At 70.8% G+C, this 55,488-nt stretch carries 53 protein-coding genes and 1 pseudogene (1 of these 54 only partly in view); 16 read left to right on the forward strand and 38 right to left on the reverse strand.

Annotation, left to right across the window (positions count from 1 at the left end; translation table 11 throughout):
- From AC5P09_RS04030 to AC5P09_RS04065, 8 genes and pseudogenes are all read right to left on the reverse strand, one after another.
- A pseudogene (locus tag AC5P09_RS04030) lies at positions 1 to 954 on the reverse strand (nicotinate-nucleotide--dimethylbenzimidazole phosphoribosyltransferase); the annotation flags it as partial.
- A gap of 379 nt (positions 955 to 1,333) precedes the next feature.
- Entirely contained in the window at positions 1,334 to 2,548 is a 1,215-nt protein-coding gene (cbiE, locus tag AC5P09_RS04035; RefSeq protein WP_493872466.1) for a precorrin-6y C5,15-methyltransferase (decarboxylating) subunit CbiE, read from the reverse strand.
- A gap of 102 nt (positions 2,549 to 2,650) precedes the next feature.
- Positions 2,651 to 3,289 (reverse strand): GNAT family N-acetyltransferase, encoded by a 639-nt coding sequence (locus AC5P09_RS04040; RefSeq protein WP_266442850.1) that lies wholly within the window; start codon positions 3,287 to 3,289, stop codon positions 2,651 to 2,653.
- A gap of 173 nt (positions 3,290 to 3,462) precedes the next feature.
- Entirely contained in the window at positions 3,463 to 4,278 is an 816-nt protein-coding gene (locus tag AC5P09_RS04045) for a MetQ/NlpA family ABC transporter substrate-binding protein (RefSeq protein WP_493872467.1), read from the reverse strand.
- 12 nt (positions 4,279 to 4,290) lie between these two features.
- Positions 4,291 to 5,121, reverse strand: coding sequence for a MetQ/NlpA family ABC transporter substrate-binding protein (locus tag AC5P09_RS04050; protein WP_493872468.1), 831 nt, complete (start codon positions 5,119 to 5,121; stop codon positions 4,291 to 4,293).
- Between the two features lie 100 nt (positions 5,122 to 5,221).
- Positions 5,222 to 5,944: a methionine ABC transporter permease gene (locus tag AC5P09_RS04055; protein WP_493872567.1), complete on the reverse strand. Its 723-nt coding sequence runs from the start codon at positions 5,942 to 5,944 to the stop codon at positions 5,222 to 5,224.
- 20 nt (positions 5,945 to 5,964) lie between these two features.
- A complete protein-coding gene (locus AC5P09_RS04060) occupies positions 5,965 to 7,053 on the reverse strand; it encodes a methionine ABC transporter ATP-binding protein (RefSeq protein ID WP_493872469.1) in 1,089 nt (362 codons plus the stop codon).
- A 316-nt stretch (positions 7,054 to 7,369) separates the two neighbouring features.
- Positions 7,370 to 8,020, reverse strand: coding sequence for an HAD family hydrolase (locus tag AC5P09_RS04065; RefSeq protein WP_493872470.1), 651 nt, complete (start codon positions 8,018 to 8,020; stop codon positions 7,370 to 7,372).
- Positions 8,021 to 8,089: 69 nt separating this feature from the next.
- On the opposite strand from AC5P09_RS04065, the gene AC5P09_RS04070 reads away from it, so the two are divergent.
- Positions 8,090 to 8,449: a hypothetical protein gene (locus AC5P09_RS04070; protein WP_266442834.1), complete on the forward strand. Its 360-nt coding sequence runs from the start codon at positions 8,090 to 8,092 to the stop codon at positions 8,447 to 8,449.
- Positions 8,430 to 8,882: a hypothetical protein gene (locus AC5P09_RS04075; protein ID WP_493872471.1), complete on the forward strand. Its 453-nt coding sequence runs from the start codon at positions 8,430 to 8,432 to the stop codon at positions 8,880 to 8,882. Before AC5P09_RS04070 ends, AC5P09_RS04075 begins: the two co-directional genes overlap by 20 nt.
- A gap of 92 nt (positions 8,883 to 8,974) precedes the next feature.
- Here AC5P09_RS04075 and AC5P09_RS04080 read toward each other — a convergent pair whose 3' ends face one another.
- From AC5P09_RS04080 to AC5P09_RS04090, 3 genes are all read right to left on the reverse strand, one after another.
- Positions 8,975 to 9,472, reverse strand: coding sequence for a GNAT family N-acetyltransferase (locus AC5P09_RS04080; protein ID WP_493872472.1), 498 nt, complete (start codon positions 9,470 to 9,472; stop codon positions 8,975 to 8,977).
- A gap of 45 nt (positions 9,473 to 9,517) precedes the next feature.
- On the reverse strand, positions 9,518 to 10,024 hold the full coding sequence (locus AC5P09_RS04085; protein ID WP_493872473.1) for a sigma-70 family RNA polymerase sigma factor: 507 nt from the start codon (positions 10,022 to 10,024) through the stop codon (positions 9,518 to 9,520).
- Between the two features lie 74 nt (positions 10,025 to 10,098).
- The gene (locus AC5P09_RS04090) at positions 10,099 to 11,268 is read right to left on the reverse strand and encodes a glycerophosphodiester phosphodiesterase (protein WP_493872474.1); all 1,170 of its coding nucleotides are present in this window, start codon (positions 11,266 to 11,268) and stop codon (positions 10,099 to 10,101) included.
- Between the two features lie 478 nt (positions 11,269 to 11,746).
- On the opposite strand from AC5P09_RS04090, the gene AC5P09_RS04095 reads away from it, so the two are divergent.
- Positions 11,747 to 12,367: a lysophospholipid acyltransferase family protein gene (locus AC5P09_RS04095; protein WP_425587646.1), complete on the forward strand. Its 621-nt coding sequence runs from the start codon at positions 11,747 to 11,749 to the stop codon at positions 12,365 to 12,367.
- A 23-nt stretch (positions 12,368 to 12,390) separates the two neighbouring features.
- Here the strand turns inward: AC5P09_RS04095 and AC5P09_RS04100 are convergent, their stop codons facing one another.
- The 12 genes from AC5P09_RS04100 to AC5P09_RS04155 all read right to left on the reverse strand — a co-directional run bounded on the left by AC5P09_RS04100 (position 12,391) and on the right by AC5P09_RS04155 (position 25,381).
- On the reverse strand, positions 12,391 to 13,650 hold the full coding sequence (locus tag AC5P09_RS04100) for a sensor histidine kinase (protein ID WP_493872475.1): 1,260 nt from the start codon (positions 13,648 to 13,650) through the stop codon (positions 12,391 to 12,393).
- On the reverse strand, positions 13,647 to 14,321 hold the full coding sequence (locus AC5P09_RS04105; RefSeq protein ID WP_493872476.1) for a response regulator transcription factor: 675 nt from the start codon (positions 14,319 to 14,321) through the stop codon (positions 13,647 to 13,649). The genes AC5P09_RS04100 and AC5P09_RS04105 overlap by 4 nt, the downstream gene beginning before the upstream one ends.
- Positions 14,322 to 14,333: 12 nt before the next feature.
- A complete protein-coding gene (locus AC5P09_RS04110) occupies positions 14,334 to 15,422 on the reverse strand; it encodes a S1C family serine protease (protein WP_493872477.1) in 1,089 nt (362 codons plus the stop codon).
- Between the two features lie 697 nt (positions 15,423 to 16,119).
- Complete coding sequence (locus AC5P09_RS04115; RefSeq protein WP_493872478.1) at positions 16,120 to 17,070, reverse strand: VWA domain-containing protein; 951 nt, start codon at positions 17,068 to 17,070, stop codon at positions 16,120 to 16,122.
- A 15-nt stretch (positions 17,071 to 17,085) separates the two neighbouring features.
- Positions 17,086 to 17,994: a DUF58 domain-containing protein gene (locus AC5P09_RS04120; protein WP_493872479.1), complete on the reverse strand. Its 909-nt coding sequence runs from the start codon at positions 17,992 to 17,994 to the stop codon at positions 17,086 to 17,088.
- A complete protein-coding gene (locus AC5P09_RS04125) occupies positions 17,991 to 18,986 on the reverse strand; it encodes an AAA family ATPase (protein WP_493872480.1) in 996 nt (331 codons plus the stop codon). Before AC5P09_RS04125 ends, AC5P09_RS04120 begins: the two co-directional genes overlap by 4 nt.
- Complete coding sequence (locus tag AC5P09_RS04130; protein WP_493872481.1) at positions 18,983 to 19,177, reverse strand: hypothetical protein; 195 nt, start codon at positions 19,175 to 19,177, stop codon at positions 18,983 to 18,985. Before AC5P09_RS04130 ends, AC5P09_RS04125 begins: the two co-directional genes overlap by 4 nt.
- A gap of 112 nt (positions 19,178 to 19,289) precedes the next feature.
- Positions 19,290 to 20,813 (reverse strand): MFS transporter, encoded by a 1,524-nt coding sequence (locus AC5P09_RS04135; RefSeq protein WP_493872482.1) that lies wholly within the window; start codon positions 20,811 to 20,813, stop codon positions 19,290 to 19,292.
- Complete coding sequence (locus AC5P09_RS04140; RefSeq protein ID WP_493872483.1) at positions 20,810 to 21,376, reverse strand: TetR/AcrR family transcriptional regulator; 567 nt, start codon at positions 21,374 to 21,376, stop codon at positions 20,810 to 20,812. The genes AC5P09_RS04135 and AC5P09_RS04140 overlap by 4 nt, the downstream gene beginning before the upstream one ends.
- A gap of 82 nt (positions 21,377 to 21,458) precedes the next feature.
- Positions 21,459 to 22,430 (reverse strand): aldo/keto reductase, encoded by a 972-nt coding sequence (locus AC5P09_RS04145; protein ID WP_493872484.1) that lies wholly within the window; start codon positions 22,428 to 22,430, stop codon positions 21,459 to 21,461.
- Between the two features lie 199 nt (positions 22,431 to 22,629).
- A complete protein-coding gene (argH, locus tag AC5P09_RS04150; RefSeq protein WP_493872485.1) occupies positions 22,630 to 24,063 on the reverse strand; it encodes an argininosuccinate lyase in 1,434 nt (477 codons plus the stop codon).
- Between the two features lie 124 nt (positions 24,064 to 24,187).
- Positions 24,188 to 25,381 (reverse strand): argininosuccinate synthase, encoded by a 1,194-nt coding sequence (locus AC5P09_RS04155; RefSeq protein ID WP_307673545.1) that lies wholly within the window; start codon positions 25,379 to 25,381, stop codon positions 24,188 to 24,190.
- Positions 25,382 to 25,551: 170 nt separating this feature from the next.
- Between AC5P09_RS04155 and AC5P09_RS04160 the strand changes: the two genes are divergently transcribed.
- The 7 genes from AC5P09_RS04160 (at position 25,552) to AC5P09_RS04190 (ending at position 33,235) form a co-directional block, all read left to right on the forward strand.
- Positions 25,552 to 26,448: a hypothetical protein gene (locus AC5P09_RS04160; RefSeq protein ID WP_493872486.1), complete on the forward strand. Its 897-nt coding sequence runs from the start codon at positions 25,552 to 25,554 to the stop codon at positions 26,446 to 26,448.
- Between the two features lie 120 nt (positions 26,449 to 26,568).
- On the forward strand, positions 26,569 to 27,150 hold the full coding sequence (locus AC5P09_RS04165; protein WP_493872487.1) for a pyridoxamine 5'-phosphate oxidase family protein: 582 nt from the start codon (positions 26,569 to 26,571) through the stop codon (positions 27,148 to 27,150).
- Between the two features lie 109 nt (positions 27,151 to 27,259).
- The gene (locus AC5P09_RS04170; RefSeq protein ID WP_493872488.1) at positions 27,260 to 28,954 is read left to right on the forward strand and encodes a peroxidase family protein; all 1,695 of its coding nucleotides are present in this window, start codon (positions 27,260 to 27,262) and stop codon (positions 28,952 to 28,954) included.
- Between the two features lie 77 nt (positions 28,955 to 29,031).
- On the forward strand, positions 29,032 to 29,730 hold the full coding sequence (locus AC5P09_RS04175) for a L,D-transpeptidase family protein (RefSeq protein WP_493872489.1): 699 nt from the start codon (positions 29,032 to 29,034) through the stop codon (positions 29,728 to 29,730).
- A gap of 176 nt (positions 29,731 to 29,906) precedes the next feature.
- Positions 29,907 to 31,289 (forward strand): ferredoxin reductase family protein, encoded by a 1,383-nt coding sequence (locus AC5P09_RS04180; RefSeq protein WP_493872490.1) that lies wholly within the window; start codon positions 29,907 to 29,909, stop codon positions 31,287 to 31,289.
- 28 nt (positions 31,290 to 31,317) lie between these two features.
- A complete protein-coding gene (locus AC5P09_RS04185) occupies positions 31,318 to 32,442 on the forward strand; it encodes an FMN-binding protein (protein WP_493872491.1) in 1,125 nt (374 codons plus the stop codon).
- 55 nt (positions 32,443 to 32,497) lie between these two features.
- The gene (locus AC5P09_RS04190) at positions 32,498 to 33,235 is read left to right on the forward strand and encodes an FAD:protein FMN transferase (RefSeq protein WP_493872492.1); all 738 of its coding nucleotides are present in this window, start codon (positions 32,498 to 32,500) and stop codon (positions 33,233 to 33,235) included.
- A gap of 267 nt (positions 33,236 to 33,502) precedes the next feature.
- Here the strand turns inward: AC5P09_RS04190 and AC5P09_RS04195 are convergent, their stop codons facing one another.
- From AC5P09_RS04195 to argC, 5 genes are read right to left on the reverse strand one after another with little or no spacing between them, the layout of a single operon-like run.
- Positions 33,503 to 34,048 carry an arginine repressor gene (locus AC5P09_RS04195; RefSeq protein WP_329342397.1) on the reverse strand — a complete coding sequence of 182 codons (546 nt, stop codon included), beginning with the start codon at positions 34,046 to 34,048 and terminating at the stop codon, positions 33,503 to 33,505.
- Between the two features lie 19 nt (positions 34,049 to 34,067).
- Positions 34,068 to 35,264 carry an acetylornithine transaminase gene (locus tag AC5P09_RS04200; RefSeq protein ID WP_493872493.1) on the reverse strand — a complete coding sequence of 399 codons (1,197 nt, stop codon included), beginning with the start codon at positions 35,262 to 35,264 and terminating at the stop codon, positions 34,068 to 34,070.
- A complete protein-coding gene (gene argB / locus AC5P09_RS04205) occupies positions 35,261 to 36,175 on the reverse strand; it encodes an acetylglutamate kinase (protein WP_493872494.1) in 915 nt (304 codons plus the stop codon). The genes AC5P09_RS04200 and argB overlap by 4 nt, the downstream gene beginning before the upstream one ends.
- Positions 36,172 to 37,323, reverse strand: coding sequence for a bifunctional glutamate N-acetyltransferase/amino-acid acetyltransferase ArgJ (argJ, locus tag AC5P09_RS04210; protein WP_493872495.1), 1,152 nt, complete (start codon positions 37,321 to 37,323; stop codon positions 36,172 to 36,174). The genes argB and argJ overlap by 4 nt, the downstream gene beginning before the upstream one ends.
- Positions 37,320 to 38,348: an N-acetyl-gamma-glutamyl-phosphate reductase gene (argC, locus tag AC5P09_RS04215; protein WP_493872496.1), complete on the reverse strand. Its 1,029-nt coding sequence runs from the start codon at positions 38,346 to 38,348 to the stop codon at positions 37,320 to 37,322. Before argC ends, argJ begins: the two co-directional genes overlap by 4 nt.
- A 172-nt stretch (positions 38,349 to 38,520) precedes the next feature.
- On the opposite strand from argC, the gene AC5P09_RS04220 reads away from it, so the two are divergent.
- A complete protein-coding gene (locus AC5P09_RS04220; RefSeq protein ID WP_493872497.1) occupies positions 38,521 to 38,844 on the forward strand; it encodes a hypothetical protein in 324 nt (107 codons plus the stop codon).
- Positions 38,845 to 38,910: 66 nt separating this feature from the next.
- On the opposite strand, the gene AC5P09_RS04225 is transcribed toward AC5P09_RS04220, so the two are convergent.
- The gene (locus AC5P09_RS04225; RefSeq protein ID WP_493872498.1) at positions 38,911 to 41,394 is read right to left on the reverse strand and encodes an alpha-L-arabinofuranosidase family protein; all 2,484 of its coding nucleotides are present in this window, start codon (positions 41,392 to 41,394) and stop codon (positions 38,911 to 38,913) included.
- A 165-nt stretch (positions 41,395 to 41,559) separates the two neighbouring features.
- On the opposite strand from AC5P09_RS04225, the gene AC5P09_RS04230 reads away from it, so the two are divergent.
- Positions 41,560 to 42,009, forward strand: a complete 450-nt coding sequence (locus tag AC5P09_RS04230; protein ID WP_493872499.1) for a DUF6314 family protein — start codon at positions 41,560 to 41,562, stop codon at positions 42,007 to 42,009.
- Here the strand turns inward: AC5P09_RS04230 and AC5P09_RS04235 are convergent.
- From AC5P09_RS04235 to AC5P09_RS04245, 3 genes are all read right to left on the reverse strand, one after another.
- Positions 41,991 to 42,584, reverse strand: a complete 594-nt coding sequence (locus tag AC5P09_RS04235; protein WP_493872500.1) for a histidine phosphatase family protein — start codon at positions 42,582 to 42,584, stop codon at positions 41,991 to 41,993. The two genes, AC5P09_RS04230 and AC5P09_RS04235, sit on opposite strands and share 19 nt — an antisense overlap.
- Before the next feature lie 69 nt (positions 42,585 to 42,653).
- On the reverse strand, positions 42,654 to 43,094 hold the full coding sequence (locus tag AC5P09_RS04240) for a GNAT family N-acetyltransferase (RefSeq protein ID WP_493872501.1): 441 nt from the start codon (positions 43,092 to 43,094) through the stop codon (positions 42,654 to 42,656).
- A complete protein-coding gene (locus tag AC5P09_RS04245; protein WP_493872502.1) occupies positions 43,091 to 44,584 on the reverse strand; it encodes an aminotransferase-like domain-containing protein in 1,494 nt (497 codons plus the stop codon). The genes AC5P09_RS04240 and AC5P09_RS04245 overlap by 4 nt, the downstream gene beginning before the upstream one ends.
- Here AC5P09_RS04245 and AC5P09_RS04250 point away from each other — a divergent pair.
- Entirely contained in the window at positions 44,583 to 45,536 is a 954-nt protein-coding gene (locus AC5P09_RS04250) for a DMT family transporter (RefSeq protein WP_493872503.1), read from the forward strand. The two genes, AC5P09_RS04245 and AC5P09_RS04250, sit on opposite strands and share 2 nt — an antisense overlap.
- A gap of 95 nt (positions 45,537 to 45,631) precedes the next feature.
- The gene (locus AC5P09_RS04255; RefSeq protein ID WP_266442723.1) at positions 45,632 to 45,826 is read left to right on the forward strand and encodes a DUF1918 domain-containing protein; all 195 of its coding nucleotides are present in this window, start codon (positions 45,632 to 45,634) and stop codon (positions 45,824 to 45,826) included.
- A 19-nt stretch (positions 45,827 to 45,845) separates the two neighbouring features.
- On the opposite strand, the gene AC5P09_RS04260 is transcribed toward AC5P09_RS04255, so the two are convergent.
- On the reverse strand, positions 45,846 to 47,084 hold the full coding sequence (locus AC5P09_RS04260) for a glycoside hydrolase family 10-like protein (protein ID WP_493872504.1): 1,239 nt from the start codon (positions 47,082 to 47,084) through the stop codon (positions 45,846 to 45,848).
- A gap of 180 nt (positions 47,085 to 47,264) precedes the next feature.
- Here AC5P09_RS04260 and AC5P09_RS04265 point away from each other — a divergent pair, with 180 nt between their 5' ends.
- Both AC5P09_RS04265 and AC5P09_RS04270 read left to right on the forward strand, forming a co-directional pair.
- Entirely contained in the window at positions 47,265 to 48,125 is an 861-nt protein-coding gene (locus AC5P09_RS04265) for a 3-hydroxybutyryl-CoA dehydrogenase (RefSeq protein WP_493872505.1), read from the forward strand.
- 181 nt (positions 48,126 to 48,306) lie between these two features.
- Entirely contained in the window at positions 48,307 to 48,564 is a 258-nt protein-coding gene (locus AC5P09_RS04270) for a hypothetical protein (RefSeq protein WP_266442717.1), read from the forward strand.
- Between the two features lie 25 nt (positions 48,565 to 48,589).
- Here AC5P09_RS04270 and AC5P09_RS04275 read toward each other — a convergent pair whose 3' ends face one another.
- The 5 genes from AC5P09_RS04275 to pheS all read right to left on the reverse strand — a co-directional run.
- Positions 48,590 to 49,135, reverse strand: coding sequence for an NUDIX hydrolase (locus tag AC5P09_RS04275; RefSeq protein ID WP_493872506.1), 546 nt, complete (start codon positions 49,133 to 49,135; stop codon positions 48,590 to 48,592).
- Between the two features lie 74 nt (positions 49,136 to 49,209).
- Positions 49,210 to 50,550 carry an NsdA family TPR-like regulatory protein gene (locus AC5P09_RS04280; RefSeq protein WP_266442711.1) on the reverse strand — a complete coding sequence of 447 codons (1,341 nt, stop codon included), beginning with the start codon at positions 50,548 to 50,550 and terminating at the stop codon, positions 49,210 to 49,212.
- 196 nt (positions 50,551 to 50,746) lie between these two features.
- The gene (locus tag AC5P09_RS04285) at positions 50,747 to 51,799 is read right to left on the reverse strand and encodes a PP2C family protein-serine/threonine phosphatase (RefSeq protein ID WP_493872507.1); all 1,053 of its coding nucleotides are present in this window, start codon (positions 51,797 to 51,799) and stop codon (positions 50,747 to 50,749) included.
- Between the two features lie 360 nt (positions 51,800 to 52,159).
- Positions 52,160 to 54,670, reverse strand: coding sequence for a phenylalanine--tRNA ligase subunit beta (pheT, locus tag AC5P09_RS04290; RefSeq protein WP_493872508.1), 2,511 nt, complete (start codon positions 54,668 to 54,670; stop codon positions 52,160 to 52,162).
- Positions 54,670 to 55,488, reverse strand: the 3' portion of a protein-coding gene (gene pheS / locus AC5P09_RS04295; RefSeq protein ID WP_493872509.1) for a phenylalanine--tRNA ligase subunit alpha. 303 nt of this gene lie beyond the right edge of the window; the window shows 819 of its 1,122 coding nt (coding positions 304-1,122); the start codon falls outside the window, past its right edge — the gene reads right to left on this strand; the stop codon is at positions 54,670 to 54,672. The genes pheT and pheS overlap by 1 nt, the downstream gene beginning before the upstream one ends.

Genomic DNA, 55,488 nt, shown 5'->3' on the forward strand with positions numbered 1-55,488 from the left:
CTGAGCCACCGCGCCACTCTGGCCCTCCGGGACCTGCGCGAACCCACCGCCCTGGCCGTCCGGGACCTGGCCGAACCCGGCACCCTGACCCTCCGGGCCCGGACCGAACCCGGCACCCTGACCCTCCGGGCCCGGACCGAACCCGGCACCCTGACCCTCCGGGCCCTGAGCGGCCGCGCCGCTCTGGCTCTCCGGAGCCTGAACGTCAGCCTGTGCCTGTGCCTGTGCGATCCCTTCGCCCGGCCCCTCCGCGGCCTCCGCGACGAACCCGTCAGCGACCGCCTCGGCAGGCTGCGGCGCCTCGGCAGCGTGTGCCACCTGAGGAGCCGGGTGGGTCACCGCGGCCTGGGCCGCGTCCACCGGTTCGGCTTCCTGGGCCGGCGCCGGGACAACCGTTTCGGCAGCCCCGGCCTCGGGGTTCACCGGCGCCTGGACCGCGCCGTGGACGGGGGCCGCGCCCCAGGGTGACGCTCCCTGCGGGGTCATCTCGCGCAGCGGCTGGGGGGCGTCGAGGTACTCGGGACCCGTCGCGGGCTGGCCGGACTGCCGTGCCGGCGCTGCGACGGCGCCGCGGTCGGCGAGGGAGCGGACCGGGCTCGCGGAGGTGTCGGGGATGGGCGGGCCGAGGTGCAGGGGGCGGCGGGGCGGAGTGGGCATGGACTGCGGTGCGGGGTTGGGGAGGCGGAAGCCGTTGAGGTCGACCGAGCCGCTGTCGCGGCCGGACATCTCGTGCGGGCCCGGCTCGTGCACGGTCTCGACGACGGGCTCCGGCGCGGGCGGGGCGACCTCGTTGCCCCACGCGCCCTGGGCACCCGGCAGCAGCAACAGGTCTTCGTCCTCGGCGGTGGTCTCGGAGAGGTAGGTGTACGCACCGTGCGCGGGGGCGCTCGGCTGCTCCACCATGCCTGCGCTCTCCGGCAGTCCCTCGCCCGGGACCTGGCCGGTGTCGGTCATGCGTAACCCCTCGCCCATCGGTTAGTGCTTCTTCGGCCGGCTCACCCGGAACGGCGCACCGACCGCCCCGCAGTGAAGAACGAGCGTGCGTGCCCAGCGGCACGAACGACCCGTCGCCAAAAGACGACAAAGCCATTAACTGGCATTGTCGCGGCCGTTGCCCCGTCGCGACAGCTTGATCCGCGACGGCCCGCTGTGGACTGCGCCACGTTGCGCGTCCTCCGGTTCTGCCGTACCACACTCACCCCAAAAGGGGCGAGTTTTCCGGACATTGACGAACGAAGCGCCGGGCGTCCGAGTGCGGTACAACGATCGGCCAGCCTACCGCGCGCAGTACGACAACAGGATCACGGGGACAGGATCCGGGACGGAACGGCAGTCAGGCCGTACGGTCCGGCAGCAGGCCGCTGAGCAGGAACGCGACGCTCCGCTCGGTCTCCGTCCAGGCCCGGGTGTCGAGTTCGACGGACTGAACGAGGGCGCACTCGACCCGGTAGCCGTGCTCGGTCAGGTCGCGGCCGACCAGTTCGGCAGCGTCACGGGTCGCCGCGTGCGTCACGATGCGCTGCGGACGGCGGTCGGCCACGGCCGAGACCACGGCCGCTCCCCCGCCGCCGACCCGGACGACGTCCGGTTCGGGCAGGTTCTCCAGAATGAGCGGGGCGTTGCCGCGCACGGTCTGCAGTTGCACCCCGAAGCCGCGTGCGGCGGCCTCGGTGCGGGCGCACGCCTCCAGGTCCCGGTCGACGGCGATGACGGCCGCCCCGGCCCGTGCCGCCTCGGTGGCGAAGGCGCCGCTGCCGCAGCCGATGTCCCACACGAGGTCGCCGACGCGCGGTCCCAGCCGGGCGAGTTGGGCGGCGCGGAGCAGCTCCCCCTCGCCTTCGCCCAGGTCTGAGCCGTACGCCTCGGCGGGCAGCGCCCAGCCGCGCGGTGCGGTGCCCGGGGCGCGTCCGGCGATCCAGCCGCTGTCCTCCCCCGCGGGTCCGGCGGTTCCGCCGATGACGATGACCAGGTTCGGGTCGCGCCAGGTGTGGTCGGCGGCCTTGTCGGAGGTGACGACGGTGATCTGCTCGCGGTCGGTGCCGAGTTCCTCGCAGATGACGAAGGTGCGGTGGACGCCGTCGAGAAGCAGGCCGAGTTCGGCTGGGCCGGCGCCGGGCGAGGTGAGGACGGCGACCTTGGTGTGGGCGCGGCACACGTTCACCGCGCGGCGCAGGGTGCGCCGGTGTGCGACGACCACCTGTGCGTCGTCCCAGGGCATGCCGGCGCGGGCGAAGGCGGTGGCCACGGAGGAGACGCCGGGGACGACCTCCACCTCCAGGCCGAACTCGGGGGCACGCAGGGTTCGTACGACGCCGAAGAAGCCGGGGTCGCCGTCGGCGAGCACCACCGCGGAGCCGCGATGGCCGGCGATACGGCGGGCGGCGAGGGCGACGCTGCCGAGGCGGATGCGCTCGGCACCGGGCGGCACCTCGGGGAGTGCCAGGTGGTGGGCGGCACCGGCCACCAGCGTGGCGGCGCCGAGGGCGGAGCGTGCCGCGGCGGTCAGCGGCGAGCCGTCCCAGCCGATCACCGTGACCCGGTCGGCCATCGTCTCTCAGTCTCCAGGGGGTTTGCGCAGGTTGTCAGGGGCCCGGATGCCGGGCTCCGTGAGAGTACCTGGTGGAAGCGACCGAGCCGGTGGCCCCCTTGGTCAGTTCCAGTCCGAGAACGACGTGAAACCGCCGGAGTCGGCCAGCTGCTCGCCCGCCCCGTCGAGGTCTTCCGGGAGGAGGCTCCACACGATGAAGTCGGTGCGGACGTCGGCCCAGGTGCCGTCCTCGGTGCGGACGTGCGCTATGCAGGCGTTGCGCAGGACGCCCTCGCTGATACAGCCGATTTTCTGGGCGACCTGCTGGGAGGCGGTGTTGTCGGCCGCCGTGCGCAGCTCGATACGCTCGAGTTTCTGGTCGCCGAGGAGCCACTGGGCGGTGGCCAGGGCGGCCTCGGAGGCGTAGCCCTCGCCGCGGGCCCAGGGGGCGATGATGTACGACAGTTCGGTGGACCTGATGTGCCAGTTGGTCTTGCCGAGCTGGACGATGCCGACCAGGCGCTGGGTGAGGAACTCGGTGACGGCGAGGTCGAGGCCGCGGCCCGCCTGGCGTTCGGCGGGGGCGTACTCGGTGATCCAGGTGCGGGCGGCGTCCTCGGTGAACGGCTGGGGAACGTCGGTCCAGGCCACGACCTGCTCGTCGTTCATCATCTCGGCCAGGGCAGGCACGTCGTCCTCGTCGAGGGGACGCAGCACCAACCGCTCCGTGCTGATGGAGATGTTGGGGAAGGTGCCAGTCATGCGCCGCTCCGTAACCGTCGGGAAACCTTCAGCCTGCTGAACTGCCCAGCATGCAGCATGGAAGCACCGAACCGCACGACGGGGTCCTCCTCCACTGCCTTAAGGGCGTGGGGGGCACCCCCACCCGGTGAGGGAGTGGACCCCGTCCGTGGTGATACGCCGTATACGCCCCGTCAGCCGGAGCTGACCGGCAGAACCGAGCCCTGGTACTTGTCCTCGATGAACTTCTTCACCTCGGCGGAGGTGAGGAGTTCGGCGAGCTTCTTCACCCTGGGATCGTCCTCGTTGCCGCGCTTGACGGCGAGGAGGTTGGCGTAGGGGTTGTCCTTCGCCGACTCCAGGAGGACGGCGTTCTTCGTGGGACTGAGGCCCGCGTCCTGGGCGTAGTTGTTGTTGATGACCGCCGCGGCCACGTCGTCGAGGGAGCGCGGCAGTTGGGCGGGCTCCAGCTCCTTGAACTTCAGGTGCCTGGGGTTGGCCTTGATGTCCGCGGGGGAGGCGTCCGTGCCCGCGTCCTCCTTGAGCGTGATGACGCCCTGGGAGGCCAGGAGCTTGAGGGCGCGGCCTTCGTTGGTGGTGTCGTTCGGCACGGCGACGGTTGCTCCGTCGGCGAGCTCGGTGACGTCCGCGACCTTCTTGGAGTACACGCCCATGGGCGGCAGATAGGCATCGACGACCGGGACCAGGTCGGTGCCCTTGGACTCGTTGAAGTCGTCCAGGTAGGGCTCGTTCTGGTAGAGGTTCGCGTCGAGCGAGCCCTCCTGGAGCGCGGTGTTCGGGAGGACGTAGTCCGTGAACTCCTTGATCTCCAGGTCGAGTCCGGCCTTCGCGGCGAGGTTGTCCTTGATGTACGTCAGGACCTCGCCGGCCGGGACGGCGGTGGCGCCGACGACGAGGGAGTCGTCGTCACCGTCGCCGCTTGTGGAACCGCAGGCACTGAGGCCGAGGGCCAGTGCGACCGAGGCGGCCGCTGTGACGGTCTTGCGCATGACGGCAGCTCCTCAGAAGGACGGGATGACGGACCCGTCGTAGGTGTCCTCTATGAACTTCTTGACCTCGGCGGAGGTGAGGAGCCCCGCGAGCTTCTTCACGCGCGGGTCGTCCTCGTTGCCGTCCTTGACGGCGAGGAAGTTGCCGTACGGGTTGTCCGTGGCGGACTCCAGGACGAGGGCGTCGTCGGCGGGCGAGAGGTCGGCCTCGATGGCGTAGTTGCCGTTGATGACGGCCGCGTCCACGTCGTCCAGGGAACGCGGGGTCTGGGCCGCCTCCAGCTCCTTGAACTTGAGGTTCTTCGGGTTCTTGCTGATGTCGGAGGGGGTCGCCTCGTTGCCCACGCCGTCCTTGAGGGTGATGATCCCGTTGGCGTCCAGGAGCTTCAGCGCCCGCGCCTCGTTCACGCTGTCGTTGGGGACGCCGACGGTCGCACCGCTCTTCAGGGCGTCGGCGCTCTTGACCTTGTTGGAGTAGAGGCCGAGCGGCTCCAGGTGGACCGTGACGACGGGCACGATGTGGGTGCCGTTCTTCTTGTTGAAGTCGTCGAGGTACGGCTGGTTCTGGAAGTAGTTCGCGTCCACCGAACCGTCTTCGGTCGCCGTGTTCGGCGTGACGTAGTCCGTGAACTCCTTGACCTCCAGGTCGAGGCCGGCCTTCGTCGCCAGGTTGTCCTTCACGTAGTTCAGGATCTCGGCGTGCGGCGTCGGGCTCGCGGCGACGACCAGCGGTCCGCTGGTGTCGGAGGAGGCGGAGTCGTTGTCCGAGCCGCAGGCGGTGAGCCCGAAGGTGAGGGCTCCGGCAGCGAGGACGGCGGTGGTGATTTTGGCGGCGTTACGCACGAAAAGTGCCTTTCCTGAGGGGTGGAGCGACCCCGCGATGGGTGTGCGGGGCAATCTGCGGGTGGTGGGTGCCCCTACGAGGGGGCTTCTGAGGGAGACTTCAGGCGACCTTGCCGACGTCGGCCGTCACCGGCTCCTTCGCCTTCAGCAGGCGCAGCCTCGGCGCGGGACCGGACTGGCCGGCGCGGCGGTGCAGGAAGCGGGCGGCGTAGTCGCCGGCGAACTGGATGACGGAGATGACCACGGCGAGGATCGCCACGGTGATCCACATCAGCTCGGTCTCGAAGCGCTGGTAGCCGTACCGGATCGCGATGTCGCCGAGGCCGCCGGCACCGACCGTGCCGGCCATCGCGGAGTAGCCGATGAGGGCGACGATCGTGGTGGTGGTGCTGGAGATCAGCGACGGCAGGGACTCGGGTACGAGGACCTTCCGTACGACCGTCCAGGTGTTGCCGCCCATCGACTGCACGGCCTCGACGAGCCCGCCGTCCACTTCCCGGACAGCCGTCTCGACCAGGCGCGCGAAGAAGGGGATCGCGCCGATGGCGAGCGGCACGATGGCGGCCTCGCGGCCGATGGTGGTGCCGGTGATCGAGCGGGTGAAGCCCATCAGCGCGACCATCAGGATGATGAACGGCATCGAGCGGGCGACGTTCACGACCTGCCCGATGACCTTGTTCGCGACGACGTTCTGGAGGAGTCCGCCCCGGTCGGTGAGGACGAGGAGGACGCCGAGCGGGAGCCCGCCGACGACGGCGATGACTGTGGACCAGCCGACCATGTAGAGAGTGTCCCAACATGCCTGCTCCAGCAGGGGCTGCATCGCAGACCAATCAGTCCAGGTCACTTGGCGCCTTCCTTCACCAGCAGGGGCTCCTCGCCCAGTACGTCGATGTGCAGGCCCTGTTCGCGCAGGAAGCCGATCGGCACGACGTTGTCCTCGTAGCGGCCGGGCAGTTCGATGCGCATCCGGCCGACCTGGAGGCCGCCGACGGTGTCGATGGCGGCACCGAGGATCGATATGTCGATGTTGTAGGTGCGGGAGAGCTGGGAGATGACCGGCTGGGTCGCGGCCTCGCCCTGGAAGGTGACGTCGACGACGGTGCGGTCGGCGCCGGAGGCCTCGCCGCCCACCGGGAACAGCGCGGAGGCCAGCTCGGAGCCCGGGGTCGCGAGCAGTTCGCTCACGGTGCCGGACTCCACGATGCGGCCCTCCTCCATCAGCGCGGCCGAGTCGCAGATCGACTTCACGACGTCCATCTCGTGGGTGATGAGCAGGACGGTCAGGCCCAGTTGCCGGTTCAGGTCGCGCAGCAGCTGGAGGATGGAGCGGGTGGTCTCGGGGTCGAGGGCGCTGGTCGCCTCGTCGGACAGCAGGACCTTGGGGTCGCCGGCCAGGGCGCGGGCGATGCCCACGCGCTGCTTCTGGCCGCCGGAGAGCTGGGCCGGGTAGGCCTTCGCCTTGTCGGCGAGACCGACCAGGTCGAGCAGCTCCAGGGCCTTGCGGGAGCGCTCCTGGCCGGACTTCCCGAGGATTTCGAGCGGCAGCTCGACGTTGTCCTGCACGGTCCGCGTCGACAGCAGGTTGAAGTGCTGGAAGACCATGCCGATACGGCTGCGCGCCCGGCGCAGCTCCCGGCCGGCGCGGGGTCCGCGCCCGGCGAGGGCGGTGAGGTCCTGTCCGGCGACGGTGACCGTGCCGGCGGTGGGGCGCTCCAGCAGGTTGACGCAGCGGATGAGCGAGGACTTGCCGGCGCCGGACTGGCCGATGACGCCGTACACCTCGCCTTCGCGGACGTGGAGATCGACGCCGTCCAGGGCGGTGACCTCACGGCCGCTGGTGCGGTAGACCTTGGTCAGGCCTGTGGTGGTGATCACGTGGGTTTCCGTCACTGTCGTGTGCAGGGCGTGGATGTGCCCTGGCGGGTGCATTCGGTCGGAACGCGACACGGTTCTCGTGCGGTGGCATAAGGAACCAGGGGAGAGAACATGTGCGCGGGGCGGCGTCAGTCACGTACGGGATTCAGCGCACGGACATGCCACGGCGGCTCGCTTCGGGGCGCGAGGCTCAGGGTGGTGCAGGGGCCCTCTAGAAGGCGCACATTCGACACATACAACGAGCACCGGGCGTCATGGTCGCCTCGGTCGCAAGGGTGCGGCAGCTCGTCGTGGTCATGCGATCAGTAAACCAGACCTACGGTCCTGACAAAGCGCCGCTGTCCGGATGCTGGACAGCGGCGGACACCCGTCAACCGCGGACCGAGATCTCGACTCCCCTGTCGCTGACCAGGGCGGACAAGGCCGACAGGTCCCGCACCACGAGGTCGGCGACCAGCTCGTGGGCCTGGTGGGTTGTGGTCAATGCCACGGTGGTCATTCCGGCGGCGCGGCCGGCCTGGAGACCGGCGGGGGCGTCCTCGAAGACGACACAGTGGGCCGGGTCGACGCCGAGTTCGCGGGCCGCGAGCAGGTAGGGCTCGGGGTCGGGCTTGCCGCGCGTGATGTCGTCGGCGGCGATCAGCGTCTTGGGCAGGATGCCGACGGCGTCGAGGCGGGCCTCGGCCAGGCGCCGGGTGGCGGAGGTGACGACGGCCCAGCGGTCGGCGGGCAGCGCGTCGAGGAAGTCCTTGGTGCCGGGCAGCAGCTGGACTCCGTCGTTGGGTACGTCCTCCACCTCAAGCTTCTCGATCCGCGCGACGGCCTCCGGGACGAGGTGCGCGGGCAGCAGGTCGGCGGCTATCTCGGCGGCCGGCCGCCCGTGCAGTTCGACGCGTGCGAAGTCCTCGACGGTGATCCCGTACTCCAGGGCCCACTGCGTCCAGCAGCGGTCCACGGAGGCGAGGGAGGAGACGAGGGTGCCGTCGTTGTCGAACAGGAGGGCTTGTGCGTAGATCTTCATGCTGTCGACCCTACGGTGCGTCCCGGGGTCGGCCGCCTCGGGTTCTTTGGCCCGTAATAGGGTCACGACATGCTTGATGCCCTGACGCTCGTGACCGGCGTCGCCGCACTTCTGCTGGCCGCGTGGTGCGGCTGGGCCGCGTACCGAGATCAGCCGACCAAGGACTGGCACTTCATCGGGATGGCCGTGGTGTCCGTGCTGGCCCTCGTCCAGCTGGTGGTCGGGATCGTGCAGTTGGGGCGGGGCGAGAAGCCGGACCAGGGCACGACGATCTTCGTGGCGTATCTGCTGGGCGCGTTCGCGTGCGTCCCGGCGGCGGGGTTCATGTCGCTGGCCGAGCGGACCCGGTGGGGCTCGGTGACGGTTGCCTCCGGCGGTGTGGTGCTGGCGGTGCTCGAAGTGCGTCTCTATGACATCTGGGGAGGCTGAGGTGGCCGTGACGGAGGAGAAGCCCACGCGGCAGCGGCTGATCAGCGGGCCGGGGATGCTGTTGGTCTGGCTGTACGGCGTGATGGTCGTCGGGGCGGTGTCGCGCTCGGTGGTGCAGATCTCTACCGAGTTCGACCGGGCGCCGCTCGCTTACTCGTTGTCCGCGGTGGCGGGGCTTGTCTACGGGTTCATCACGTACTCGCTGGTGCGGGGTGGGGAGACGGCGCGTAAGGCGGCGTTGGTGTGCTGTGGGGCCGAGTTGGTGGGCGTGCTGACGGTCGGGACCTGGACGCTGGTGGACCCCTCCGCGTTCCCGGACGCGACCGTGTGGTCGGACTTCGGGATCGGGTATGTGTTCATCCCGGTGCTGTTGCCGTTGTCCGCGATGTACTGGCTGCGGAAATCGCGTGCGCCGCAGGGGGATGCCGCCTGAGGTCTTCAGGCGGCCGCGGGCCCGTTGTGGCTTGTCGCGCCCACGCGGCGGAGCCGCATATCGACACAGCCCCGCGCCCCTAAAAGATCCGATCACGCCGTGGCTGCATAAGTTCCCGCTAGCTTTTCCAGGACGATCATCTCCACCCCGTCCGCACCCTTCGACGTGCCCACCGTCTCGTAGCCCACCCGCCGGTACAGGCGCAGGTTGCCCTCGCTGCGGTAGCCCGTGTGGAGGCGGAACTTCTTGGCGCCGCGTTCCTCGGCCAGCGCCGACTCGGCCGCGCGCAGCAGCCGCGCTCCGATGCCGTGGCCCTGGAGGCGGGGGTGGACGCAGAGCTTGCCGATGGCGGCGGCGCCGTCCTCGGTCACCGCGCCGCGCACCGAGCCGACGACCTCCTCGCCCAGCCTGGCCACGAAGACGCAGTCCGCGACCACCTCCTCGCGGACGGAGTCCAGGCTCTGGACCAGCGGGTCGATGCGGTAGTTGCCGTACAGAGCGGCCTCGCTCTGGAAGCACAGGTACTGCAGCCTGAAGATCTGCTCCGCGTCCTGCTCGGTCGCCGCAGAGATGGTCACGCTCATGCCCATGTGCGCACGCCTCCCGCTCACCTGATCGCCTGTCGTCCCTCACTCCTATCCCCGCGCTCCGCGGGCCGCAACCTCCGGTGTGAGCAATCGGCGCAGACATCCCAGGCATCTGGAACGTTCCGGGCCAAGACTGCCCTGTGACATACCCAACTCCCCCGCGATTTCCCGGTATGTGAGGTCCCTGGGCGACAGGAGGGCCGCCATCAGACGGGGGCAGCGACCGGGGAGGCGGCGTACGGCGTCGTGCAGGGCGCGGCGGCGGGCCGAGGCGAGGGCGAGTTGTTCGGGGGTGCGGTCGCCGTCGTCGGTCGGCTCGGCGTCGTACGGTCGTTCGAGTCGGGTCGTACGGCGGGTGCGGCGGGACTCGGAGCGGACGGCTCGGCGGAGCCAGCCGTGCGGGTCGAGGGGCGGGCCCTGGGTCTCCAGGTGCTCCAGGAGACGGAGCCAGACCGCCTGCTCCAGGTCGCCCGGTTCCGTACCGGTGGCATGCGCCTCGGCCAGGGCTTCGGCGGTGAGCAGGGGGCGCAGGGTGGTGACGAGGTCGTGCGTCATATGCAGGGCGACGCGTCCGCCCGGGCTGTGGGTTGCCCGGGCGTCCGACTGTCACCCCAATCGGGGCCGATGGTTCAGCTGTTGACGAAGTCCTCGCGGGCCAGCAGACCGGTGTCCGGCTGGTCGGTGAAGACGCCGTCGATGCCCGTGGCGAAGTACGCCTTGTATGCGCCGAAGACGTCGCCGTAGGCGTCCGCGTCCGTGCCCTTGCGGAAGTCGGCGGGCAGGAAGGGGTTCTCGTTGCGCAGGGTCCAGGGGTGCAGGACGAGGCCCACCTTGTGCGCGTCCTTGACGAGGGTGGTCGGCTGGGTGAGCCTGCCCGCGGCGTCCTTCGGGATGATCAGGTCGAGGGTCGGGCCGATGCCCTGCGCGTAGGAGGCGATCTCCCTGAGGCCGGCCGGCTTGACCAGGTCGGCGACCGTGCGCGGGTCACCGGTCTCGACGAAGTCCCAGGGACGGGTGGTCGGGCCGGACAGGAGCACCACGAGCGGGTTGTCGACCAGCTTGTTCAGGCGCTGGATGCTGGTCGGCTCGAAGGACTGGATGATGACCGGCGACTTCCACTTGTCCCTGCCGTACTTGCGCAGCAGCTTGGCGACCCGCTCCTCCAGGCCCAGGCCCAGCTTGCGGAAGTAGGTGGGGTGCTTGAGCTCGGGGTAGATCCAGACCTGCTTGCCCCGCCTGCGGGTCTGCTCGTCCTGCCACTTCAGGACCTCTTCGAAGGTGGGGATCTCCCAGCGGCCGTTGTAGAGGGTGTTGTGCGGGCGGTTGGCCGGGATGCGTTCGATCGCGCGGAGCGTCTTGAGCTCGGCGAGCGTGAAGTCCTCGGTGAACCAGCCGGTGGTGGAGACGCCGTCGAGCACCTTGGTGGTCTTGCGGCCGGCGAACTCGGGGTGGTTCGCGACGTCGGTCGTGCCGCCGATCTCGGGCTCGTGGCGGCAGACGAGGTGGCCGTCCTTGGTGGGCACGAGGTCGCCGGCTTCGACGATGTCGGCGCCCAGGTCGAGGGCGAGCTGGTACGCACCGAGGGTGTGCTCGGGGCGGTAGCCGCTGGCACCCCGGTGACCGATGATCGTCGGCACGGGCAGGCTCTTCACCCCGCCGCTCCCTGGCCCGGCACCGGCGGCTCTCGCCGTACCGGACATCCCGAGGACCGCTCCCCCGGCACCGAGCACCGCCGCACCGAGAAGCGCCCGCCGCCCGGTCCCGCCCGCCTGCTCGTTCGCCCCCTGCGATCCCTGCATTCCCTGCGACCCCTGCGACCCCTGCGACCCCTGCGACCCCTGCGACCCCTGCGACCCCTGCGTTCCCATGAACGCCCTCCTGCCATCGGCTCGACCATGCGCGCCGATCGTAGGGTCGTGTCCATGGCGGACGGGAGACCTGTGGCGGAACACGCGGGTGACACGGGATGTCGTACGGGAACAGAGGTCTGACGCCCGGTCGGCTTCACGGCTGCGGCGCGGGGTACGCGACCTGTGTCACATCGTTCCGTTCGGGTTACCGCCGGGCAACGCGGTGCCACCGCAGGTGAACGGGTGTCAACAGTGCGTAAGACCTCGGTGAATCCGCCGTGCCCGATGTGCGCGACCCCCTGGGCCGCGAGTAATGTCCTCACCTGCACAGACTCATACAGATTCCCTCACCATTCTCTTGACACCGGAGGGCCCGTTGTCCCGCTTCGCGCTCATCAAGGCAGTGCTCGGACCGATCATGCGCCTGATGTTCCGCCCACGGGTGGAAGGCGCGGAGCACATCCCGGGCGACGGTCCGGTGATCCTGGCCGGGAACCACCTCACCTTCATCGACTCGATGATCATGCCGCTCTTCTGCGACCGGCAGGTCTTCTTCATCGGCAAGGACGAGTACGTCACCGGCAAGGGGATCAAGGGCCGGCTGATGGCCTGGTTCTTCACGGGCTGCGGCATGATCCCGGTCGACCGGGACGGCGGCCGCGGCGGTGTCGCGGCGCTCATGACCGGCCGCCGGGTGCTGGAGGAGGGCAAGGTCTTCAGCATCTACCCGGAGGGCACGCGCTCCCCCGACGGCCGGCTGTATCGCGGCCGCACGGGCATCGCCCGGCTGGCCATGATGACCGGCGCGCCCGTCGTACCGTTCGCCATCATCGGCACCGACAAGATCCAGCCCGGCGGTGCCGGCTTCCCGCGTCCCGGCCGCGTCACCGTCCGCTTCGGCGAGGCGATGGAGTTCTCCCGCTACGAGGGGATGGACCGCGACCGCTATGTCCTGCGGGCGGTGACCGACTCCGTGATGACCGAGGTCATGCGGCTGTCCGGGCAGGAGTACGTGGACATGTACGCCACCAAGGCGAAGGCCGCGTAAGCGGCTTAAGGGCTTCGGTACGGCTATACGGCGGGCTGCTCCTCGGGCGGTCCGCCGTTCGCGTGCCCGTCCCCCGGCGCCGGGAACCACAGCACGAACGTCGAGCCCTCGCCGACCCGGGAGAACAGCCGGATCTGGCCGCCGTGCGACTCCACGATCTGCCGGACGATGGCGAGGCCGAGCCCGGCGTGCCGGTCGCGTCCGCCGCCGCCCGCCCTGGCCCGCCAGAACCGGTCGAAGACCCGGGCCTGGTCGTCGTCCAGGATGCCGGGCCCCTCGTCCCGCACGGCGGTCCACAGCCAACTGCCCGAGCGGCCCGCGGCGACGGTGATGCGGGTGCCGGGCGAGGACAGTCGTACGGCGTTCGAGAGCAGGTTGCCGACGGCCCGGCGCAGGGCGTCGTGGTCGCCGATGACGGTCAGGCCCGGGACGAGCCGGCGGTGCAGGGCGAGGCAGCGGTCGGCGGCGAGCGGGGCGAACTCCTCGCACGCCTCGCCCGCCGCGGCGGCCAGGTCGACGTCCGCGTCGGCGAGGGCGGGCGCGCTGCGGCGGGCCGTGGCCAGCAGGTCCTCGACCAGCCGGGTCATCCGGGTGGTCGCGCGGTCGACACTGCGGGCGGCCGTACGGCGCTCCTCCTCGTCGGACTCCTCCGCGGTCAGTACGGCGTCCAGGTTGGCGCGGATGATCGCGAGGGGGCTGCGCAGCTCGTGCGAGGCGTCGTCGATGAGCTGGCGCTGGGCGCGGAACGCCTCGTCGAGCCGGTCCAGCATCGAGTCCACCGTGTCGGCGAGGTCGCGCAGCTCGTCCTTGGGGCCCTGCAGCTGGATGCGTTTCGACAGGTCGGTGGCCTGGATCTCGGCCGCCGTGCGGGAGATGGCGCGTACGGGGCGCAGGGCGCGGCCGGAGAGGATCCAGCCGAGGACGAGGCTGGTGGCGGCGAGGCCGCCGAGGACGGCGTAGGAGAAGCGGCGCAGGTTGGCGAGGGTCTCGTAGTTGACGGCCGCCTCGACCTCCTGGAGCTTCACGGCGTCGAACTCGCCCATGTAGACGCCGTTCACGTACTTCTCGGCGCGGAACTGCTTGCTGACGGGGTGGGCCTCGCCGCTGCGTTCCACGGCCACGTAGGTGGCGCCGAGGACGAGTGCGGTGAGGACGAACAGGAGGCCGGAGTAGAGGACGGTGAGGCGGAAGCGGATGGTGTGGGTGAAGGAGGGCAGGCGCGGGAGCCTGAGGGGCAGGTGCGGGAGCCTGAGGGGCAGGCGCTTGAAGGAAGGGCGTTTCATGGCGTCTCCTTCAGGCGGTAGCCCTGCCGTATCACCGTCTCTATGAGGGGTTCGTCCTCTCCGGTGACCTTGCGGCGCAGCGAACCGACCGTGACGCGCACGGTGTTGGTGAAGGGGTCGGCGTGTTCGTCCCAGACGTGTTCGAGGAGTTCCTCGGCCGGCACGACGCGCCCGGGGCGGGTCATGAGGTAGTGCAGGACGCTGAACTCCTTCGGCGTGAGATTGAGTCGGCGGGGGCCGCGGTAGGCCTCGAAGCGGGCGGTGTCCAGGCGGAGTTCGCCGACCTCGACGACTGCCGTGCCGCCGTCCTCGCGGCGCAGCAGCGCCCTGATGCGGGCGAGGAGTTCGGGCAGGGCGAAGGGTTTGACGAGGTAGTCGTCGGCGCCCTCGTCGAGGCCGCGGACGCGGTCGGCGAGGCGGTCGCGGGCGGTGAGCATGAGGATGCGGGGGCCGCCGGGGCCTGGGGCCGCACGGATTGCGCGGCAGACGGTGAAGCCGTCGCCGTCGGGGAGGTTGAGGTCCAGCAGGACCAGGTCGTAGTCGTTGACGGCGAGTTTCTCGGTCGATGTGTCGACGTCCGGGGCGACGTCGACGGCGTAGCCCGCCCGCACCAGGCCGACCTTGAGCGCGACGACCAGGTCCTCCTCGTCCTCGACCACGAGCAGTCTCATGTCCGTCCCTCCTCAGCCCCCGTCGATGATCGTCTGTGCCGCCGTCGCCGCGTCCGCCACGGGGATGGCGAAGCCGATGCCGATGGAACCACCTCGTTGCTGGTCCAACGTCGCGATGGCCGTATTGATGCCGATGACCCGTCCCTCGGCGTCGACCAGCGGTCCGCCCGAGTTGCCGGGGTTGATCGACGCGTCGGTCTGCAGGGCGCGCTGCTGCCCGCCGCCGCCGCTGCCTTCGCCGAGCCGTACGGAGCGGTCCAGGGCACTGACGATGCCCGAGGTGACAGTGCCGCTCAGGCCCAGCGGGGAACCGATGGCGAGGACCGTGTCTCCGACGCCGGGGCGGGCGCCGGTGGCGAGTTCGGCGGCCCTGAGACCGCGTGACGTCTCCGGCTCCAGTACGGCCACGTCGTGCGCGGGGTCGTCGCCGACCACCTCGGCACTCAGCCGGCGCCCGTCCTGCAGCTCGACGGTGACCTGCGAACTCCCGTCCACGACATGCGCGTTGGTGAGGATCCGGCCCCGCTCGTCGAAGACGAACCCGGACCCCTGCCCGTTCGCCGTGACGACGGAGACCACGCTGGGCAGGACCCGGTCGGCGACGGCTTGCAGCCCGCCGACCTCGCGTGCGGTCACCGAAGCGGCCGGGTCGTCGTCCCCGAGGACGCCGGCGGCGTATCCGGCGGCGCCGCCCGCGAGCACGGCGGCGAGGAGGGCGGTGGTGAGGGGACGGGGGGTGCGGTTGCGTGGGGGCCGCGCGGGGACGGGCGAGTGCGGGGACGGGGCCGGGGACGGGGCCGGGGCTGGAGACGGCACCGGCGCGGGCCGGTCGGGGAGCGTGGGCCGCAGACCTGGCAGGAAGGACGGGCCACGGGGCGCGCCGAGGCCGAGCGGGGCGTCGACGGGGGCGGCGCCTCGGTGGCCCGAGGCCCCGTCGGCCGCGCTCGGGTCGACCTCGGACGCGGTGGCATGACGCGTGGTGCCGTCCGAGGATCCCTCGGTACGCTGCGGGCCGCCGCCGTCGGAGGAGGCCGGCGGTTTGCCGAGGCCAGGAGCGACCGGCGAGCCACCGGAGTACACGGGATCGTGAGAAGCCGGCACGCCGGAGCGTGCGGCATCGGGCGAACCCGCCGGGCCGGCATGCGCAGCATCAGGCGAACCCGGCGCACCGGAGTGCACGGCACGGGAAGAACCCGGCCCACCGGAGCCCGCGGCATCAGGCGAACCCGGCGGGCCAGCATGCGCGGCATCAGGCGAACCCGGCGCACCGGAGTGCACGGCACGGGAAGAACCCGGCCCACCGGAGCCCGCGACATCAAGCGAACCCGCCGGGCCAGCATGCGCGGCATCAGGCGAACCCGGCGCACCGGAGCCCGCGCCACCCGGCAAACCCGCCACACCGGAATGCACGGCACCGGAAGAACCCGCCGCACCGGCATGCGCGGCATCAGGCGAACCCGGCGCACCGGAGCCCGCGCCACCCGGCGAACCCGCCACACCGGAGTGCACGGCACGGGAAGAACCCGGCCCACCGGAGCCCGCGACATCAAGCGAACCCGCCGGGCCAGCATGCGCGGCATCAGGCGAACCCGGCGCACCGGAGCCCGCGCCACCCGGCGAACCCGCCACACCGAAGCGCTCAGCTCCAGGAGAACCCGGTGAGCCGGGGCGCGTGCTGCCGGGAGAAGCCGGCACGCCAAAGTGCTCGGCTTCGAAAGAACCCGGCGGGCCGGAGTGCGTGGGGTCTGTCACGGTGTGCCTCCTTCGTCGGTGGGCCGGGGACGGGTGTCGAGGTCGGTCATGGCAGGCGGGAGAACCACAGCAGGGAGGTCGCGGCGGCGATCAGTGCCGTGGCGAGGCCTGCCGCCACGAACCACTGCCAGATCTCGCGTTCCTCGGTGCGGTGGCCGACGGAGCTGCCGATGTCCTCGTAGACGGCCTGGAGTTCCTCGCCCGTGGCGGCCTCGTGGTAGTCGCCGCCCGTGCGGGAGGCGAGGTTCTCCAGGGCGGGGCCGTCGACGGGGACCTGGAGGAGGCGGCCGTCGCCGAGGTCGACGACGCCGTCCTCCGTGCCGTACGCGATCGTCGAGACGGGGATGCGCTCGGCGGCCGCCTCCGCCGCCGCCGACTCGACCGAGCGGCCCACCGTGTTGGAGCCGTCGGAGAGCAGCACGATGTGGGCGGGCGGCGGCTCGGTCTCGGCCTGTTTGTCGAGCGCCCGGATCGCGTTGCGGGCGGCGATGACGGCCTCGCCGATCGCCGTGCCCTGGCCGGTGGTGAGCTGTTCGATGGCCGAGCGCAGCACCGCGCGGTCGGTGGTCGGCGGCACCGCGACGGTGGCGGAGCCGCTGAAGGAGACGAGCCCGGTGTTGAACCGTTCGGGCAGCCGGTCGATGAAGGCGAGGGCGGCGCGCTGGGCGGCCACGAACCGGGTCGGTGAGACGTCGGTGGCCTCCATGGAACCGGAGGTGTCGAAGGCGACGACGATCGTCGCCCGTTCGCGCGGTACCTGCACGTCGGCCGTGGGCCGGGCGAACCCCAGCACCAGCAGCGCGAGCGTGGCGCAGAAGGCCGCGGCCGGTATGTGCCGGCGCCGGCCCGGCCGGTGGGGCGCGACCTTGTCGAGCAGGTCGAGGTTGGTGAAACGGACGGCATAGCGGCCGCGCCTGCGTTGGACCAGCAGATACGCGCCGATCAGTCCGGCGAGCGGGATCAGGAGCAGCAGCCAGCCGGGGGAACGCAAACCCATGAAGTCACTCCCGTGTCATGCGGCGCCGCCTCCCGCACGGCGCCGCTGGTCCTCGACGTACCGGACGACGTCCCGCACCCAGTCCCGGTCCGTGCGGAGCCTGAGGTGCGCGGCGCCCGCACGGCGGATCGCCTGCTTGATCACGGCCCGCTGTTCCAGCGCGGCCTCCGCATACCGCTCGCGCAACCGCCGTGCGTGCGTGGGGACTTCGCGTCGTCGTCCGGTCTCGGGGTCGACGACGGTGAGCAACCCGACGTCGGGCAGCTCCAGTTCACGCGGGTCGACGGTCTCCACGGCGAGGACCTGGTGGCGGTGGGCCACCGTGCGCAGGGGCTGCTCCCAGCCGGTCTCCAGGAAGTCGGAGACGACGGCGACCAGGCCCCGCCCGGGCAGGGCACGCAGTTCCCGGAGGGAGTCGGCGAGGGTGGAGTCGGCGGCCCCCGGTTCGACGCGCGGGCGGTCCAGGGCGGCGTGCAGGACGGTGAGCAGGTGTCGTCGGCCGGTGCGGGGCAGGATCCGCCGTATGCCGTGCGGCCCCGAGATCTGCGCGCCGAGCCGGTTGCCGGCCCGCTCGGTGAGGAACGCGACGGCCGCCGCCGCGCCCACCGCGAGGTCCCGCTTCTCCATCCGGGCGGTGCCGAAGTCCATGCTCGCGGAGGCGTCCAGGACGATCCAGATGGTCAGCTCACGGTCGGCGAGGGTGAGACGGACGTGCGGGACGGTGGTGCGGGCGGTGGCGTTCCAGTCCATCCGGCGGACGTCGTCGCCGATGACGTACGGCCGGGTCTCCGCGAGCTCGCTGCCCGGCCCCGGCAGCAGGGCCGGATGGTCGCCCTGGAGGAGCCCGTCGGGGTGCCGGGTGAAGAGCAGTTCCAGGTGTTTCAGGGCCTGTTCGGGGGTGAGCTGGCGCAGGGTCGGGGTCATGCGACGGCCTCCTCGGTGTGTTTCTCGGCGGCGGCCTGACGAGGACTGATCCGGGGCTGGTGGACCGCCGCGAGCACCTCGTCGACGATCTCGCCCGGGGTGACGCCGTCGGCGAGCGCGTCGAAGGGCAGGACGAGACGGTGGGCGACGACCTCGTGCGCCAAGTCGCTCACGTCGTCGGGGAGTACGTAGCCCCGTCCGCGCAGCAGAGCCAGCGCGCGGGCCGCGGCGACCAGGCCGAGCGTGGCCCGCGGACCGGCGCCGTGCGCCAGCCGGCTCTCCGGTCCGGCGAGTTCGCGGGTCGCGCAGACCAGTCGTACGGCGTACTCGGCGACCGCGTGGTGCACGAACACCTCGTCGGCCGTGCGCTGGAGGGCGACCAGCCGCTCGGGGGTGAGGACGCGGCGCGGGCGGGGCGGGTCGACGCTCATCCGGTAGAGGATGGCGAGTTCCTCGGACTCGGTGGGCGCGGCGACGTCCACCTTGAGCAGGAAGCGGTCGCGCTGGGCCTCGGGGAGCCGGTAGACGCCCTCGGACTCGATGGGGTTCTGGGTGGCGAGCACGAGGAACGGTTCGGGGACGGGGAGGGTGGTGCCGCCGATGGACACCTGGTGCTCGCCCATGACCTCAAGCAGCGCCGACTGCACCTTGGCGGGGGCGCGGTTGATCTCGTCGGCGAGGACGACGTTCGCGATGACCGGCCCCGGTTCGATGTCGAACGCCTCTTGGGAGGGCCGGTAGATGCGGGTGCCGGTGATGTCGGAGGGGACGAGGTCGGGGGTGAACTGGAGGCGGGCGAAGTGACCGCCCACGACGTGTGCGAGGGTCTTCGCGGCGAGCGTCTTGGCGACGCCGGGTACGCCCTCCAGGAGGCAGTGGCCGCGGGCCAGGATCGCGGTGAACAGGCGTTCCACCATGCGGTCCTGGCCGACGATGACCCGTTTCACCTCGAAGAGGGCGTCTTCGAGGAGCTTGTCGTCGGGGGCGGTCACAGCTGTGAGGCCGGGTCGTTCGTGCCGGTGGTTTTCTCGGGGCAGTCGCGGTCGCCCTCTTCTACGACGAACCTCACCTGGTCGCGGGGCTTCTCGTCACTGTCGGCGGCCAGTGCGACGCCGCCACCGGTCAGTCCGGCGGCGGCCAGCACGGACGCGGTGACGATCATTGTGCGCGTACGACGTGTCATGGTCGTTGGCTCCTTCGGCCGTGGGGACGACGTCGGGTACGGAGCCAAGACCATCAGGTCGGGGCGAAAACGGGCTTAAAGTCGAGTGTGGGCAGGCTGAGGCCCGCCGCCCCTAGGCGGCGCTGTCCAGCCGTTGGCCTCGCAGCAGGAACCATGCCGCTACCGCCGCAGTGAGCAGCACCACCGCCCCCACCCCTGCCGCGAGCGCGAGTCCGTCCACGAACGAACTCCGGGCCGCCTCCAGCAGCGCCTCCGACGTCTGGGCCGGCAAGCCCGCCGACGCCTCCACCGCCCCGCCCAGCGACTCGTGCGCCTCCGCCGGTGTGCCCGCCGGGCCCTTGAAGTCGCGGTAGACGCCCGTCACGATCGAGCCGAGTACGGCGATGCCGAGGGCCGCGCCGAGTTCGTACGCCGTCTCGGACACCGCGGATGCCGCGCCCGCCTGTTCCTTGGGTACGGAGCCCAGGATGACGTCGGCGGTGACGGTGAAGGAGAAGCCGGCTCCGATGCCGACGAACAGCAGCGCGGTGCCGAGGAGCGGGTAGCCGGTGGACTGGTCGATCACGGTGAGCGCGGCCAGTGCGAGGCCGACGGCCGCGAGGCCGCCGGAGACGACGGACCGGACCGAGAAGCGCCGGGCCATCGAGCCGGCGATCAGGCCGGCCACCACCGCACCCACGGCGGCGGGCAGTTCGGCCAGGCCCGCTTCCAAAGGCCGCCTGCCCTGGACGAGTTGCAGATACTGGGAGAGGAAGAAGACGAGCCCGGACAGACCGAGGATGGTCAGCAGGTCGGCGAGGACCGCTCCGCTGAAGCCGCGGTGGCGGAACAGCCGCATGTCCAGCAGGGGTGTCGGCAGGGTGAGTTGGCGGCGTACGAAGCCGTACAACGCCCCCGCGCCCAGCAGGCCCGAGGCGAGTGTCTCCCACGTGATGCCATGGGTGGCGGCCTCCTTGACGGCGTACACGACACCGATCATGCCGACCAGCGACAGCACGACACTGATCATGTCCCACGGGCCGGGACGCGGATTCCGCGACTCGGGCAGCAGCTTGATGCCTACGAGGACCAGGACCGCCATCACGGGCAGGTTGATCAGGAAGACCGAGCCCCACCAGAAGTGTTCGAGCAGAAACCCACCGGCGATGGGCCCGACCGCGGTACCCGCGGAGGCTGTTGCGCCCCAGATGCCGACGGCGAGGCTGCGTTCGCGCGGGTCGTGGAAGAGGTTGCGGATCAGGGCGAGCGTGGCGGGCATGAGGGTCGCGCCGGCGACACCGAGCAGCGCCCGGGCGACGATCATCATCTCGGGTGTCGTGGCATAGGCGTTCAGGACGGAGACCGCGCCGAAGGCGGTGGCGCCGATGAGCAGGATCCGCTTGCGGCCGATGCGGTCGCCGAGGCTGCCCATGGAGACGAGCAGACCGGCGATGACGAAGGAGTAGACGTCACCGATCCACAGGAGCTGGGTGCCGGAGGGCTTCAGGTCCTCGCTGATGTAGGGGGTCGCGAGGCCGAGGACGGTCGCGTCCACGGCCACCAGCAGCACGGCGAGCACGAGGACGGACAGCGCGAGCCAACGGCCGGGGCGCTTCACCGCCTCGGTCGGGTTCGCCGGCTGCAGGGTGCTGGTCATGATTCCTCTCTCTGTCGTGCGGGATGCCGTAGTGCGCCGCCGAGCAGCAGCTCGGTGATCATGTAGGTGAAGTCCTTGGGGGCGACCCTGCCCTCCGACACGGCCCAGGCGCCGGAGGCCATCAGGCCGTAGAGCGCCTCGGTGAGCCAGGCCGGGGTCAGGTCGATGCGGAACTCGCCGGTCGCCTGGCCGCGGCGGAACAGCGCGGCGATCCGGGCGTCCAGGCGGGCCCAGCCCTCGTTCTGCTCCTCGCCCTCGAACAGCTGGTTCTCGGTGTAGAGGAAGGCGAGCAGTCCGGCGGCGGGTTCGAGTTCCTTCACGAACCTGCGCAGCGCCTCCTGGGCCGGGCCGTCGTCGAGCCGTGCGGCGTCCGCCGACGCCTCGCACTCCGCGATGCCGAGTGCCTCCAGCGCCCGGACCAGCGCGTCACGCCCGGCGAACTGGCGGTGCAGGGTGGCCCGGCTGATCCCGGCCGCCTTCGCCACCTCGTCCATGGTCGCGGTGGATTTGCGGGTCAGCAGGGCTGCGGCGCTGCGCAGTACGTGATCACGATCGACGGCCATGAGACAACCATAGCCCACATGAGACATGCATGTCTCACCAGGGGCATGGACGTCTCACGCACCTGTGCCCTTCAGGGGCTTCTCAGTGCCAGGGCAGCTGCCCGCGCTTCTCCCAGTACGTCCGCGGCTCCTCGACCAGTGCGGCCAGCCGGGTCAGCTGGTCCTCGTCGAGGTCCACGACCGCCGCGTGCAGGTTCGAGGAGAGCTGGGTGACGGTCGCGGCGCCGGAGAGGACGACACCGGCCCACGGCTGGCGCAGGACGAGGGCGAGGGCGACCGCGTCGCAGCCCAGAGACGTTTCCTCGGCCACGGCCTTCAGCGCGTCCGGTGCGTGTGGCTCCGCGAGGCGCCCGTTGGCCATCGCCTCCTTGACGATGACCGTGAGTCCGGCCTCGCGTGCCTCGGCGAGCGCGGGGGCGGCCGAGGTCTCCAGGGCGTTGTACGTCGACTGGACGGTACGGAAGAGGGGCTCGCCGTCGACCGTCACGGCGAGCGCGGCCCGGATCGCGTCGGCCTGGGCGGGGCCGCTGGTGGAGAAGCCGACGGTGAGGCCCTGCGCGGCGGCTTCCGCCAGCTTCGCGTGGAGTTCCTTGTCGGTGAGGGCCGGGCTGTCCGGGGTCACCGAGTGGATCTGGTAGAGGTCGAGCCGGTCGCCGAGCAGTTCGTCGCTCTCGACGCGCTGCCGCTCGTACGTGGCGAGCGTGTGGTCCTTGACCTCATGCCGGTCGGCGTCGGTGCTCCAGGCCGCGGTGTAGGTGTAGCCCCACTTGCTGCCGACGACGATGTCGTCGATGTCGGGGCGGGCGTTCAGCCAGTCGGCGAGGAACTCCTCGGAACGGCCGTAGGAACGGGCCGCGTCGAAGTAACGGACGCCTTGGGCGTAGGCAGCGTCGAGGAGTTCGTGGGTGCGGGCGCGCAGCGTCTCGACGCTGCGGTTCGCTCCGAGGTCGTGGTCTCGGCCGAGGTTGATGTAGCCGGGGCGGCCGACGGCTGCGAGGCCGAGCCCGAGGTGGCAGGTGGGGGTTGTTGCTGTGGCCAGTCGGGCGAAGGGCATCGCGGGCTCCGTTGGTCGGCTCCGGTACGGCTTCCGACCAACGTAACCCGCGATGCCCTTCTCGTGATCGCCATTGAGCTCGGGGCCTGCGGTGGATGGGCGAGTGCCGGTCGTTCGTGGCTTGTCGCGCCCGCGCGGCGGAGCCGCAGATCGATACAGCCCCGCGCCCCTGTGGGGCACGGCCCTCAGGGACGCCGAATCAGCTCTGCTTCTTTGCGGTCGCCCACTCGTGCTGCGCCGCCACGTCCGCCTTGACCTCCGCGAGCTGGACGGCGACCGCGCTGGGCGCCGTACCGCCGCGGCCGTCGCGGGAGGCGAGGGCGCCGGGCACGTTGAGGACGGAGCGCACCTCGGGGGTCAGGTGGGCGGAGATCTTCGCGAACTGTTCGTCCGTCAGCTCGTCGAGTTCCTTGCCCTCGGCCTCGGCGACCTTCACGCACTCGCCGGCGACCTCGTGCGCGATCCGGAACGGCACGCCCTGCTTGACCAGCCACTCGGCGATGTCGGTGGCGAGCGAGAAGCCGGCCGGGGCCAGTTCCTCCATGCGTTCGCGGTGGACGGTGAGGGTGGCGATCATGCCGGTGAAGGCGGGGAGCAGGACCTCCAGCTGGTCGCAGGAGTCGAAGACCGGCTCCTTGTCCTCCTGGAGGTCGCGGTTGTACGCGAGCGGGAGGGCCTTGAGCGTCGCCATCAGGCCGGTCAGGTTGCCGATCAGACGGCCGCTCTTGCCGCGCGCCAGCTCCGCGATGTCCGGGTTCTTCTTCTGCGGCATGATCGACGAGCCCGTGGAGAACGCGTCGTGCAGCGTCACGAAGGAGAACTCCTTCGTGTTCCAGAGGATGATCTCCTCGGCGATCCGGGAGAGGTTGACCCCGATCATCGCGGTGATGAAGGCGAACTCGGCGACGAAGTCGCGGGAGGCGGTGCCGTCGATGGAGTTGCCGACGCTGCCGTGCTCGAAGCCGAGATCGCGAGCGACCGCCTCCGGGTCCAGGCCGAGGGAGGAGCCCGCGAGGGCGCCCGAGCCGTACGGCGACACGGCCGTGCGCTCGTCCCACTGGCGCAGGCGTTCGGCGTCCCGGGACAGGGGCTGGACGTGCGCGAGGACGTGGTGGGCGAAGAGCACCGGCTGGGCGTGCTGGAGGTGGGTGCGGCCGGGCATCGCCACGTCCGGGTGGGCCTCCGCGAGGCCGATCAGGGCGTCCTGGAGTTCGGCGATCAGGCCGCCGATGATCCGGGCGTGGTCGCGCAGGTACATCCGGAAGAGGGTGGCGACCTGGTCGTTGCGGGAGCGGCCGGCGCGGAGCTTGCCGCCGAGGTCGGGGCCGATGCGCTCCAGGAGGCCACGCTCCAGGGCGGTGTGGACGTCCTCGTCGGCGATGGTGCCGACGAGGTCACCGGATGCCACGTCCGCTTCGAGCCGGTCGAGGCCCGCGAGCATCCGGGTCAGCTCGTCCTCCGTGAGCAGCCCCGCCTTGTGCAGCACGCGCGCGTGGGCACGCGAACCGGCGATGTCGTAGGGCGCGAGCCGCCAGTCGAAGTGGACGGACGCGGACAGCTTCGCCAGGGCCTCGGCGGGACCGTCGGCGAAACGGCCGCCCCAGAGCCGTACGTCACCGCTGTTGCTGCTCACTTGCGTTGCTCCTCAAAGGCCTTGTCGTGTCAAAGGCATGGTCGTGGATGTGCCACCGCCTCCCTGCCGACCGGCGGTCAGGGAGGCGGCATTCACGCTACTGCTTGCGCAGGGTCCGTACCGCCTACGCCAGGTCCCGCTGCGCGGCGATCTTCGACGACAGGCTGTAGATGTCGATGAAGCCCTTGGCCGCGGCCTGGTCGAAGGTGTCGCCCGTGTCGTACGTCGCCAGGTTGAAGTCGTACAGCGACGACTGGGAGCGCCGGCCGGTGACGACCGCGCGGCCGCCGTGCAGGGTCATCCGGATGTCACCCGAGACGTGCTGGTTGGCCTCGTTGATGAAGCCGTCCAGGGCGCGCTTGAGCGGGGAGAACCACTGGCCGTCGTAGACCAGTTCGCCCCAGCGCTGCTCGACCTGCCGCTTGTAGCGGGCCAGTTCGCGCTCGACGGTGACGTTCTCCAGTTCCTGGTGGGCGGTGATCAGGGCGATCGCGCCCGGGGCCTCGTACACCTCGCGGGACTTGATGCCGACGAGCCGGTCCTCGACCATGTCGATACGGCCGATGCCCTGGGCTCCGGCGCGCTCGTTGAGCTGCTGGATGGCCTGGAGCACCGAGACGGGCTTGCCGTCGATGGCGACCGGGACACCCTCCTTGAAGGTGATGATCACCTCGTCGGCCTCGCGGGGCTCGGCCGGGTTCGAGGTGTACTCGTAGATGTCCTCGATCGGCGCGTTCCAGATGTCCTCCAGGAAGCCCGTCTCGACCGCGCGCCCGAAGACGTTCTGGTCGATGGAGTACGGGGACTTCTTGCTGGTGGCGATCGGGAGCTGCTTCTCCTCGCAGAACGCGATGGCCTTGTCCCGGGTCATGGCGTAGTCGCGGACCGGGGCGATGCACTGGAGGTCGGGGGCGAGGGCGACGATGCCGGCCTCGAAGCGGACCTGGTCGTTGCCCTTGCCGGTGCAGCCGTGGGCGACGGTGGTGGCGCCGTGCTTCTTGGCGGCGGCGACGAGGTGCTTGACGATCGTCGGCCGGGAGAGCGCGGAGACCAGCGGGTAGCGGTCCATGTAGAGGGCGTTGGCCTTGATCGCCGGGAGGCAGTACTCCTCGGCGAACTCGTCCTTGGCGTCCGCGACCTCGGCCTCGACCGCGCCGCACGCGAGGGCGCGCTTGCGGATGACGTCCAGGTCCTCGCCGCCCTGACCGACGTCGACCGCGACGGCGATGACCTCGGCGCCCGTCTCCTCGGCGATCCAGCCGATGGCGACGGAGGTGTCCAGACCGCCCGAGTAGGCGAGTACGACGCGCTCGGTCATCGGGTTCTCCTCACAGTGCTTCGCTGACATGCATGAGTATGCAGGAGTCTGCATGATTCGTCAATCTCGCCGGGGTTTGAACACGGGAAACCGCTTTCCCGTATCTCTCGCCGAACGCAGGCGCCGCGTTTGTCACTGCCGAGACCACCTGACCCGAGTGAGGCATCCGCATGTCCAGGGCTCTTCCGAAATACAACAAGCGTCGCGTCGCGTTGATCGGCGGCGCCGCCGCGGTGGTCATGACCGGCGCGGTCATCGCCGGTTCCGCCCTCGCCGGGGAGTCGGCGGGATCGAAGAGCGGCAGCACGAACGCCCGGACGCTGGCCGGTCCCGGCACCATCAGCTGCCCGGACGTCGCGTCCCAGCTGCCCGCGATCCCGGCCACCGCACAGGCCGAGGTCGACCGCAACCTCGCACTGCTCCAGACCCAGATCGACGAGGCCAACAAGCGACTCGTCGACACCGTCGGCCAGGGCGGACCCAACTTCGTCCAGAACGCCATCCTCGGCCCCCTGGAGGACAAGCGGATCGCCACCGTCAACCGCATCGCCACCGCGATCGGCCGTACGGCGGAGAAGCCGGCCGGACTCGACGCGCTCGCGCCGTGCGCGCTCAACGCGGACGGCGCCGCCGAGACCGGCGAGGAGGCGGGCGAGGACGCGGGCGCGGGCGAGGAGGCCGGCGGCGAGGTCGAGGCCACGCCGAGCGAGACCGCGACCGAGGAGGCCGGCGAGAACACCGGCGAGGCGGGCGACACGGGCGAGGCCGGCGCGGCGGGCGCCATCAGCTGCCCGGACGTCGCGTCCCAGCTGCCCGCGATCCCGGCCACCGCACAGGCCGAGGTCGACCGCAACCTCGCACTGCTCCAGACCCAGATCGACGAGGCCAACAAGCGACTCGTCGACACCGTCGGCCAGGGCGGACCCAACTTCGTCCAGAACGCCATCCTCGGCCCGCTGGAGGACAAGCGGATCGCCACCGTCAACCGCATCGCCACCGCGATCGGCCGTACCGCCGAGAAGCCCGCGGGCCTGGACTCCCTGGCCGCCTGCACGGTCACCGAGTGACCTGACAGGCGCTGTGGCCGCCCCGCGTGAGCGCCGGCCGGGGCGGCCACGGACACCTCCGCGAAGCGGATCTCGCTATTCATTAGACAGACGAAAGACTTGCACCCATAATCGTTAGACATGGGAAAGACTTACGAGCGCATAGACGGCCGGCTCCGCACGTTCATCGAGGAACAGCCCCTCTTCTTCACCGCGTCGGCCCCCCTGTCCGGGGACGGCACGGTGAACCTCTCCCCCAAGGGCCTCAAGGGTTCGTTCGTGATCCTCGACGAACTCACCGTGGCCTACCTGGACTTCGCGGGATCCACCGCGGAGACGATCGCCCACCTGCGCGAGAACGGACGGATCACCCTGATGTGGTGCGCCTTCCAGGGCCCGCCGAACATCGTGCGCGTACACGGCCGCGGCGAGCCGGTGTTCCGCGACGACCCGCGCTTCAAGGAACTGCTCGCGCACTTCCCCGACATCGACCCGACCCCGCACGGGCTGCGCGCGATCATCGTCGTACGGGCCGAACTGATCCGGGATTCCTGCGGGTTCGCGGTGCCGTTCATGTCGTACGACTCCGACCGCGCACTGCACGGGCAGCGTTTCGCACGCGAGGACGACGACTCGCTCAGCGAGTACTTCGCCAAGAAGGACCACATCGCCACGAGCATGGACGGGCTCCCCGGGCTGCCGCTGCCACTGCGTCCGATTTAGTGCTTTTTATTTGATCTATACATACACAGGCTTCTTGTGCATATTGACGGAATTCTCCCTTCCGCCGTGCTTGCCCCCTAGCCTGGGCGCACGAACAGATGGGGGATTCATGTTCCGACCAACGCGCGAACCTCAGAGCAAACGCCATGTCCGCAGCTCCTTCTTCGTCGTCGGGGAGGGAGCCCTCTCCGACACCCCGGACGACGGCCCGGCCGAGCCCACGCCGCTCTCCGACGTCGCCGCCCTCCGCAGGTTCCGGTTCTCACGGCTGGGCCCCAGGGCGGATGCGTCCCAGGCCCTGGACCGGCCCACCCGCCAGGCACTCGCCGAAGCCATGACCGACCCGGTCCCGGTCCAACAGGACTCGGCGAAGCGCACCGTACCGGCGGGCTTCACGTACCTCGGCCAGTTCCTGGACCACGACCTCACCCTGGACGCGACGGCGGCCCACCTGGAGGACGACGTCACCGTCGGGCAGCTGCTCCAGGGCCGCTCGCCCGCACTGGACCTCGACAGCCTCTACGGGCTCGGTCCGAACCATCCCTTCGACCGCCGGTTCTACCAGGACGACGGAATCCGGCTGAAGACCGGTACGACCTCCCCCGTGCCCGGGGACATCCTGACCAACCGCGCCCTCACCGGCTTCGACCTGCCCAGGGTGGGTGTCGGCTCGCTCATCTCCGAGCGGCGCCGGCCGCTCATCCCGGATCCCCGCAACGACGAGAACCTCGCCGTCGCCCAGATCCACTGCGCCTTCATCCGGTTCCACAACCGGTTCGCGGCCGAACTCGCCGGCAAGGGCGTGTCCAGCGCGGTCCTCTTCGAGTCGGCACGCGAGGCGATCGTCAAGCACTACCAGTGGGTGGTGCGTCACGACTTCCTGCCCAGGATCGTGGACCGCGCCATCGTCGACGAGGTCTTCACCGAGGGCCGCAGGATCTTCGAGCCGGAGCCGGACCGGCACGACCTCCCGACGATGCCGATCGAGTTCTCCGTGGCCGCCTACCGGGTGGGCCACAGCATGGTGCGGGACACCTACAACTGGAACCGGAAATTCGACAACGGGGAGGGGTCGCTGGTCCGGCTCTTCGTCTTCACCGGTACCAGCGGCAACTTCTCCCCGGCCCCAGGCGACCTCGGCAATCCCGAAGCGGGCACGCTCGAGACCCTGCCCACCAACTGGATCGCGGACTTCCGACGCCTGTTCGACTTCGGTGCCGCGGGCCGGGCCGACCTGGCCGTGAGCGACGCACAGTTCAACGTCGCCAAGCGCATCGACACCCTGCTGGTCAACCCCCTCGCCAAGCTGCCGCTGGGCTCCTTCGGCGGGCGCGGGCAGCCCCAGCCCCCGGCCGTCGAGCTGAACCTGGCCTTCCGCAACCTCACGCGGGCCAACATGATGAGGCTGACCTCCGGTCAGCAACTCGTCGAGCACGTCAGGAAGAAGAACGTCGACGTGAAGGAGCTGCCCGCCGCCGCCTTCGGCAACCGCCCCGGCGGGGCCCAGTTGACCAATGAGCTGCGGAAGAAGCTGCTCCGCAACTGTCCGCTGTGGTTCTACATCCTTCGCGAGGCCGAGGAGATGGGCGACGGACGGCTGACCGGGCTCGGCGGGCGCATCGTCGCCGAGGTGTTCCACCGCGCGATCGAGGGCAGCCGCCACTCCATCGTCCGGGACCCCTTCTGGCGGCCGTTCCTCAGCCCGGTGGAGGCCCGGCGCAAGGCCGGCACCTTCGAGATGACCGACCTGATGCTGTACGCGTTCGAGGAGAACGCCGACCTGCTGAACCCGGTGGGTGCGTGAGCCACGGGCAGCGCGGGTTGGCCCTGATGGGCCTGCTCGCGCTGCCCCGCCCGTGGTCGTCCCCTAGCGTCGGGCGCATGCGCCTTCACCGTGCTGCCGCCCTCGCCCTCGCGTCCGTACCCTTGCTCGCGCTCGTCCCGAGTACGTCGACTCCGCTGCCCGCGCGCATGGCCGACACCGGCGGCGGCAGCCAGCTGATCACGGCGGTGGCCGCGAAGACCGGCTCGACGTCCGGCACGGTGACGTGGTGGGACCGGCGCGACGGACGGTGGCTGAAGGCCGGTTCCGCCAAGGCCCGCTTCGGGGCGAACGGGCTGGTGGAGGGCTCCTCCCGCAGGCAGGGCACGAACACCACACCGACCGGGCTGTACGACCTGCCGTACGCGTTCGGGATCAAGGCCGCGCCGGGCGGGACGACGTACAAGTACCGGCCCGTGCGGCAGAACTCCTGGTGGTGCCAGGACAACGACTCACGCTCCTACAACCGCTGGGTGGAGCCGCGTCCCGCGCACTGCGCGGCCGCGGAGGCCGAACGGCTGATCTCGTACGGGACGCAGTACGCGTACGCGATGGTCGTCGGCTTCAACTACGCCGAGCCGGTGCGGGGGCGGGGCGCCGGCATCTTCCTGCATGTCGACGGGCGCGGAGCCACCGCCGGTTGTGTGTCCGTGCCGGCGGATGCGATGCGGCGGATTCTGCGGTGGGCCGAGCCCGGCAAGAAGCCGCACCTCGCGATCGGGACCGTGAGCGGACGTACGGCGATCACCCGGTACTGAGCCGGACGGCGGATGGCGGACAGGTGACGGGGAGACGGGGTGACTGGGCGACGGGTTACCGCCAGTCACTCCAGTCCGCACGAGACTCGGCAGGCGGCTGAACACACGGGCGTCGCGGCACGTATCTGAGGGCCAAGGGACCACGCCACCCCCCTTGCCCCGCCCTCGGAGGAACCGTGACCACCACGCTCGCAGGCGGCCGCGCCGCCCGCCGCCAGACGATGCGCCGCATCCGTCCGCGCCGCTCCCCGGCGACCCTGCTGCTGCTCGCCGTGTGGGCCGGCGCAGTGGGTGTGCTGTGGCTGTGGTGGGCCAACACGCCGTCGATCAGCGACAACAACGGCAAGATCCTCAACGCGGGCCGGATCACCGGACTGCTCGCCGGCTACCTCATGGCGCTGGTGGTGCTGCAGATGGCCCGGGTGCCCGCGCTGGAGCGCCGGGTGGGCTCCGACCGGGTGGCGCGCTGGCACGCGATGAGCGGCCGCTACACGCTCTGTCTGACGGTCGCCCACGTCTTCCTGATCATGTGGGGTTACGCCCTGCAGGCCGGCAAGGGCCTCGGCGACATCGTCCAGCAGACGATGGACTCCATCAACCAACTTCCGGACATGGGCAAGGCCGCCATCGGCACCGGTCTGCTGTTCGTCATCGGGCTGCTCTCGATCGGCCCGGTCCGGCGCAGGATTCCGTACGACACCTGGTACCACGTGCACCTGCTGACGTACGCGGCGGTGTTCCTGACGTTCTGGCACCAGCTCACCACCGGCAACGAGTTCGCCGTCGAACCGGCCGCGAAGACCGTCTGGTACGGGCTGTACGGCTCGGTGACGGCGCTGGTGATCTGGTACCGGATCCTCACCCCGATCCGCCTCAACCTGCGGCACCGGATGTACGTGGAAGCGGTCATCGAGGAGACCCCGGGCATCGTGTCGGTGCTGATCGGCGGGCGGAAGCTGCACCGGATGGGCGCGGAGGCCGGCCAGTTCTTCCGCTGGCGGTTCCTGGCACCCGGCATGCGGTTCAGCTCGCATCCGTACTCGCTGTCGGCGGCGCCCCGTCCCGACATGCTGCGGATCACGGTGAAGGCGATCGGCGACCACAGCGAACGGCTGCGCGAGCTGACGCCCGGCACCAAGGTGTGGGCCGAGGGCCCGTACGGCGCGCTGACCGCCGCCCGCCGCAGCCGCGGCAAGGTGCTGCTGGTCGCGGGCGGTGTCGGGATCACGCCGATGCGGGCGCTGTTCGAGACGCTGCCCGGCGCGTCCGGCGACATCACCCTGCTCTACCGGGCCAACAGCACTCAGGACCTGGCCCTGTGGGACGAGCTGGCGGCCATCGCGGACGAGCGCGGGGCCCGGCTGATGTACGCGGTCAACAGCCCGGACGGGGAACGCCCCGACATCTCGGCGGAGCGGCTGCGGCAGAAGCTGCCGGACATCGACAACCACGACGTCTTCATGTGCGGCCCGCCCGGGTTCGCGCAGTCCGTGTACGAAGCACTGCGCGGCGCGGGTGTGCCCGCCCGCCGCATCCATCACGAGTCGTTCGAGATGTGAGCGACGGGACTTCAGGAGCTTGAAAGCGATGAGGAAGAGTCACCCCATCCGACGTGTGATGCTCGCGACCGCCGCCACCGTGTCCGGTGTCGTGCTGGTCCTGTCACTGAAACCGTCGTCCGATCCGTCCTCCGCGGCGGCCGGCGGGGCTGCGTCACAGCCGCCGGCGGCGGGGCAGTCGGCCCAGGGCGGCGCCCAGCCCGCCGGGACCGGCATCGTCACCGGGGACGCGGCGCAGACCCAGTACGGCGCCATCCAGGTTCGGCTGACCGTCGCCGGCGGAAAGATCACCAAGGCCGAGACCGTCCAAGCGCCCAAGGGCGGCCAGAGCGACCAGATCACGGCCGACGCCGTACCCAAACTGAACGCGGCGACCGTGGCCGCGCAGAGCGCGCAGATCGACGCGGTGTCCGGAGCGACGTACACCAGCACCGGCTACAAGCAGTCGCTGCAGTCGGCCATCGACAAGGCCAACTCCACGGCCGGGTCGGGTGCCGCGGAGGGCTCGGGTGACGCGCAGGCCGCCAAGACCGTCACCGGCGACGCCGTCGACACCCAGTACGGCGCCGTCCAGGTCCGCATCACCGTCGCCGGCGGCAAGATCACCAAGGCCGAGACCGTCCAAGCACCCAAGGGCGGCCAGAGCGACCAGATCACCGCCAACGCCGTACCCAAACTCAACCAGGCAGCCATCGCCGCCGGCACCGCGGACATCGACGCCGTCTCCGGAGCCACCTACACCAGCGCCGGCTACAAGGAGTCCCTGCAGTCGGCCCTGGACCAGGCGGGCACCTCGGCGGGTGCCGGGTCGGGTGCCGAGTCGGGTGCCGGGTCGGGTGCCGGGTCGGGTGCCGCCGAGGGCTCGGGCGACGCCCAAGCCGCCAAGACCGTCACCGGCGACGCCGTCGACACCCAGTACGGCGCCGTCCAGGTCCGCATCACCGTCGCCGGCGGCAAGATCACCAAGGCCGAGACCGTCCAAGCACCCAAGGGCGGCCAGAGCGACCAGATCACCGCCAACGCCGTACCCAAACTCAACCAGGCAGCCATCGCCGCCGGCACCGCGGACATCGACGCCGTCTCCGGAGCCACCTACACCAGCGCCGGCTACAAGGAATCGCTGCAGTCGGCCCTGGACCAGGCCGGTGGCTGACACGGTGGCCGATTCGGCACAAGCTCCCGCCGCGGTACGTCATGCGGAGGAGGTCATGGGGACGGTCTTCTCCTTCGACGTCCGCGGCGGGGAACCCGGTGCGATACAGGCGGCACTGCGCGAGGCGGTGGCCGGGCTGCACCGGGTCGACGAGGTGTTCAGCACGTACCGCGACGACAGCGAGGTCTCCCGGCTGGCCCGGGGCGAGCTGACGGTCGAGGAGTGCGATCCGATGGTCGCCGAGGTCCTCGACCTCGGCGCGGAGGCCGAGCGGGCCAGCGACGGCTGGTTCAGCATGCGCTACGAGGGCCGCCTCGACCCGACCGGCATCGTCAAGGGCTGGTCCGCGGAGCGGGCCGCCCTACGGCTCGCCGAGGCCGGGGCGACCGGGGTGAGCGTCAACGGCGGCGGGGACGTTCAGCTGTTGGGCGTGCCGGCGCCGGAGCGACCGTGGCGGGTCGGGGTGTCGGATCCGTTGCGGCCGGGGGGACTTGCGGCCGTCGTCTCCGCGTCGGGCGTGCCAGAACTGGCCGTCGCCACGTCCGGCACGGCCGAGCGCGGCACCCACATCGTCGACCCGCGCACGGGCCGCTCCGCGGTCACCGACCTGCTGGCGGTCACCGTCGTGGCCCCCCGTCTGACCTGGGCGGACTGCTGGGCGACGGCGGCGTTCGCGATGGGTTCGCGGGAGGCCCTGGAGTGGTTGGAGTCCTTGCCGGACGTGGAGGCACTGCTGATCACGGCGGGCGACGAGGTGCGGTGCACGGGGGGCTTGGCGGCGCGGCTGGGCTGACCGGCGCGACTGCTGGGGGGTGGGTCGCGCAGCCCGGCGCTTACGGGGTGCCGCTGTCTGTGGGTCGGGAGCCGCCCCAGGCGGCACGACTGCCCGCGGCTGAGCGGGCCCTAGGGGCGCGGAGAACTGCACGACCCCAGGCGGCACAACTGGCCGCGGCCGAGCCGACCTCAGGGGCGCGGGGCTGTATCAATGTGCGGCTCCGCCGCGTGGGCGCGACCAGCCCCCACGCGCCCGCACCCGGCACAGCACCTTAAACCGGCCCCCTCAGTGCCCGTTCCCGTTCTGGGCCAGCCGCAGCAGATGGTCCGCCAACGCCTGCCCCCCAAGAGGATCCCGGCTGATCAGCAGCAACGTGTCGTCGCCCGCGATGGTCCCCAGAATGTCGTGCAGTTCGGCCTGATCGATGGCCGAGGCCAGGAACTGCGCGGCACCGGGCGGCGTCCGCAGAACGACCAGGTTCGCGGACGCCTCCGCGGAGATCAGCAGCTCCGCCGACAGCCGCCGCATCCGCTCTTCCTTCGCCGACCCCCCGAGAGGGACCCGCGGCGTACGGAACCCCCCCTCGCTCGGTACCGCGTAGATCAGGTCACCGTCGGCGTTGCGGATCTTCACCGCGTTCAGCTCGTCCAGATCCCGGGAGAGCGTCGCCTGGGTGACGCTCAGCCCGTCGTCCGCGAGCAGCTTCGCCAACTGGCTCTGGCTGCGCACCGGTTGCCGGTTGAGGATGTCCACGATCCGGCGGTGCCGTGCGGTGCGGGTCTGCGGTACGGCAGGCCCCGCGGTCTGCTCGTGCTCCTGCGCCTGGCTCATCGTCGTCTCATTCTCCGGATCATCCGTCCCCCTTGGCCACGTCCAGGATGCCGGGCAGTGCCTGGAGAAGCGCGTCCACGTCGTCATCGCCGAGGTTCAGCGCCGGCATCAGCCGTACGACATCAGGGGCGGGCGCGTTCACCAGGAAACCGGCGTCCTGAGCCGCCTGCTGCACCTTCGGCGCGAGCGGCTCGGTGAGCACGATACCCAGGAGGAGGCCCGCACCCCGGACATGTGCGATCAACGGATGACGTGAACTGCCGTCGGCGCCCTCGATTCCGTCCCGCAGCTTCTCGCTCTGCTGCTTGACGTTCTCCAGCAAGCCCTCGTTCGCGATCGTGTCGAGTACGGCGAGCCCGGCCGCGCAGGCGATCGGGTTTCCGCCGAAGGTCGTACCGTGCTGGCCCGGCTGCAGCAGCTCCGCGGCCCGCCCGAAGGCGACCGTCGCGCCGAGCGGCAGTCCGCCGCCGAGCCCCTTCGCCAGCGTGACGACGTCCGGCAGAACGCCCTCGTGGGCCTGGTACTCGAACCAGTGCCCGGTCCGCCCGATGCCGGTCTGCACCTCGTCGAGGACCAGCAGGCTGCCCGTCGCGGCGGTGATCGCCCGGGCCGCCTTCAGATAGCCGGCCGGGGGCACCACGACCCCGTTCTCGCCCTGGATCGGCTCGATGATGACGAGCGCGGTCTCCTCGGTGACCGCGGCGGCCAGCGCCTGCGGGTCGCCGTACGGCACGTGCGTGACGTCACCGGGCAGCGGCAGGAAGGGCTCCTGCTTGCCGGGCTGGCCGGTGAGCGCGAGGGCGCCCATGGTCCGGCCGTGGAAGCCGCCGTCGGTGGCGACCATGTGGCTCCGCCCGGTCAGCCGCCCGATCTTGAAGGCGCCCTCGTTGGCCTCGGCACCGGAGTTGCAGAAGTACACCTTGCCGTCGCGGCCGAAGTGCTGGAGCAGCCGTTCGGCGAGCGTGACGGGCGGCTCGGCGATGAAGAGGTTGGAGACATGGCCGAGGGAGGCGATCTGAGTGCTGACCGCCTCGACGATCGCCGGGTGGGCGTGGCCGAGCGCGTTGACCGCGATGCCGCCGACGAAGTCGAGGTACCGCTTGCCGTCGGCGTCCCACAGCTTGGTGCCCTCGCCGCGCACGAGGGGCAGCCGCGGAGTGCCGTAGTTGTTCATCAGCGAGCCCTGCCACCGCTCGGTCAGTTCCTCGTTGCTCATGACTCCCCCTGTACGTCCGTCTTTTCGTCGGGCACGACCATCGTGCCGATGCCCTCGTCGGTGAAGATCTCCAGCAGGATCGAGTGCTGGACCCGGCCGTCGATGACGCGGGCGGTGTTCACGCCGTTGCGGACGGCGTGCAGACAGCCCTCCATCTTCGGCACCATGCCGGAGCTCAACTCCGGCAGCAGCTTCTCGAGTTGGGCGGCCGTGAGGCGGCTGATCACCTCGTCGCTGTTCGGCCAGTCCTCGTAGAGGCCCTCGACGTCCGTGAGGACCATGAGGGTTTCGGCGCCCAGCGCAGCAGCGAGTGCCGCAGCCGCCGTATCAGCATTGACGTTGTAGACATGGTGATCGTCCTGGCTCCGGGCGATCGACGAGACGACCGGGATACGGCCGTCCGCCAGCAGCGCCTCGATCGCGCCCGTGTCGATGTCGGTGATCTCGCCCACCCGCCCGATGTCGACCAGCTCCCCGTCGATCTCGGGCTGGTGCTTGACGGCGGTGATGGTGTGCGCGTCCTCGCCCGTCAGCCCCACGGCGAGCGGGCCGTGCTGGTTGAGCAGCCCGACCAGCTCGCGCTGCACGTGTCCGGCCAGCACCATGCGGACGACGTCCATGGCGTCCTCGGTGGTGACCCTTAGGCCCGCCTTGAACTCGCTGACGATGCCGTGCTTGTCGAGGGCGGCGCTGATCTGCGGGCCGCCGCCGTGCACGACGACGGGCTTGAGGCCGGCGTGGTGCAGGAACACCACGTCCTGCGCGAAGGCGGCCTTCAGGTCCTCGTCGATCATGGCGTTGCCGCCGAACTTGATGACGACGGTCTTGCCGTTGTGCCTCACCAGCCAGGGCAGCGCCTCGATGAGGATCTGCGCCTTGGGGAGGGCGGTGTGCTTGCGAGTAGTGCTCATGACGAATACGCGCTGTTCTCGTGGACGTAGTCGGCGGTGAGGTCGTTGGTCCAGATGGTGGCTGTCTCGGTGCCGGCCGCGAGGTCGGCGACGATGTGCACCTCGCGGTAGCGCATGTCGACCTTCTCCCGGTCCTCGCCGACGCCGCCGTTCTTGCACACCCAGATGCCGTTGATGGCGACATTGAGCTGGTCGGGGTCGAAGGCGGCCTTCGTCGTGCCGATCGCGGAGAGCACGCGGCCCCAGTTGGGGTCCTCGCCGTGGATGGCGCACTTGAGGAGGTTGTTGCGGGCGATGGAGCGGCCCACCTCCACGGCGTCGTCCTCGCTCGCGGCGTTGATCACCTCGACCTTGATGTCCTTGCTGGCGCCCTCCGCGTCCCGGATGAGCTGCTGGCCGAGGTCGTCGCAGACGGTCCGTACGGCCGCGGCGAACTCCTCGTACTCCGGGGTGACTTCGGAGGTCCCGGAGGCCAGCAGGAGGACGGTGTCGTTGGTGGACATGCAGCCGTCGGAGTCGACGCGGTCGAAGGTGACCTTGGTGGCGGCGCGCAGCGCCCGGTCCAGGGTCGCGCTGTCGAGGTCGGCGTCGGTGGTGAGGACGACCAGCATGGTGGCGAGGCCGGGGGCGAGCATGCCCGCGCCCTTGGCCATGCCGCCCACGGTCCAGCCGTCCTTGGTGACGACGGACGTCTTGTGGACGGAGTCGGTGGTCTTGATCGCGATGGCGGCCTTCTCACCGCCGTGCTCGCTCAGGGCCTCGGCCGCCTGCTCGATGCCCGGCAGCAGCTTGTCCATCGGGAGCAGGATGCCGATCAGACCGGTGGAGGCGACGGCGACCTCGACGGCGCCGAGACCGAGCACCTCGGCGGCCTTCTCGGCGGTGGCGTGCGTGTCCTGGAAGCCCTTCGGTCCCGTACAGGCGTTGGCGCCACCGGAGTTGAGGACGACGGCGGAGACCTGGCCACTCTTGAGGACCTGCTCGGACCACAGGACGGGAGCAGCCTTGACGCGGTTGGAGGTGAAGACGCCGGCGGCGGCGCGGCGGGGCCCGGTGTTGACCACGAGGGACAGGTCCGGGTTGCCGTTCTCCTTGATTCCGGCGGCGATGCCCGCCGCCTGGAATCCCTGTGCTGCCGTGACGCTCACGGTGCGACTCCGATCGTCGAGAGACCGAGCTCCTCGGGGAGTCCGAGGGCGATGTTCATGCTCTGGACGGCACCGCCCGCGGTGCCCTTGGTCAGGTTGTCGATGGCGCTGATCGCGATGATGCGGCCTGCGGCCTCGTCGTACGCGACCTGCACCTGAACGGCGTTGGAACCGTAGACGGACGCCGTGGCGGGCCACTGTCCCTCCGGAAGGAGGTGGACGAAGGGCTCGTCGGCGAAGGCCTTCTCATAGACGGCGCGGACGGACTCGGCCGTGACGCCGGGCTTCGCCTTGGCGGTGCAGGTGGCGAGGATGCCGCGCGGCATCGGCGCGAGGGTCGGCGTGAAGGAGACGGAGACGTTCTCCCCGGCGGCCGCGCTCAGGTTCTGGATCATCTCGGGGGTGTGCCGGTGGACGCCGCCGACGCCGTACGGCGACATGGAGCCCATGACCTCGCTGCCCAGCAGGTTCGGCTTGGGAGCCTTGCCCGCGCCGGACGTCCCGGAGGCGGCGACGATCACGGCCTCCGCCTCGGCGAGTGAGGCGGCGTACGCCGGGAACAGCGCGAGGGAGACGGCGGTCGGGTAGCAACCGGGCACCGCGATGCGCTTGGACCCCGTAAGCCGGGCGCGGCCGCCCGGCAGTTCGGGCAGGCCGTACGGCCAGGTGCCGGCGTGCGCGGAGCCGTAGAACCTCTCCCAGTCACCGGCGTCCTTGAGGCGGAAATCGGCCCCCATGTCGACGACGAGCACCTCCGGGCCGAGCTGCTCGGCGACGGCCGCGGACTGTCCGTGCGGCAGCGCGAGGAAGACGACATCGTGTCCGGCGAGGACGTCCGCGGTGGTCTCCTGGAGCACACGGTCGGCCAGCGGCAGCAGGTGCGGCTGCAGCGCGCCGAGCCGCTGGCCGGCGTTGGAGTTGCCGGTCAGGGCGCCGATCTCGACCTCGGGGTGCGCCAGGAGCAGACGCAGGAGCTCTCCGCCCGCGTATCCACTCGCTCCGGCCACTGCCGCACGTACCGCCATGGGATCCATCCTCCTCTTGATGGCATGACTATACGTTTCGATGCACGTTTATGCAATCCATTCCGGGCACCGCCGTAACCTCCCCGACATGGGGAACACCTTCGATGCCGGAGACGACAGCCTGTAGGACCACCGCTTCGCGGGCCTGCTGGCGCTCCAGGACCAGAGTGTCATGGGGCGGGGCGCGGTCGGGTTCGATCTCGGGGAGCTCGACTGGGGCGGGTCGGGCGCGGAGCGGGCGGCCGCCAAGCACTTCGTACTGGACGTCCTCGACCTCGCCGCGCGGCGGCACCGCTGGGACGAGCTCGGGTACGAGCCGCCCCACGCGGCCGCATACCTGGCGCGCTTCCGGCAGGTCGTCGAGGCCTTCGAGCCGCCCGCGTCCGCGCCGGGCGCCGACGCGCTCCCGAGGCCGGGGGCCGTCGCCTGCTGCGTACCGCACCGGGTGCTGAGCGCGTTGCCGCACTGGGAGGGATGCGTGTTCTGCCACCGGTGACGGATGCGGCGGCTGCCGGGCGTAAACCGCTGCCCCAGGAAGGACCGCGGCCCACGCCCGGACCGGCTACCTCTGCTTGATCCTCAGGAACGTGATCGAGTTCGCCGGGAAGGTGTACGTGAACCTGTCGGCGACCCCGGAGTAGGTGGACGAAACGGGTGCCACCGCCGTCGCGGTCTCCGTGTTCACCGCGTCCGGCGCGGCGGCCAGCGTGGTGACCTTCGCCTTGGACGCGACCTTGGCGCCACCCAGGTCGATCGCCGTGCGGGCGGCCGAGGACTGGGCGTTGACGACCTTGACGATCAGGTCACCGGTCTTCTTGTCCTTGGTGACAACCTGCCGGAACGGCTCGGCCGGCTTGTCGTCGGTGAAGCTGCCCCACTCCTGACCGTCGAGGTAGAGGGTGACCTGCCGGCCCCGCACCTTGATGTCGATGTCGTAGGCGCGCCCCGTCTCGATGGACCCGGCCTTGGAGATCAGCGTCGACTTGCCGCCGTCCACGGCCTGTTCGACGGCGGACTGGGTGTTGTTCCAGCCGCCCAGGTTCCACCAGTAGTAGTTGCCGGTGTCCTTGACGCCGAAGGCGACGAGGAAGCCCTCCTTGCCGGACTTCTTGGTGGCCTTCACGTGCAGGTCGTAGTCGTGCCAGGACGGGTCGCCGGCCGAGACCATCGTGTTCTCGGCGGCCACGTCGCTCTGCACGTACTGCCCGTCCTGGACGCTCCAGCTACCGCCGCCGGTGTGGGTCCACTTCGAGGCGTCACCGCCGAAGTCGTCACTGAGCAGGGACGTGCCGTCCGCGCCGGTGACCTTGACATCGTCGTACGCCGCCGTGGTCGCCCATGTCGACAGGCCGACGGCACCGGTGATGGGGCCGAGCAGCGAGGGCGTGCCGGTGGCCGTGGAGGGCACCACGCGGTCGCCGACGTTGGTCATGAACAGCTTCTGGACCTCGTAGTTGGCGGAGTTCCAGGAGGCGTGGTTGTTGAACCACACCATGTCCGGGCTCCACTGCACGTAGTCCTCGTTGGCGAACAGCGGTGCGTAGGAGGCGAGTTCGACGATGTCGGCGTTGCGCTCCAGGCCGGTCATGAACGCGGCTTCGGCGAGGCCGTTCTTGAAGGCGTTGCCTTGTGAGGCGTACTCGCCGAGGAAGACCTTCGGGCCGTTCCTGTCATAGGAGTCGTAGCGGTCGTTGTTCTGCAGGAACCACTGCGGGCTGTTGTAGTAGTGCTCGTCGACCATGTCGACCTTGGCCTCGCGGTTGAGCTGCCAGGCCGTGTCGAAGGTCTGACCGGTGTCGTCCGGGCCGGAGTTGGAGACGACGGTGATGTCGGGGTACTCGGCCTCGATCGCGGCGCGGAACTGCTTGAACCGGTCCATGAACTCGACCGGCAGGTTCTCCTCGTTGCCGACCCCGACGTGCGTGAGGTGGAAGGGCTTGGGGTGGCCCATCTGTGCGCGCTTCTTGCCCCAGGTCGAGGTCACCGGCCCGTTGGCGAACTCGATGAGGTCGAGGGCGTCCTGGATGTGCCGCTGGAGGAGCGCCTCGTCGTCGGTGGCCTTGTTCTGGCCGCAGCCGGTCACCAGGGCCGGGACGACGGGCAGGGGCATGGCGCCGATGTCCTCGGCGAAGCGGAAGTACTCGTAGTAGCCGAGGCCGTAGGACTGGTTGTAGCCCCAGAAGTTGGAATTGGTGGCGCGCTCCTCGACCGGGCCGATGGTGTCCTTCCACTGGTAGGAGCGCTTGCGCTGGTAGCCGGAGGCCTCGCTGTAGTCCTCCATGGAGCCGGTGTTGACCAGGCAGCCGCCGGGGAAGCGCAGGAAGCCCGGGTGCAGGGCGGCGGCCTTCTCGGCGAGGTCCTTGCGCAGGCCGTTCGGCTGGTGCTTGTAGGTGTCGCGCGGGAAGAGGGACACCATGTCGAGGGCGGCCGCGGCGGAGGAGGCGACGGCGAGCCGGCCGTCGCTGCTGGTGCGGGTCGCCGTGAAGGTGGCGGTGTACTTGGCCCAGCCGCTCTTCGTCACGGCCACCGTGCGGGCGGTGGCCAGCGTGCCGTCCGCGTCCTGGAGGGTGACGGTGAGGGTGCTGCCGCCGGTGGCGCGGGCCCACACCGAGAAGTCGTACCTCTTGCCCTCGTCCACGTGGACGCCGGTGTTGTAGCCGGCGTTCGTGACCGACGAACCGGCGCCCACGGAGAGGTAGTTGCGGTTGCGCTCGTTGAGGCGTCCGCCGTCGTTCACGACCTGCGCGGTGCCGTCCACCGTCCAGGAGGTGAGGGGCGTGTACGAGGTGTTGTCGGCGGTGGAGTACTCGAAGGACCGGTTCTGCACGAGCTCGGCGTACAGCCCGCCGTCGGCGGCCCGGTTGATGTCCTCGAAGAACACGCCGTACATCGTGTCGTCGATCTTCGCGCCCTTGGCGGTCGGGTCGACGGTGATCGCGTAGTCGGTGACATCCTCGGCGTGCGCGGGTGCCGGGACCAGACCGGCCGCCACCAGCAAGGCGGTGGCCGTGAGACCGAGTCTCCAGCGGGTGCGGGTGCGTGACATGGATACTCCGCGGCTCAGGGGTGTGGAGTTGTGCGTGCGGTGATACACGCAGCGGTGCGTTCGAAATACCGGACAATGATCAGCACTTCGAACGGCAAGATAGGGAGGGGGCAGGGGCGCGTCAATGGATCGCACAACAACGGATGTGACGGAGGTCAGCAGGGCATGGGCGAGTTCTGGCCAGTGCCGGACGTACTGGCGTACCTGTCCGGGAGCTGGCGCGTGGAGCGGACCGTGCGGGATCTGACGAGCGGCACGGAGGGCCACTTCTCCGGTACGACGACTTTCAGCCCGCTGGTCGACGGCGGACTGCTGCACCACGAGTCGGGCACCTTCACCTGGCAGGGCGTCCCCCGCCCCGCCGAGCGCACCCTGCGCTTCCTGCCGGCGCCGGGGCGCTCACGCGGTTCGGCGGACGTGCGCTTCGCCGACGGCCGGCCCTTCCACGACCTGGACCTGACCTCGGGACACCACGTCGCCGACCATCCCTGCTCGGCCGACCTCTACCGCGGGGAGTTCACCGTCCGCGGCCAGGACCACTGGCGGACCGTGTGGCGCGTGGGCGGCCCCGCGAAGGACCTGGTCCTGACCACCGACTACGCCCGCGAGGGCTGAGCCGACACCCCGTCCAGGCGGAGGTTCCAGCGCCCCGCCCGGCCCGTGACGACCGTCGTCGACAGCGGGCGGACGTCGATGTTCCAGTACGACGAGGGCGGCGCCTTCAGCGCGTACACCAGGGCGGCGCGGATCACCGAGGGCTCGGCCACGGCCACGATCCGGCCGCCGTCCTCGACGGGCCGGGTGTCCAGCCAGTTCCCGACCCGGGCGATGAACTCCCGCAGCGACTCACCGTCGTGCGGCGTGCCGTTCGGGTCGGCGAGCCAGGCGTCCACGGCCTCCGGCTCACGGGCCATCGCCTCGCCGAGCGTCAGCCCGCGCCAACGCCCCATGGCACAGTCCCGCAGGGCCAGTTGCACCAGCGGCGCGTAGCCGAGGGCATCCCCGGTGGCGCGGCTGCGGGGGGTCGGCGAGCAGTAGCGCAGCTCGGCCACCGCCAGCGGGATCAGGTCCTGGGCGACGCGCTGCACCTCGTCCCAGCCGGCCTGGTCCAGCGGACGGTCGTCCTCGAAGCGCTCGGCGAGCAGCGGGGAGCTGCGCGCTGCGGCGACGAACGTGACCCGTAGTTGCATGCGGCGATGGTGAGACGCGGAAGTCCGCAGGTCAAGAGGTGTTACCTGGGAGTTATCAGAGCGGGCCCGCTACAGGATCAGCGCCATCCACTGGTCCGGCTTCTCCAGCAGCGCGAACCCGAGCCTCTCGTACACCCCGTGGGCGTCGTGCGTGGCGAGCAGGATCCGCCGCAGCCCGTACGGCCGCAGCCGCTCCCGTACGGCCCCGACGAGCGCCGTGCCGATCCCCTTGCCGCGCACCGACGGGTCGACGTACACATCGCACAGCCACGCGAAGGTCGCCCGGTCCGTGACAACACGGGCATACGCCACCTGTTCGCCCGAAACCGTCTCGTACACCCCGAAGTTGAGCGACCCGTCGATCGCGCGGTCCTGCTTCGCACGGGGCCGCCCGATCGCCCAGTACGCGTCGGTGGACAGCCAGCGGTGCACCCGCTCGGCGTCGATGCGGTCGGGGTCGGTGGAGATCTCGTAGCCCTCGGCGAGGGGCGGGGTGTCGACATCGGTCATGCGGGGAGATTCGCAGCCGGCGGCGGGCGGCGTCGAGCGGTTTTTGACGGGAGCACGTCGTCACAGGCCGTACGAAGCCGCCGTACCCCTTCCGCGATCTCCCCCGTCCCCGCCACCGCCGCGAAGCTCAACCGCACGTGTCCGGCGGGCGGTTCGGCGCTGAAGTACGGGCGGCCGGGGGTGATCGCGACGCCCGCGCGCAGGGCGGCCGCCACCAGGGCGACCTCGTCCGTCCCGTCGGGGAGGCGGAGCCACAGGTGGTAGCCGCCGGACGGGATGTGCGGGAGGGCGAGTTCGGGGAGGCCGAGCCGCAGCGCGGTCGTCATCGTGTCGCGGCGGACCTTCAACTCCGCCGAGATCGTGCGCAGATGGCGCGGCCAGGCGGGCGAGCCGACCAGTTCGAGGGCCGCCTCCTGCAGGGGCCGGGGCACGAAGAAGGTGTCGACGACCTGGATGGCGCGCAGCCGCTCCAGCACCGGCCCGCGCGCGGCGAGCGCGCTCACCCGGAAGCTGGGAGAGGTCGCCTTGGTCAGCGAGCCGACGTGGACGACGACGCCGTCGGGGTCGTCGGCGGCCAGCGGACGCGGCAGCTCTGCCGCGTCCTCGTGCACGAGCCGTCGTACGAAGTCGTCCTCGACGACGAACGCGCCCGCCGCGCGCGCGATGCGCAGGACCTCGCCGCGCCGCTCGGGGGCGAGCACGGCGCCGGTCGGGTTCTGGAACAGCGGCTGGCAGACGAACACCCGGGCGCCGGTGGCCCGGAACGCGTCGGCGAGCAGGGACGGCCGTACGCCGTCCGCGTCGACCGGGACCGGGACCGGGCGCAGACCGGCCGCGCGGGCGATCGCCAGCATGCCCGGGTAGGTGGGCGACTCGACGAGCACGGGCGCTCCGGGCGGGGCGAGGGCGCGCAGCGCGGTGGTCAGCGCCGACTGGCCGCCCGAGGTGACCAGCACCTCCGCGGCCGTGACTCCCCCACCGGGCCCGCCGATACTCCGAGCGAACCACTCACGCAGCTCCGGCAGCCCCTCCACCGGCGGCCGTCCCCACGCTCCGGGGCGGCGGCCCGCGCGGGACAGCGCCGCGGCCATCGCCCGCTCCGGCTGCAAGGACGGATGCAGATAGCCACCGTTGAACTCGATCACCCCTGATGCCGGGGCGGCCAGCGAGACCAGCACACCGGACGCGTCCACCGAGCGGGGTACGAGCTCGGCGGCGCTGTCCGCGCTGAGGGCGACCTCCTGCCAGGACGTGTCGCCCACCGCGGCGGCCTCCGGGCGCGGCGGGGCCCGGAAGGCGCCGGCCCCGGGGCGGGTGACCACGAGCCCCTCGGCGGCCAGTTGAGCGAGGGCCCGGGAGACGGTCACCGGGCTGACCCGGAAGCGTTCGACGAGGGCACGGCTCGACGGGAGCTTTCCACCGGGTGAGTAGCGATCCAGCTCCCGACGCAGCTGACTCACCAGATCACCCACACTGCTACGCTCTTGCATGAGAGCAGAGAGTAGCGCTACTGCGCCCACCCCGATAGCGGTCGCCACCCCGAACGGAACGAACGGAACGAGCGGCACGGTCGGCACGACCGGCACGGCCACCGCCGGCACCCTCCAGGCCGCCCTCGGCGTCGTCGCCTTCTCCCTCACCTTCCCCGCCACCGCCTGGGGCCTAGAGGGCTTCGGCGCCTGGGCCCTGATCGCCGTGCGCAGCGTCCTCGCGGCGCTGATCGCGGGCGGCTGTCTGCTCGCGCTCCGCGTACCGGTGCCCGCCCGGCACCACTGGCCGGGCCTCGTAGTGGTCGCCGCCGGTGTCGTCGTCGGTTTCCCGCTGCTGAGCACACTCGCCCTTCAGACCTCGACCACCGCGCACGCCGCCGTCGTGGTCGGCCTGCTCCCGCTGACCACCGCCCTCTTCTCGGCCCTGCGCATGGGCACGCGTCCCTCCCGCACCTTCTGGGCGGCGGCGCTCGCGGGCGCGGCTGCGGTGGCCGCCTTCACCGTGCAGCAGAGCGGCGGCGCCCTCAGCAGCGCCGACGTCTACCTCTTCGGGGCCCTATTGGTGTGCGCGGCCGGCTACACCGAGGGCGGCCGGCTGGCCCGGGTCATGCCGGGCTGGCAGGTCATCGGCTGGGCGCTGGTGCTGTGTCTGCCGCTCGCCGTGCCCGCCGCCGCGGTGGCACTCTCGTACGAACCCGTCTACCTGACCGCGCACAGCGTGGCCGGGCTGCTGTGGGTCTCGGCGGGTTCGCAGTTCCTGGGGCTTGTCGTCTGGTACCGGGGCATGGCCGTCATCGGCATCCCCAAAGCCAGCCAGTTGCAGTTGGCCCAGCCGCTGCTCACACTGGTGTGGTCGGTGCTGCTGCTGGGTGAGCACCTGACGGTGGCCGCACCGTTGACGGCCGCGGCGGTGCTCGTGTGCATCGCCGTGACCCAGCGGGCGCGAGGCTGAACGGCGCGCACGCACCGGTCCCGACCGGGCCCCTGCGTCGTAAACTCAAGGCCACACGGACCGCTGCTTCCGCAGATGGCGAGGAGGCCCGAAAGATGCGTGCAACCGTGGGCGACCAGCTTGTCCAGCACGGCAGGGTGGTCGGACAACAGGACAAGATCGGCGAGATCGTCGAAGTGATGGGTCAGGAGGGCAACCCCCCGTACCGCGTCCGCTTCGAGGACGGGCACGAGGGAGTGTGCTCCCCGGGCCCCGACACCGAGATCCGGCACAAGGAGATGAACCGCTAGGGCCGCCGTACGGCAGGCCCTAGTCCCCCGGGATCCTCGCCGGCCGCGCGTAGTGGTCGGCGACCACCCGCGCCATGGCGCCGGCGGGGTCCGTCGTCACTTCCCTGGCGGCGAAGAAGACATGTCCGCGCACCTCGGGGTGGTCCTGGGCGAGGAAGAGGTGCCGGGACAGTTCGGCGGGGTCCTGCCAGGCCTCGGACTGCGCCGGGTCCCCCGCCTTGTACAGCGCCTCACCGGCGTACAACTGCGTCCCGGTGCCCCGGGCCACCTCCGCCCACCAGGGCAGCAGCTTCGCGTAGTCGGCGGCGGCGAAGCCGATGTTCCAGTACAGCTGCGGGACGACGTAGTCGATCCAGTTCTTGCGGACCCACTGGCGGGTGTCCGCGTACAGGTCGTCGTACGCCTGCAGCGCCCGGGTCTGCGAGCCGCGCGGGTCGGTGGTGTCGTTGCGCCACACCCCGAAGGGGCTGATGCCGAAGCGCGCGGCGGGCCGCATCGACTTGATCCGGGCCGAGGTCTCGCGCACCAGCAGGTTGATGTTCTCGCGCCGCCAGGCGGCCCGGCCGGGGAAGCCGCCGCCGTAAGCGTCGTAGGCCGCGTCGTCGTCGAAGGGCTGGCCCGCCACGGGGTACGGGTAGAAGTAGTCGTCGAAGTGCACGGCATCGACGGGGTACTTGGCCACCGCGTCGAGCATCGCGTCCTGGACGAAGGCGCGGACCTCGGGCAGTCCCGGGTTGTAGTAGAGCTTCCCGCCATACGTCACCACCCAGTTCGGGTGCCGGCGGGCGGGGTGGGTCCTGACGAGCCTCTCGGGGTCCGCGTGGCCCGCGATCCGGTATGGGTTGAACCAGGCGTGCAGTTCCAGACCGCGGGCGTGCGCCTCCTCGACGGCCGTGCCCAGCGGGTCCCAGCCCGGGTGCTTGCCCTGGGTGCCGGTGAGGTACTGCGACCAGGGCTCGTACGGCGAGGGCCACAGGGCGTCGGCGGTGGGGCGCACCTGGAAGATCACCGCGTTGAGGCCGGTCTCCACGGCCTTGTCGAGATGGGCGAGCAGTTCGCTCCGCTGGTCCGCCGCGCTCAGGCCCGGCCGCGAGGGCCAGTCCCGGTTCTGCACGGTCGCCAGCCACACGCCCCGCATCTCGGCGGCCTTCCACGGCCGCACCGACCGCCTGCCCGGCGCGGCCTTCGCGCCGGCCGAGCCCGTCGTGAAGGTCGCCAGCGCGGCCAGCGCGAACGCCCGACGTGACACTCGTCCCATCTGCACACCCCCGAACACCGCGGATCCGCGCGGTCACGGACCGTCTCCGCGCCCCAGGATGCCCGACGGATGCCGCACCCCGGCGATCGATCATCGATACTTGGCGGTAACGTGCACGAACGGAGCAGGCACCGGACCCACGCGTCCTGCTCACGTCCGTAGACCAGCGAAAGGGACGATGTGACCGACATCGAGCGCGTCGGAGTGGTCGGCTGCGGCCAGATGGGAGCGGGCATCGCCGAGGTGTGCGCCCGTGCCGGCCTGGACGTGAAGGTCGCCGAGACCACCGGCGAGGCCCTGGAGATCGGCCGGACCCGGCTGTTCAACTCCCTGGCGAAGGCCGCCGAGCGCGGCAAGATCTCCGAGGAGGAGCGGGACGCCACGCTGGCGCGCCTCAGCTTCACCACCGACCTCGGCGAGTTCGCGGACCGCGACCTGGTGATCGAGGCCGTCGTCGAGAACGAGCTGGTCAAGACCGAGATCTTCCAGGTGCTCGACCAGGTCGTGACCCGGCCCGACGCGATCCTGGCCTCCAACACCTCCTCCATCCCCCTGGTGAGGCTGGCGGTCGCCACCTCGCGGCCCGACCACGTCATCGGCATCCACTTCTTCAACCCCGCCCCGGTGCAGAAGCTCGTCGAGCTGATCCCGGCGCTCACCACCTCCGAGGGCACGCTCAGCCGCGCCCAGGTCTTCGCCGAGAAGGTGCTCGGCAAGCACGCGATCCGCGCCCAGGACCGCTCCGGTTTCGTGGTCAACGCGTTGCTGATCCCGTATCTCCTCTCCGCGATCCGGATGTTCGAGTCGGGCATCGCCAGCCGCGAGGACATCGACAACGGCATGGAGCTCGGCTGCGCCCACCCGATGGGCCCGCTGAAGCTGGCCGACCTGATCGGTCTGGACACGGTCGCCTCCGTGGCGTTCTCGATGTACGAGGAGTACAAGGAGCCGCTGTACGCCGCTCCCCCGCTGCTCCAGCGCATGGTCGACGCGGGCCGGCTCGGCCGGAAGTCGGGCTCGGGCTTCTACACCTACGGCTGATTACCCACCGTGGCTTGAAAGGGCCCGGCACTCTCGCGAGTGCCGGGCCCACCGCATTCACACGCCGTGTGCGCACCGGGCCCGCATATGCCCCTCGCACACTCTCCCCACGTGTCCACCAGGCGAGTTGACTCTTCATGCGCATGCAAGGGATGAGACGACTACAGAAAGGAACGGACTCGTGACCACCGACCCCGAGCATCCTGTGGTCCACGGCGAACTCGCAGAGTTACGGCGCCGCCTCGACGTCGCCTACGCGAGGGTCGAGGGCGGACTGGCTCTGCTCAGTCATCGCACGGAGGAGACGGACAAGGAAGTCGACGACCTGAGCAGCCGGATCGTCGCCCTGGAGCACGCCCGCTGGCCGTTGCCCGCGGTAGCGGTCCTCACGGCCGTGGGCGCGCTCGTCGTGACGGTCTGGCAGGCCCTGGGGCGCTAGGACGGCTCCAGGACGCGGGGGGGTATCAGGGCATGGCGTCCTGCCCGAGCCGGAGATGATGCAGCAGCAGTAACGCGGCCGCCATGTTCGCGGCCGGGACCTCGCCGCGGGCGACCATGTCGGGGACGAGTTTGAGGGGGACCCACTCCCGGCGGTCCGACTCGAAGTCGTCCACGGGGTGTCCGAGGTACTCGCCCTCGTCGGCCCAGTAGATGTGGTGCCGGGCGTCGGTGAGCCCGTTGGACGGCTCCACGCTCATCAGGTGGTGCAGGGGTCCCGGCCGCCAGCCGGTCTCTTCCTCGAGTTCCCTGGCGGCCGCGACGGCGATGTCCTCGCCGTCCTCGACCACACCCGCCGCGAGTTCCCACCCCCAACTGTCGGTGATGAAGCGGTGGCGCCACAGGAGAAGGACTTCATTGGCCTGGTTCACCACCGTGGCCACGGCAACGGGCCGCAGCCGTATCAGAAAGTGATCGAGGTGCCGACCGTCCGGCAGCTCGACATCCGCGAGATTGACGCTGAACCAGCGGTTCGCATACACAGTTTGTTCGTTCTGTTTCGTCCACTGCACGGTTCTGCCACCTTCCGTCGAGTAAGTGGCAATATCGCAGCAGGAACGATGAGTGTCGGTGGTCGTGCGCCCGTCTACAGCGGTACGCGCAGTGCACCGTCGATGAGTGCGGCGGCCTCGGCCGTGCCCGCGCAGCCGCTGCGCACGAGGTGTTCGCGCACCGCCCTGAGTCTGTCGCGCAGGCGCTGGGACTCCATTCCCCGGGCCTGTTCGGCCATCTGCACCGCGATGGCCACCGCCTTGTCGGCGTTGCCCTGACGCAGTTCGATCGTGCTGAGCATGGCGAGCCGGTGCACCCGGCCCCGGTCGTGGGCGGGGTTGTCGACGGCGGCCATGGCGTGCTCTCGTGCCGCCGCCACCTCGCCGAGGCTCAACAGCGCCTCCGCCACCTGGACGTTGACGAGTCCCGGCTGGACATAGCCCGTCTCGTCCGGCTCGTATCCGCGCCGGATGCGTTCGGCGGCCTGCTCGGCCCGCCGGATGCAGGACAGCGCGCTCGTGCCGTCGCCGAGGTGGGCGTACGCCTTCGCCTGCATCGCGTACAGGTCGGAGGCGAGCGCCGGGGTGATGTGCCGTCCTGCGGCACGCAGCGCGGCCTCCGCGAAGGCGACGGCCTGCCGGTACTCCCGCATGAACAGCGCCTGGTTGACGAGGAGCGCGATCACGTAGGCGCCGAGCCCCCGGTCCCCGCTGGCCTTCGCGAGCCTGAGCGCCTGGTGGAAGTAGCGCTGGGCGAGCCCGTGCGCGTCCGAGTCGTACGCGCAGATCCCGGCGACCGCCACCAACCCACCGGTGGCCCGGTGCAGTTGACGGCCCGTCTCGTCGGTGTAGCTGCCGCGCAGCAGCGGGGCGGCCTCGGCGTTCAGGAAGCCCACGATCCGGGTACGGGTCGCGACGCCGCCGGCCTTGCGGTACATCTGCTCGTAGTGCGTACGGGCCGCGCGCAGCATCTCGATGTCGGCCGAGGTGACCCGGTGCCGGCCGCCCCGCGAGACGTCGACGTCCTCGGGCGGGTTCTCCCACTCCCACACGGGCATCACGGCGGGCGTGCCGGTGACGGCGGGAGCGCCCAGGATGTGCGGGCGCTGCTGCTCGTCGGAACGCCACAGGGCGGTGGCCCGCTCCACGAACCCGGACAACGACGTGCCGTGCGGGGCGGACGGCTCGCCGGGCACCCCGAGCCCGATGTCGTCGAGGGTGACGGGGCGGTGCAGTCGGCGGGCGAGCACCTCGCAGATCAGGTCGGGCACCTGTCCGCGGGGCCGCTGCCCCTTCAACCACCGCGCCACGGCGGTGTGTTCGTATCTGAGCGCGAGGCCGCGCGCCCGGCCCGCCTGGTTCACATGGGCGGCGAGTCCCGCGTGCGAGATGCCCGCCTCGTCCAGGATCGCGTCGAGCAGAGTGTTGGGCTGCATGGGATGCCCCCGGGTGGCTCGGTGCCGTCAGAGTAGTGGGTCGGCCTTCACACGGGGTGTGAACGGAGTACTCGAATCCGCACCGTGTGCACACTGTCGCGGAGAGTTTCCAGCCGGTTGACTGAAATGCCTCGCAAGAGGCCGGCCGGGCCGCCGGCTCCCCCTCGTACAGTGCGGCGGCCCGGCGTCCGGGCGGCTAACCGTGTGTCGTCGGCTGTGGATTTGTGGTGGCGGGTCGTGCGTTTCCCAAGGCATGGCGTACTTGGCGGTCGTTGTGCAGTACCAGTAAGGCGACGTCATCCGCCGGTGTGCCCCCGGCATGGCGCAGGAGCGCGCTGAAGACCGAGCCCAGGACGACCTGAGGCGCGGCGACGGGGCTGCCGTGGACCGCCCGGGACAGTGCTTCGGGCAGGGAAAAGAACCGGCCACATGCATCCCTCGCGTCCTCGGCGCCGTCCGTGTGCAGGACCAGGGACTCTCCCGGCAGCAGGTGGCCGCAGTGCAGCGCGGGCAGTTCGGCCGGCAGCGGGAACGGGCCGAGGGGCGGCAGGGGATCCGCACGGGCCAGCTGTTCGACCCGGGTACCGCTCAGCAGATACGGCCACGGGTGACCGCAGTTCAGCGCCCGCACCTCGCCGTCCCGGCCGATCTCCAGCAGCAGTACGGTCACGAACTCCTCGGCGACCGGGTTGTCGGGCGCCGGTCCGGCCGACGGGTGCTCGGAGCGGGCGCGCTCGCGCAGATGCCGGGCCAGGGCGCGTTCCAGCCGGCGCAGCACACCGTCGAGTTCGGCCTCGTCGTGGACGGCCTCGCGGAAGCAGCCGAGGACGGCGGCGGCGGTGCCGATCGCCCCGAGCCCGTGTCCGCGGACGTCACCCATCACCACCCGCACGCCGTGCTCGGTGGCGATCACCTCGTACAGATCGCCGCCGATGATCGCCCCACGGTCCGCGGACAGCTGGGCGGCGGCGATGTTCAGCCCCTCGACGCGCGGCGGCAGCGGCCGCAGCAGCACTCGCTGGGCGGCGCCCGCGACCTGCCGGGCCTGCCGGAGTTCGCGCAGCAAGGTGTGCCGGACGTGGAGGATCAGCCCGGTGCCGACGGCGAAGAAGACCGCGCTGGTGACGACGCGCGCGCCCAAGCCGTTCTGCTGGGCGAGCGGACACACCAGCTTGTACGTGATCGCGACGGCGCCCCAGGCCGTCGGTAACCCGAGCGAGATCGCCCGCCGCAATGGCCGACGGGTCATGGTCCGGAGCCACCCGGGAAGGCAGCGGTGACCGGGCCCCCGTGAGTCCGCCCGGGTCCGCCCCGCCCTGCGGGGCACCTCAGCCTTGATACGGATCATGCCGATGGCCCCCCAATTAGGCCTGCCAGCGCAATCGGACCGACCCCGAAAGGCCGGTCCGATTCTGTCGACCATATGACCCAGTAGGGCCACATCACTGGGAGAACTCACCCGATTGAGTGAGATGGGGGGTGTGGGGGCTACGCCCCCACTAGGGGCGCGGGGCTGTATCGATGTGCGGCTCCGCCGCGTGGGCGCGACCAGCCACGACGAACCCGCAGCCGCCGAACTACCGCAGTCCCCACACCCCCATACGCGGCCCTAACTCCGCAGAACCGCTCCCGTACGCTCACCCGCCAGCGCAACCGCCGCATCGCGGGCCGCCGACGCCTCATCCACGGTCAGCGTCCGGTCAACCGCCCGGAACCGCAACGCATAGGCCAGCGACTTCTTGCCCTCACCCAGCTGCTCGGCGTTCTCGTACACGTCGAACAACCGGATCGCCTCCAGCAGTTCCCCCGCACCGTCACGCAGCGAGGCCTCCACATCGGCGTGCGGTACGAACTTGTCGACCACCAGCGCGACATCCTGCGTGGCGACGGGGAACGCCGAGATGCTCGGCGCCTGCGGAATCGCGTCGCCCACCCGCTCCACCGCATCCAGGTCCAGCTCCATCGCACAGGTGCGCGCGGGCAGGCCCAGCGCCTTCAGCACCCGCGGGTGCAGCTCACCCGCGTGACCGACAACCCGCTCGGCACCGTCCGCGACGACCGCCAGCTCGGCGCACCGCCCGGGGTGCCAGGGCCCGTACTGCCCGCTGCGGACGACCAGTTCGGCACCGGCCTCCCGCGCCACCGTGCGCGCCGCCTCGACCGCGTCGGCCCAGTCGGCCGGCCGGCCCTTGCCCCACCAGCCGGCCTGCTCGCGGGAGCCCGCCAGGACGGCGGCGACGTGCCGCGGCTGGTCGGGCAGCGCGGCGTTCAGCTCCGCGATCTCCTCGTCGGTCGGACGCCGGTCGACGGGCAGCGAGACGGCCACCCGCTGCTCCTCGCGCGGGAGGAAGACCAGACCGGTCTCGAACAACGCCGCGTCGTGCGAACCCCGGCCGTCGTTGCGCCGCAAGGCACCGAGCAGGCCCGGCAGCAGCGACGTACGAAGGGCCGGCTCCTCGTCGTTGAGGGGGTTGACCAGCTTGACGACCCGGCGGGCCGGGTCGTCGGCCGCGAGGCCGAGCTGGTCGAAGACCTGCTCGCTGACGAACGGGTAGTTCGGCGCCTCGACGTACCCGGCACCGGCCAGGGCCCGGCCGACGCGGCGGTGCAGCCGCTGCCGGTGGGTCAGGCCGCGGCCGGACGGCGGCTTGGGCAGCGTGGAGGGCAGGTTCTCGTAGCCCTCAAGGCGGATGACCTCTTCGGCCAGGTCGTTGACCTCGGCGAGGTCGGGTCGCCAGGACGGCACGGTGACGATCAGCTCGTCCTGCCCGTACACGTCGCAGCCGACCTCCTGGAGACGGCGTACGACGGTCTCGCGGCCGTACTCGACGCCCGCGACCTTGTCCGGGTGGTCGGCCGCGACGGCGATGGTGTGCGGCGCGGACGGCGAGATGACCTCGGTGACGCCGGCCTCGGCGGTGCCGCCCGCGAGCAGCACCAGCAGGTCGACCGTGCGCTGGGCGGCGGCGGACGCGGCCTGCGGGTCGACGCCTCGCTCGAAGCGCTTGGACGCCTCGGAGGACAGCTTGTGGCGGCGGGCCGTACGGGCGATGGAGACCGCGTTGAAGTGCGCGGCCTCGATCACGATGTCGGTCGTGCCCTCGGCCTCGGTGTGGTCGGCGATCTCCGTGTTGGCGCCGCCCATGACACCGGCGAGGCCGATCGGGCCGCGCTCGTCGGTGATCACCAGGTCCTCGGCGTGCAGGGTGCGGGTGACGCCGTCGAGGGTGACGATCTTCTCGCCCTCCTCGGCCCGGCGGACGCCGATGGTGCCCTGGACGAGCGAGCGGTCGTACGCGTGGAGCGGCTGGCCGAGCTCCATCATCACGTAGTTGGTGACGTCGACGGCGAGCGAGATCGGGCGCATGCCGACCTTCTGCAGGCGGCGCTGCAGCCAGATCGGGGAGCGCGCCTCCGGGCTCAGCCCGGTGACGGTGCGGGCCGTGAAGCGGTCGCAGCCGACGGGGTCCAGGACCTGCACCGGGTAGCCGAAGGCGTTCGGGCCGGGAACGTCGAGCAGGGCCGGGTCGCTCAGCGGCAGGCCGTAGGCGATGGCGGTCTCGCGGGCGACGCCGCGGATGGACAGACAGTCGCCGCGGTTGGCGGTGACGGCGATGTCCAGGACCTCGTCGACCAGTTCGAGCAGCTCGATGGCGTCCTTGCCGACCTCGGTCTCCGGCGGCAGCACGATGATGCCGTGGCTGCCGTCGTCGCCCATGCCCAGCTCGCCGGTGGAGCAGATCATGCCGTGGGACGTCTTGCCGTAGGTCTTGCGGGCGGCGATCGAGAAGCCGCCCGGCAGCGTGGCGCCGGGCAGCACCACGACGACCTTGTCACCGACCGCGAAGTTGCGGGCGCCGCAGACGATCTCCTGGGGCTCACCGGTGCCGTTGGCCTGGCCGACGTCGACCGTGCAGAAGCGGATCGGCTTCTTGAACTCCGTCAGCTCCTCAATGGTCAGCACCTGGCCGACGACGAGGGGGCCCTTGAGGTCGGCGCCGAGGTGCTCGACGGTCTCGACCTCGAGACCGGCCGAAATGAGCTTGGCCTGGACGTCACGACCGGTCTGAGTCGCCGGCAGGTCGACGTACTCCCGCAGCCAAGAAAGCGGGACCCGCATCAGATCTCCATCCCGAACGGCCGGGTGAACCGGACGTCACCCTCGACCATGTCTCGCATGTCCTCGACGTTGTGGCGGAACATCAGCATCCGCTCGATGCCGAACCCGAAGGCGAACCCGCTGTACTTCTCCGGGTCGACGCCACAGGCGGTCAGCACCTTGGGGTTGACCATGCCGCAGCCGCCGAGCTCGATCCAGCCCTCGCTGGAGCAGGTGCGGCAGGGCCGGTCGGGGTTGCCGACGGACTCGCCGCGGCAGACGTAGCACACCATGTCCATCTCGGCGGACGGCTCGGTGAACGGGAAGAAGTTGGGCCGCAGCCGGGTCTTCATGCCCTCGCCGAAGAGCGCCTGGACCATGTGGTCCATCGTGCCCTTGAGATCGGCCATGGTCAGGCCCTCGTCGACGGCCAGCAGTTCCACCTGGCGGAAGACCGGCGTGTGGGTGGCGTCCAGCTCGTCGGTGCGGTACACGACACCCGGGCAGATCACGTACACCGGCAGCTCACGCTCCAGCAGGGAGCGGATCTGCACGGGCGAGGTGTGGGTGCGCAGCACGACGCCGGACTCGGTGCCGCCGCCCTGGCCCTGCACGAAGAACGTGTCGGCCTCGCCGCGGGCCGGGTGGTCCGGGCCGATGTTCAGGGCGTCGAAGTTGAACCACTCGGCCTCGACCTGCGGGCCCTCGGCGACCTCGTAGCCCATGGCCACGAAGACGTCCTCGATGCGCTCGGAGAGCGTGGTGAGCGGGTGGCGGGCGCCGGCCGGTACGCGGTCGTACGGCAGCGTGACGTCCACCGCCTCCTCGACCAGCACCCG

The organism is Streptomyces sp. a15, from assembly GCF_059026085.1.

Excerpts from the sequence above, each read along its gene's own strand:
- cbiE (WP_493872466.1), bottom strand. The coding sequence starts at position 2,548 with ATGGCCGACCGGGTCACGGTGATCGGCTGGGACGGCTCGCCGCTGACC.
- AC5P09_RS04040 (WP_266442850.1), bottom strand. The coding sequence starts at position 3,289 with ATGACTGGCACCTTCCCCAACATCTCCATCAGCACGGAGCGGTTGGTG.
- AC5P09_RS04045 (WP_493872467.1), bottom strand. The coding sequence starts at position 4,278 with ATGCGCAAGACCGTCACAGCGGCCGCCTCGGTCGCACTGGCCCTCGGC.
- AC5P09_RS04055 (WP_493872567.1), bottom strand. The coding sequence starts at position 5,944 with ATGCAGCCCCTGCTGGAGCAGGCATGTTGGGACACTCTCTACATGGTC.
- AC5P09_RS04060 (WP_493872469.1), bottom strand. The coding sequence starts at position 7,053 with ATGCACCCGCCAGGGCACATCCACGCCCTGCACACGACAGTGACGGAA.
- AC5P09_RS04065 (WP_493872470.1), bottom strand. The coding sequence starts at position 8,020 with ATGAAGATCTACGCACAAGCCCTCCTGTTCGACAACGACGGCACCCTC.
- AC5P09_RS04070 (WP_266442834.1), top strand. The coding sequence starts at position 8,090 with ATGCTTGATGCCCTGACGCTCGTGACCGGCGTCGCCGCACTTCTGCTG.
- AC5P09_RS04075 (WP_493872471.1), top strand. The coding sequence starts at position 8,430 with ATGACATCTGGGGAGGCTGAGGTGGCCGTGACGGAGGAGAAGCCCACG.
- AC5P09_RS04080 (WP_493872472.1), bottom strand. The coding sequence starts at position 9,472 with ATGGGCATGAGCGTGACCATCTCTGCGGCGACCGAGCAGGACGCGGAG.
- AC5P09_RS04085 (WP_493872473.1), bottom strand. The coding sequence starts at position 10,024 with ATGACGCACGACCTCGTCACCACCCTGCGCCCCCTGCTCACCGCCGAA.
- AC5P09_RS04090 (WP_493872474.1), bottom strand. The coding sequence starts at position 11,268 with ATGCAGGGATCGCAGGGGGCGAACGAGCAGGCGGGCGGGACCGGGCGG.
- AC5P09_RS04095 (WP_425587646.1), top strand. The coding sequence starts at position 11,747 with ATGTTCCGCCCACGGGTGGAAGGCGCGGAGCACATCCCGGGCGACGGT.
- AC5P09_RS04100 (WP_493872475.1), bottom strand. The coding sequence starts at position 13,650 with ATGAAACGCCCTTCCTTCAAGCGCCTGCCCCTCAGGCTCCCGCACCTG.
- AC5P09_RS04105 (WP_493872476.1), bottom strand. The coding sequence starts at position 14,321 with ATGAGACTGCTCGTGGTCGAGGACGAGGAGGACCTGGTCGTCGCGCTC.
- AC5P09_RS04115 (WP_493872478.1), bottom strand. The coding sequence starts at position 17,070 with ATGGGTTTGCGTTCCCCCGGCTGGCTGCTGCTCCTGATCCCGCTCGCC.
- AC5P09_RS04120 (WP_493872479.1), bottom strand. The coding sequence starts at position 17,994 with ATGACCCCGACCCTGCGCCAGCTCACCCCCGAACAGGCCCTGAAACAC.
- AC5P09_RS04130 (WP_493872481.1), bottom strand. The coding sequence starts at position 19,177 with ATGACACGTCGTACGCGCACAATGATCGTCACCGCGTCCGTGCTGGCC.
- AC5P09_RS04135 (WP_493872482.1), bottom strand. The coding sequence starts at position 20,813 with ATGACCAGCACCCTGCAGCCGGCGAACCCGACCGAGGCGGTGAAGCGC.
- AC5P09_RS04140 (WP_493872483.1), bottom strand. The coding sequence starts at position 21,376 with ATGGCCGTCGATCGTGATCACGTACTGCGCAGCGCCGCAGCCCTGCTG.
- AC5P09_RS04145 (WP_493872484.1), bottom strand. The coding sequence starts at position 22,430 with ATGCCCTTCGCCCGACTGGCCACAGCAACAACCCCCACCTGCCACCTC.
- AC5P09_RS04155 (WP_307673545.1), bottom strand. The coding sequence starts at position 25,381 with ATGACCGAGCGCGTCGTACTCGCCTACTCGGGCGGTCTGGACACCTCC.
- AC5P09_RS04160 (WP_493872486.1), top strand. The coding sequence starts at position 25,552 with ATGTCCAGGGCTCTTCCGAAATACAACAAGCGTCGCGTCGCGTTGATC.
- AC5P09_RS04165 (WP_493872487.1), top strand. The coding sequence starts at position 26,569 with ATGGGAAAGACTTACGAGCGCATAGACGGCCGGCTCCGCACGTTCATC.
- AC5P09_RS04170 (WP_493872488.1), top strand. The coding sequence starts at position 27,260 with ATGTTCCGACCAACGCGCGAACCTCAGAGCAAACGCCATGTCCGCAGC.
- AC5P09_RS04175 (WP_493872489.1), top strand. The coding sequence starts at position 29,032 with ATGCGCCTTCACCGTGCTGCCGCCCTCGCCCTCGCGTCCGTACCCTTG.
- AC5P09_RS04185 (WP_493872491.1), top strand. The coding sequence starts at position 31,318 with ATGAGGAAGAGTCACCCCATCCGACGTGTGATGCTCGCGACCGCCGCC.
- AC5P09_RS04190 (WP_493872492.1), top strand. The coding sequence starts at position 32,498 with ATGGGGACGGTCTTCTCCTTCGACGTCCGCGGCGGGGAACCCGGTGCG.
- AC5P09_RS04195 (WP_329342397.1), bottom strand. The coding sequence starts at position 34,048 with ATGAGCCAGGCGCAGGAGCACGAGCAGACCGCGGGGCCTGCCGTACCG.
- AC5P09_RS04200 (WP_493872493.1), bottom strand. The coding sequence starts at position 35,264 with ATGAGCAACGAGGAACTGACCGAGCGGTGGCAGGGCTCGCTGATGAAC.
- argB (WP_493872494.1), bottom strand. The coding sequence starts at position 36,175 with ATGAGCACTACTCGCAAGCACACCGCCCTCCCCAAGGCGCAGATCCTC.
- argC (WP_493872496.1), bottom strand. The coding sequence starts at position 38,348 with ATGGCGGTACGTGCGGCAGTGGCCGGAGCGAGTGGATACGCGGGCGGA.
- AC5P09_RS04220 (WP_493872497.1), top strand. The coding sequence starts at position 38,521 with ATGGGGCGGGGCGCGGTCGGGTTCGATCTCGGGGAGCTCGACTGGGGC.
- AC5P09_RS04225 (WP_493872498.1), bottom strand. The coding sequence starts at position 41,394 with ATGTCACGCACCCGCACCCGCTGGAGACTCGGTCTCACGGCCACCGCC.
- AC5P09_RS04230 (WP_493872499.1), top strand. The coding sequence starts at position 41,560 with ATGGGCGAGTTCTGGCCAGTGCCGGACGTACTGGCGTACCTGTCCGGG.
- AC5P09_RS04235 (WP_493872500.1), bottom strand. The coding sequence starts at position 42,584 with ATGCAACTACGGGTCACGTTCGTCGCCGCAGCGCGCAGCTCCCCGCTG.
- AC5P09_RS04240 (WP_493872501.1), bottom strand. The coding sequence starts at position 43,094 with ATGACCGATGTCGACACCCCGCCCCTCGCCGAGGGCTACGAGATCTCC.
- AC5P09_RS04250 (WP_493872503.1), top strand. The coding sequence starts at position 44,583 with ATGAGAGCAGAGAGTAGCGCTACTGCGCCCACCCCGATAGCGGTCGCC.
- AC5P09_RS04245 (WP_493872502.1), bottom strand. The coding sequence starts at position 44,584 with ATGCAAGAGCGTAGCAGTGTGGGTGATCTGGTGAGTCAGCTGCGTCGG.
- AC5P09_RS04255 (WP_266442723.1), top strand. The coding sequence starts at position 45,632 with ATGCGTGCAACCGTGGGCGACCAGCTTGTCCAGCACGGCAGGGTGGTC.
- AC5P09_RS04260 (WP_493872504.1), bottom strand. The coding sequence starts at position 47,084 with ATGGGACGAGTGTCACGTCGGGCGTTCGCGCTGGCCGCGCTGGCGACC.
- AC5P09_RS04280 (WP_266442711.1), bottom strand. The coding sequence starts at position 50,550 with ATGCAGCCCAACACTCTGCTCGACGCGATCCTGGACGAGGCGGGCATC.
- AC5P09_RS04285 (WP_493872507.1), bottom strand. The coding sequence starts at position 51,799 with ATGACCCGTCGGCCATTGCGGCGGGCGATCTCGCTCGGGTTACCGACG.
- pheT (WP_493872508.1), bottom strand. The coding sequence starts at position 54,670 with ATGCGGGTCCCGCTTTCTTGGCTGCGGGAGTACGTCGACCTGCCGGCG.